Annotated in this window: 52 protein-coding genes (2 of these 52 cut by a window edge); 25 read left to right on the top strand and 27 right to left on the bottom strand. The window is 71.2% G+C overall.

Going from position 1 to position 56511, the window contains the following annotated elements; genetic code table 11:
• Positions 1-141, top strand: the 3' end of a protein-coding gene (locus tag B4V06_RS14290; protein WP_123112660.1) for a CopG family ribbon-helix-helix protein. It extends 351 nt beyond the left edge of the window; 141 of the gene's 492 nt are visible here — the last part of the coding sequence; its start codon lies beyond the left edge, outside the window; it ends in the stop codon at positions 139-141.
• 24 nt (positions 142-165) lie between these two features.
• On the opposite strand, the gene B4V06_RS14295 is transcribed toward B4V06_RS14290, so the two are convergent.
• Both B4V06_RS14295 and B4V06_RS14300 read right to left on the bottom strand, forming a co-directional pair.
• Complete coding sequence (locus tag B4V06_RS14295; RefSeq protein WP_498170329.1) at positions 166-1134, bottom strand: hypothetical protein; 969 nt, start codon at positions 1132-1134, stop codon at positions 166-168.
• Positions 1135-1137: 3 nt separating this feature from the next.
• Positions 1138-3414 carry an AAA family ATPase gene (locus B4V06_RS14300; RefSeq protein WP_498170331.1) on the bottom strand — a complete coding sequence of 759 codons (2277 nt, stop codon included), beginning with the start codon at positions 3412-3414 and terminating at the stop codon, positions 1138-1140.
• Between the two features lie 719 nt (positions 3415-4133).
• Between B4V06_RS14300 and endA the strand changes: the two genes are divergently transcribed.
• The 3 genes from endA to B4V06_RS14315 all read left to right on the top strand — a co-directional run bounded on the left by endA (position 4134) and on the right by B4V06_RS14315 (position 6430).
• Entirely contained in the window at positions 4134-5330 is a 1197-nt protein-coding gene (gene endA, locus B4V06_RS14305; RefSeq protein WP_498170333.1) for a tRNA-intron lyase, read from the top strand.
• 103 nt (positions 5331-5433) lie between these two features.
• A complete protein-coding gene (locus tag B4V06_RS14310) occupies positions 5434-6036 on the top strand; it encodes an LURP-one-related/scramblase family protein (protein WP_498170334.1) in 603 nt (200 codons plus the stop codon).
• A gap of 184 nt (positions 6037-6220) precedes the next feature.
• Positions 6221-6430 (top strand): hypothetical protein, encoded by a 210-nt coding sequence (locus B4V06_RS14315; protein ID WP_123112665.1) that lies wholly within the window; start codon positions 6221-6223, stop codon positions 6428-6430.
• 33 nt (positions 6431-6463) lie between these two features.
• Here B4V06_RS14315 and serS read toward each other — a convergent pair whose 3' ends face one another.
• The 3 genes from serS to B4V06_RS14330 all read right to left on the bottom strand — a co-directional run bounded on the left by serS (position 6464) and on the right by B4V06_RS14330 (position 8786).
• Positions 6464-7834: a serine--tRNA ligase gene (gene serS, locus B4V06_RS14320; RefSeq protein ID WP_498170336.1), complete on the bottom strand. Its 1371-nt coding sequence runs from the start codon at positions 7832-7834 to the stop codon at positions 6464-6466.
• Positions 7835-7980: 146 nt separating this feature from the next.
• Positions 7981-8220 carry a DUF6199 family natural product biosynthesis protein gene (locus B4V06_RS14325; protein WP_123112667.1) on the bottom strand — a complete coding sequence of 80 codons (240 nt, stop codon included), beginning with the start codon at positions 8218-8220 and terminating at the stop codon, positions 7981-7983.
• Between the two features lie 56 nt (positions 8221-8276).
• Complete coding sequence (locus tag B4V06_RS14330; RefSeq protein WP_498170338.1) at positions 8277-8786, bottom strand: DUF8162 family protein; 510 nt, start codon at positions 8784-8786, stop codon at positions 8277-8279.
• 83 nt (positions 8787-8869) lie between these two features.
• Between B4V06_RS14330 and B4V06_RS14335 the strand changes: the two genes are divergently transcribed.
• The 5 genes from B4V06_RS14335 to yciH all read left to right on the top strand — a co-directional run bounded on the left by B4V06_RS14335 (position 8870) and on the right by yciH (position 15505).
• The gene (locus B4V06_RS14335) at positions 8870-10228 is read left to right on the top strand and encodes a dihydroorotase (RefSeq protein ID WP_498170340.1); all 1359 of its coding nucleotides are present in this window, start codon (positions 8870-8872) and stop codon (positions 10226-10228) included.
• A gap of 309 nt (positions 10229-10537) precedes the next feature.
• Complete coding sequence (locus B4V06_RS14340) at positions 10538-11527, top strand: AAA family ATPase (RefSeq protein ID WP_498170342.1); 990 nt, start codon at positions 10538-10540, stop codon at positions 11525-11527.
• A gap of 6 nt (positions 11528-11533) precedes the next feature.
• Entirely contained in the window at positions 11534-12724 is a 1191-nt protein-coding gene (locus B4V06_RS14345; protein ID WP_498170344.1) for a DUF58 domain-containing protein, read from the top strand.
• Positions 12721-15054: a transglutaminase TgpA family protein gene (locus B4V06_RS14350; RefSeq protein ID WP_498170346.1), complete on the top strand. Its 2334-nt coding sequence runs from the start codon at positions 12721-12723 to the stop codon at positions 15052-15054. Before B4V06_RS14345 ends, B4V06_RS14350 begins: the two co-directional genes overlap by 4 nt.
• Before the next feature lie 157 nt (positions 15055-15211).
• Positions 15212-15505 carry a stress response translation initiation inhibitor YciH gene (yciH, locus tag B4V06_RS14355; RefSeq protein ID WP_004596695.1) on the top strand — a complete coding sequence of 98 codons (294 nt, stop codon included), beginning with the start codon at positions 15212-15214 and terminating at the stop codon, positions 15503-15505.
• Positions 15506-15611: 106 nt separating this feature from the next.
• On the opposite strand, the gene B4V06_RS14360 is transcribed toward yciH, so the two are convergent.
• Positions 15612-16445 (bottom strand): geranylgeranylglycerol-phosphate geranylgeranyltransferase, encoded by an 834-nt coding sequence (locus B4V06_RS14360; RefSeq protein WP_123114838.1) that lies wholly within the window; start codon positions 16443-16445, stop codon positions 15612-15614.
• 134 nt (positions 16446-16579) lie between these two features.
• Between B4V06_RS14360 and B4V06_RS14365 the strand changes: the two genes are divergently transcribed.
• Positions 16580-17623 (top strand): cell division protein FtsA, encoded by a 1044-nt coding sequence (locus B4V06_RS14365; protein WP_123112673.1) that lies wholly within the window; start codon positions 16580-16582, stop codon positions 17621-17623.
• Positions 17624-17728: 105 nt separating this feature from the next.
• Complete coding sequence (locus B4V06_RS14370; RefSeq protein WP_123112674.1) at positions 17729-18340, top strand: helix-turn-helix domain-containing protein; 612 nt, start codon at positions 17729-17731, stop codon at positions 18338-18340.
• Positions 18341-18346: 6 nt separating this feature from the next.
• On the opposite strand, the gene B4V06_RS14375 is transcribed toward B4V06_RS14370, so the two are convergent.
• Complete coding sequence (locus tag B4V06_RS14375) at positions 18347-19570, bottom strand: TIGR04347 family pseudo-SAM/SPASM protein (protein WP_498170350.1); 1224 nt, start codon at positions 19568-19570, stop codon at positions 18347-18349.
• On the bottom strand, positions 19567-20001 hold the full coding sequence (locus B4V06_RS14380; protein ID WP_123112676.1) for an Htur_1727 family rSAM-partnered candidate RiPP: 435 nt from the start codon (positions 19999-20001) through the stop codon (positions 19567-19569). The genes B4V06_RS14375 and B4V06_RS14380 overlap by 4 nt, the downstream gene beginning before the upstream one ends.
• A gap of 265 nt (positions 20002-20266) precedes the next feature.
• On the opposite strand from B4V06_RS14380, the gene B4V06_RS14385 reads away from it, so the two are divergent.
• The 4 genes from B4V06_RS14385 (at position 20267) to B4V06_RS14400 (ending at position 25510) form a co-directional block, all read left to right on the top strand.
• A complete protein-coding gene (locus tag B4V06_RS14385; RefSeq protein WP_123112677.1) occupies positions 20267-21025 on the top strand; it encodes a helix-turn-helix domain-containing protein in 759 nt (252 codons plus the stop codon).
• A gap of 80 nt (positions 21026-21105) precedes the next feature.
• Positions 21106-23502 carry a heavy metal translocating P-type ATPase gene (locus B4V06_RS14390; protein WP_123112678.1) on the top strand — a complete coding sequence of 799 codons (2397 nt, stop codon included), beginning with the start codon at positions 21106-21108 and terminating at the stop codon, positions 23500-23502.
• 585 nt (positions 23503-24087) lie between these two features.
• Positions 24088-24555, top strand: a complete 468-nt coding sequence (locus B4V06_RS14395; protein ID WP_255212494.1) for a molybdopterin-dependent oxidoreductase — start codon at positions 24088-24090, stop codon at positions 24553-24555.
• A gap of 595 nt (positions 24556-25150) precedes the next feature.
• Positions 25151-25510 carry a helix-turn-helix domain-containing protein gene (locus tag B4V06_RS14400; protein ID WP_123112679.1) on the top strand — a complete coding sequence of 120 codons (360 nt, stop codon included), beginning with the start codon at positions 25151-25153 and terminating at the stop codon, positions 25508-25510.
• A 46-nt stretch (positions 25511-25556) separates the two neighbouring features.
• Here B4V06_RS14400 and B4V06_RS14405 read toward each other — a convergent pair whose 3' ends face one another.
• The 6 genes from B4V06_RS14405 to B4V06_RS14430 all read right to left on the bottom strand — a co-directional run bounded on the left by B4V06_RS14405 (position 25557) and on the right by B4V06_RS14430 (position 32397).
• Positions 25557-26090: a DUF7974 family protein gene (locus tag B4V06_RS14405; RefSeq protein WP_123112680.1), complete on the bottom strand. Its 534-nt coding sequence runs from the start codon at positions 26088-26090 to the stop codon at positions 25557-25559.
• Between the two features lie 106 nt (positions 26091-26196).
• On the bottom strand, positions 26197-27516 hold the full coding sequence (locus tag B4V06_RS14410; RefSeq protein ID WP_498170353.1) for an ABC transporter ATP-binding protein: 1320 nt from the start codon (positions 27514-27516) through the stop codon (positions 26197-26199).
• Positions 27513-28604 (bottom strand): ABC transporter ATP-binding protein, encoded by a 1092-nt coding sequence (locus B4V06_RS14415; RefSeq protein ID WP_498170354.1) that lies wholly within the window; start codon positions 28602-28604, stop codon positions 27513-27515. The genes B4V06_RS14410 and B4V06_RS14415 overlap by 4 nt, the downstream gene beginning before the upstream one ends.
• The gene (locus tag B4V06_RS14420) at positions 28604-29689 is read right to left on the bottom strand and encodes an ABC transporter permease (RefSeq protein ID WP_123112683.1); all 1086 of its coding nucleotides are present in this window, start codon (positions 29687-29689) and stop codon (positions 28604-28606) included. Before B4V06_RS14420 ends, B4V06_RS14415 begins: the two co-directional genes overlap by 1 nt.
• Before the next feature lie 3 nt (positions 29690-29692).
• A complete protein-coding gene (locus B4V06_RS14425) occupies positions 29693-30643 on the bottom strand; it encodes an ABC transporter permease (RefSeq protein ID WP_123112684.1) in 951 nt (316 codons plus the stop codon).
• Between the two features lie 38 nt (positions 30644-30681).
• Positions 30682-32397 carry an ABC transporter substrate-binding protein gene (locus B4V06_RS14430; RefSeq protein ID WP_158606060.1) on the bottom strand — a complete coding sequence of 572 codons (1716 nt, stop codon included), beginning with the start codon at positions 32395-32397 and terminating at the stop codon, positions 30682-30684.
• Positions 32398-32688: 291 nt separating this feature from the next.
• Here B4V06_RS14430 and ggt point away from each other — a divergent pair, with 291 nt between their 5' ends.
• The 5 genes from ggt to B4V06_RS14455 all read left to right on the top strand — a co-directional run bounded on the left by ggt (position 32689) and on the right by B4V06_RS14455 (position 38688).
• The gene (gene ggt, locus B4V06_RS14435; protein ID WP_123112686.1) at positions 32689-34347 is read left to right on the top strand and encodes a gamma-glutamyltransferase; all 1659 of its coding nucleotides are present in this window, start codon (positions 32689-32691) and stop codon (positions 34345-34347) included.
• 213 nt (positions 34348-34560) lie between these two features.
• A complete protein-coding gene (locus B4V06_RS14440) occupies positions 34561-35673 on the top strand; it encodes a branched-chain amino acid ABC transporter permease (protein ID WP_123112687.1) in 1113 nt (370 codons plus the stop codon).
• Complete coding sequence (locus B4V06_RS14445; protein WP_498170357.1) at positions 35670-37043, top strand: branched-chain amino acid ABC transporter permease; 1374 nt, start codon at positions 35670-35672, stop codon at positions 37041-37043. The genes B4V06_RS14440 and B4V06_RS14445 overlap by 4 nt, the downstream gene beginning before the upstream one ends.
• 131 nt (positions 37044-37174) lie before the next feature.
• On the top strand, positions 37175-37987 hold the full coding sequence (locus B4V06_RS14450) for an ABC transporter ATP-binding protein (protein WP_498170646.1): 813 nt from the start codon (positions 37175-37177) through the stop codon (positions 37985-37987).
• Entirely contained in the window at positions 37984-38688 is a 705-nt protein-coding gene (locus tag B4V06_RS14455; protein ID WP_498170358.1) for an ABC transporter ATP-binding protein, read from the top strand. Before B4V06_RS14450 ends, B4V06_RS14455 begins: the two co-directional genes overlap by 4 nt.
• Before the next feature lie 138 nt (positions 38689-38826).
• Here B4V06_RS14455 and B4V06_RS14460 read toward each other — a convergent pair whose 3' ends face one another.
• From B4V06_RS14460 to B4V06_RS14475, 4 genes are all read right to left on the bottom strand, one after another.
• Complete coding sequence (locus B4V06_RS14460) at positions 38827-40215, bottom strand: ABC transporter substrate-binding protein (protein ID WP_123112690.1); 1389 nt, start codon at positions 40213-40215, stop codon at positions 38827-38829.
• A 202-nt stretch (positions 40216-40417) separates the two neighbouring features.
• A complete protein-coding gene (gene lipA, locus B4V06_RS14465) occupies positions 40418-41356 on the bottom strand; it encodes a lipoyl synthase (protein ID WP_123112691.1) in 939 nt (312 codons plus the stop codon).
• Positions 41357-41480: 124 nt separating this feature from the next.
• Positions 41481-42095, bottom strand: a complete 615-nt coding sequence (locus B4V06_RS14470) for a cysteine hydrolase family protein (protein ID WP_123112692.1) — start codon at positions 42093-42095, stop codon at positions 41481-41483.
• Positions 42088-42960, bottom strand: a complete 873-nt coding sequence (locus B4V06_RS14475) for a YqcI/YcgG family protein (protein ID WP_123112693.1) — start codon at positions 42958-42960, stop codon at positions 42088-42090. Before B4V06_RS14475 ends, B4V06_RS14470 begins: the two co-directional genes overlap by 8 nt.
• Positions 42961-43038: 78 nt before the next feature.
• Between B4V06_RS14475 and B4V06_RS14480 the strand changes: the two genes are divergently transcribed.
• Complete coding sequence (locus B4V06_RS14480) at positions 43039-43245, top strand: hypothetical protein (protein WP_123112694.1); 207 nt, start codon at positions 43039-43041, stop codon at positions 43243-43245.
• Position 43246: 1 nt separating this feature from the next.
• On the opposite strand, the gene B4V06_RS14485 is transcribed toward B4V06_RS14480, so the two are convergent.
• On the bottom strand, positions 43247-44731 hold the full coding sequence (locus tag B4V06_RS14485) for a sodium:solute symporter family protein (RefSeq protein WP_123112695.1): 1485 nt from the start codon (positions 44729-44731) through the stop codon (positions 43247-43249).
• On the bottom strand, positions 44728-44994 hold the full coding sequence (locus tag B4V06_RS14490; RefSeq protein WP_498170361.1) for a DUF3311 domain-containing protein: 267 nt from the start codon (positions 44992-44994) through the stop codon (positions 44728-44730). The genes B4V06_RS14485 and B4V06_RS14490 overlap by 4 nt, the downstream gene beginning before the upstream one ends.
• 177 nt (positions 44995-45171) lie before the next feature.
• Here B4V06_RS14490 and dnaG point away from each other — a divergent pair, with 177 nt between their 5' ends.
• Positions 45172-46839 (top strand): DNA primase DnaG, encoded by a 1668-nt coding sequence (dnaG, locus tag B4V06_RS14495; protein WP_498170363.1) that lies wholly within the window; start codon positions 45172-45174, stop codon positions 46837-46839.
• Positions 46840-46860: 21 nt separating this feature from the next.
• On the opposite strand, the gene B4V06_RS14500 is transcribed toward dnaG, so the two are convergent.
• From B4V06_RS14500 to gatD, 5 genes are all read right to left on the bottom strand, one after another.
• On the bottom strand, positions 46861-47868 hold the full coding sequence (locus B4V06_RS14500) for a prepilin peptidase (protein WP_123112698.1): 1008 nt from the start codon (positions 47866-47868) through the stop codon (positions 46861-46863).
• 205 nt (positions 47869-48073) lie between these two features.
• Positions 48074-49351 (bottom strand): DUF6498-containing protein, encoded by a 1278-nt coding sequence (locus tag B4V06_RS14505; protein WP_498170364.1) that lies wholly within the window; start codon positions 49349-49351, stop codon positions 48074-48076.
• A 44-nt stretch (positions 49352-49395) separates the two neighbouring features.
• Positions 49396-49611: a hypothetical protein gene (locus B4V06_RS14510; RefSeq protein WP_498170365.1), complete on the bottom strand. Its 216-nt coding sequence runs from the start codon at positions 49609-49611 to the stop codon at positions 49396-49398.
• A 24-nt stretch (positions 49612-49635) separates the two neighbouring features.
• Positions 49636-50760, bottom strand: coding sequence for a GNAT family N-acetyltransferase (locus B4V06_RS14515; RefSeq protein WP_498170367.1), 1125 nt, complete (start codon positions 50758-50760; stop codon positions 49636-49638).
• Positions 50757-52067, bottom strand: a complete 1311-nt coding sequence (gene gatD, locus B4V06_RS14520) for a Glu-tRNA(Gln) amidotransferase subunit GatD (RefSeq protein WP_498170368.1) — start codon at positions 52065-52067, stop codon at positions 50757-50759. The genes B4V06_RS14515 and gatD overlap by 4 nt, the downstream gene beginning before the upstream one ends.
• A gap of 112 nt (positions 52068-52179) precedes the next feature.
• Between gatD and deoC the strand changes: the two genes are divergently transcribed.
• Together deoC and B4V06_RS14530 are read left to right on the top strand one after the other, a co-directional pair.
• On the top strand, positions 52180-52818 hold the full coding sequence (deoC, locus tag B4V06_RS14525; RefSeq protein ID WP_123112703.1) for a deoxyribose-phosphate aldolase: 639 nt from the start codon (positions 52180-52182) through the stop codon (positions 52816-52818).
• Positions 52819-52924: 106 nt separating this feature from the next.
• A complete protein-coding gene (locus B4V06_RS14530; protein WP_123112704.1) occupies positions 52925-53149 on the top strand; it encodes a mechanosensitive ion channel family protein in 225 nt (74 codons plus the stop codon).
• A gap of 46 nt (positions 53150-53195) precedes the next feature.
• Here the strand turns inward: B4V06_RS14530 and B4V06_RS14535 are convergent, their stop codons facing one another.
• Positions 53196-53594 carry a helix-turn-helix domain-containing protein gene (locus B4V06_RS14535; protein ID WP_123112705.1) on the bottom strand — a complete coding sequence of 133 codons (399 nt, stop codon included), beginning with the start codon at positions 53592-53594 and terminating at the stop codon, positions 53196-53198.
• Between the two features lie 115 nt (positions 53595-53709).
• Positions 53710-54561 carry a universal stress protein gene (locus B4V06_RS14540; RefSeq protein WP_123112706.1) on the bottom strand — a complete coding sequence of 284 codons (852 nt, stop codon included), beginning with the start codon at positions 54559-54561 and terminating at the stop codon, positions 53710-53712.
• A 196-nt stretch (positions 54562-54757) separates the two neighbouring features.
• Between B4V06_RS14540 and B4V06_RS14545 the strand changes: the two genes are divergently transcribed.
• Positions 54758-56511, top strand: the 5' portion of a protein-coding gene (locus B4V06_RS14545) for a molybdopterin oxidoreductase family protein (RefSeq protein ID WP_498170371.1). 421 nt of this gene lie beyond the right edge of the window; 1754 of the gene's 2175 nt are visible here — the first part of the coding sequence; the start codon lies at positions 54758-54760; its stop codon lies beyond the right edge, outside the window.

The following is a 56511-nucleotide window of genomic DNA, read 5'->3' on the forward strand; positions in this document are numbered from 1 at the left end:
GCGACGAAGGACACGCTCACCGTCGACTACAGCGTGATCCCCGTCGACGAGTTCGGCGCCGACACGGTCGCGAAGGCGACGCCCGACAGCGACGGGCGCGCACACGGGGAGGGGTCGGGACGCGGTCACGGCGACGAGTAGCCTGGGGGATTACGCCGCCGCGACTCACCCGTCGAGCACGACGCCGACGAGCGGGACCGCGACGCCGACGACGTAGCCGGCGAGGTGCGCGAACACGTTGCTGCCGAACGGGACGACCACCAGCGACCCGATCACCCCGGCGACGGCGACGCTCGCGCCGGTGACGTACAGCAGCTCTCGTTCCGGGGCCAGGTCGAGCCCGACCACCCGCGGGCTGCCGACGCCGGCGTAGAGCCCGACGGCGGCGAGGGCCGCGCAGAGCGCGAACAGGGACCCGACCGCCGGCAGCGACGGGAAGTAGCCGACGCCGCTCGGCGCGAGGTACGCGAGCGCGAGCGAGCCGAGCGCGGCCACGACCGACCAGCGGGCGTCGACGCCGACCGTCGGTTCGGCGTCCCCGTCGCTCCTGCCCTCGCCGCGCTCTCCATCCGCCCCGGCCTCCGTCGCCAGCGCGGCGAACCAGACGACGACCAGGTAGCCGAGGAGCGCGCTGTTCACGTCCGAGAAGCCGGCGGTCGGCGCGTTCGTCAGCCCGCCGAGCGCGACGATGGTCGCCCACGCCGACGCGAGCGGGACGACGGCGAGGTAGATCGCGGTCGCGCCGAGCAGCCGGTCGCGCCAGCCCGCGACGACCGAGAGGGGGTACGCGACCGCGACGAGCAGCCAGTAGTTGACGAGGTTGTCGAGGAGGTGCGCCGGGGTCGCGTGGACGAAGCTCGACGCGAACGCGGTCCACAGCGCCCACCGGCTCTCGAAGACCCCGCCGGTCGCGAGCGAGAGGTGCCAGGCGTCGGTCCCCGGCGTGAGGCTCACGGCGACGAGCAGCGCCGGGATGGGGACGGCGATCAGGAAGAGGTCCCTCGGCGGGCTCGACCGGACGGCCGCGCGGACGCTGGCGAGGAGGCCGCGGAGGGTGGGCGAGTCGTGGCCGGCGTCCGCGCCACCCCCGCTCGGCGGCCCGTCGCCGTCACGCGGGTCCCCCTCGCCGCCCATCGCTCAGGGGGTCGCCGGCCGCACCGTCTCCAGCGCGGCCGCGAAGTCGTCGCTCGTGATGCCGATCTCGTCGGCGTGGTCGTTCGCGGCCGCGCCGTGCTCGTCGGCGACGCGCTCGATGGCGACGAGGGCGGCCTCCCGGCACAGCGAGGCGATCTCCGCGCCGGAGTACCCCTCCGTCTCGTCGGCGAGGTGGTCCAGGTCCACGCCCTCGACGAGGGGTTTCTCGCGGGTGTGGACGTCGAGGATCTTCCGGCGCGCCTCGCGGTCGGGCTCGGGCACCTCGATGTGCGTCTCCAAGCGACCCGGTCGGAGCAGGGCGGGGTCGAGCGCGTTCCGCCGGTTCGTCGCCGCGAGCACGACGAGGTTCGGGTTGTCGCTGGCGCGGTCCAGCTCCGTCAGGAGCTGAGAGACGACGCGCTCGCCGACGCCCGAGCCGTCCCCGCCCGCGCCGTCGCGGTCGGCCGCGATGGCGTCGATCTCGTCGAAGAAGACGATCGCGGGCGCCGCCTGCCGCGCGCGGTCGAACAGGTCCCGGACCGCCTTCTCCGACTCGCCCACGTAGCGGTCGAGCAGCTCCGGGCCGGCGACCTGAATGAAGTTGACGCCGCTCTCGCCCGCGATCGCCCGCGCGAGCAGCGTCTTCCCGGTTCCCGGCGGACCGTGCAGCAGGACCCCCGTCGGCGGGTCGGCGTCGGCGGCCTCGAACAGCGGGCCGTAGGTCAGCGGCCACGTGACGGCGCGCTCTAACTTCTCTTTGGCCTCCGGCAGCCCCCCGACGTCGGTGAAGTCGGTGGCCGGCTGCTCGGCGACGTACTCCCGCATCGCGCTCGGTTCGACGTTCGCGTGGGCGGCCTCGAAGTCGGCCTTCGAGACGGTCACCTCGTCGAGCGCCCGGCTGTCGGACTCGCGGGCGCGCCGCAGCGCCGTCATCGCCGCCTCCTGCGTGAGCCCCTCGATGTCGGCGCCGACGAAGCCGTGCGTCCGGCTCGCGATCCGGTCGAGGTCGACGTCGTCGGCGAGGGGCATCCGACGCGTGTGGACGTCGAGGATCTGGCGGCGACCCGCCTCGCCGGGGACGCCGATCTCGATCTCGCGGTCGAAGCGCCCGCCGCGCCGGAGTGCGGGGTCGAGGGTGTCGACCCGGTTCGTCGCGCCGATGACGATCACGTCACCGCGGGCGTCGAGCCCGTCCATCAGCGAGAGCAGCTGGCCGACGACCCGGTTCTCTACGTCGCCACCGTCGTCCCGCTTGCCTGCGATCGAGTCGATCTCGTCGAAGAAGACGATCGCCGGGGCGGCCTCGCTCGCCCGATCGAACACGTCGCGCAGGCGCTCCTCCGACTCGCCCTTATATTTCGACATGATCTCCGGGCCGTCGACGGTGATGAACTCGGCGTCCACCTCGTTGGCGACGGCGCGGGCGATCAGCGTCTTCCCGGTGCCCGGCGGGCCGTGGAGCAGGACCCCCTTCGGCGGGTCGACGCCGAGCCGGGTGAACACCTCGGGTTCGGAGAGCGGGAGCTCGATCGTCTCGCGCACCAGCTCCAGCTCCTCGTCGAGCCCGCCGATGTCCTCGTAGGTGGCGCCAGCCGTGTGCTCCTCCGGGGGCGCGGTCCCGTCGCCCTTCGGGCGGGCGTCGGTCCCGGGCGGCGCGGTCGGAGCGGCGCGGTCGCCGGCCGACGCGTCGGGCGTGCCCCGACCGGCGCCGTCCGCGCCCGCGTCGCTCCCCGCGTCGTCGCCCTTGACGCCCTCATCGCCGGCGCCTCCGCCGTCCCCGTACGTCACCGACACGTCGGTCCGGTTCGTCACGCGGACCGTGCCGGTCGGGACCGTCTCGGCGACGACGAACCGGAGCCCGCCGAGCCGCTCGACGTGGACCGCCTCGCCCTCGGTGACGGGGCGGTCGCGGAGGTCGCGGGCGAGCGCGCGCTCGACCACCTCCCGGCTCACGTCGACGTCGGCGAGGCGGGCGGGCGCGGCGAGCGCGACGCGGACGGCGTCCTCGACGGTGACGGGCGCGACGGTGACCGTGTCGCCGACCTTCACGCCGGCGTTCGCGCGGGTGTCGGCGTCGATGAGGACCGAGCCGTCGGTCGCGTCGGCGCCGCCGGGCCACACCTTCGCGACGGCGGCGCGCTCGCCGCGGACCTCGACGGTGTCGCCGCTGAGGAGGCCGAGCCGCTTCCGGGCGGATTCGGGGAGCCTGGCGATCCCCCGGCCCGCGTCCCGCTTCTCGGCGGCACGCACCGTGAGCCGGAGGCCTGCGGTGTCGTTCATACGCCTCGTACTCGCCGATGACCCTTTACCCTTGTCCGGCGCCGTCGGGAGCCGATTCATGAGCGTGGATGTGGTACAAACGGTCGGAGCGATAGCGGCGATTGTTTATAAATAACGGCCGCGGTGGCGCGTGCCGGCGAGCGGCCCCTAGGGCCGCGAGTCGCACGCGCGAGGGAGTCAGTCGCCGGAGCGAAGCGGAGGCGACTGACAGGGCGAGAGCGAAGCTCTCGCTTGCAGCCAGACGTAGTCCGGCGACGAGGCTGGGGAGGTGTGAGGCTGCGGTGCTGTGCGGTGGGTGGGGACTCAAAGGGGCAGCCGCGAGGGCGGCGCAGACGACGTAAGCAGCGTGGCGCGTAGCGCCACGGGCAGCCGGCGGCGAAGCCGCCGGCGACACCGCAGGGAGCGAACGGAGTGAGCGACCGAGGAGCGCAGCGAGTGTGCGACCGAGGAGCGCAGCGAGTGTGCGACCGAGGAGCGCAGCGAGTGTGCGCCGCCCTCGCGGCTGGGGCTTTGGAGGTGTTCCCCGCATCACCGGCAGCTATCTATAAGCGAGCGGCTGGGGTTCTGAAGCCGTTCGTCGCAGCGTCGTCGATCGTTTATAAATACTCGACCGCAACATCCAGATTCACTTATAAAATATTGCTCTCCCGACCAGAGGCTCCGGAATCGCGCGAGTACCGACCGCAACCCCCTTACCCCGCCCGGGCCCGCCTTGGAGTATGCAACCGACAGGGCACCTGCGCGGCGACGCGGTCCGCGTCGCCGGCGACGCCCGCCAGCGCTTCCACGACTCCCGCGGCTACGGGCGCCCGCTCGACGGGAACGAGATCGCGCTCTCGCGCGTCGAGGCGGCCCACCTCCTCTTCCGCGGCGACCTCTCCGGCGTCGCGCTCGCCCCCGACGCCGACTCCGTCGGCTTCGAGCGCTTCTTCGTCGAGAGCGCGGCGGCGGCCGACCGGTTCGCGGTGCGGTACCTCGTCTACTCCGACCTCCGCGACCGCGGCTTCTACCTCTCGCCCGCCCGCGAGCCGTGGCCCGGCGGGAGCGTCGGCGTCGCCGACGCGGTCGACTTCGTCGCCTACGAGCGCGGCTCGACGCCCGACACGGGCGACGTGGAGTACCCCGTGCAGGTCGTCGGCGAGCGCGAGTCGCTCCCCGCGGACGGGCTCGCCGGGCGCACCCTCGCGGTCGTCGACGAGGAGTCCGACATCACCTACTTCGCGGCGACGGAGGGGCGAATCGAGGGCGCGACCGACTACGACCCCCCGGAGCGCCTCGACGGGGTGCTCCTCTCCGACCGCGTCGTCGTCTGGGACGCCCCCGAGGCCCTCTACGAGCGCGGCTTCTACGGCCAGCCGCTCACCGGCCGCGCGGCCGCCGTCGAGGGGGCGCTCCAGCTCTCCCTCGTCGAGGCCGCGTCGCTCGCGGGCGACGGCGTCCTCTCGCTGTCGGCGTCGGTCGGGACGGCGGGCGGGGCCTCCAGTGAGGCCGACGCGGAGCGAGTCGGCCCCGCCGCGGAGCCCGACGGCCCCGCCGCCGCGGTCGTCGCCCGCGGCCGCGACGTGGAGGGCGAGCGCTTCGACCGCCGGCTCGCGGTTTATAAACGCCTCCGCGCGGCCGACGCCGTCCCGAAGACCGGCTTCAAGTTCGGCGCCGACTTCCGAACCTACCTCGACGTGGAGACGGTCGAGGACCTACCGCACTCCGAGCACCTCGTGCGCGTCGTCGACGCCGACCACCGCTTCTCGCCCCGCGAGCTGTCGCTCGACGTGCGGCTCGCGGGCGGCGTCCGCAAGGAGATGGTGTTCGCGCTGACGGCGGTCGGGGACGACGGCGGTGACGGCCTCGGAAACGCCGACGACGCGGTCCGCGACGCCGACGTCGAATGGCTCTCGATCACGCGGTTGACGCCCTGACGCGCGAGCGGCCGACGCCCCGACGGGCGCCGGCGGGGCCACCCGCCGCCGCCCCGGCGAGACGAGCGGAACGGTTTTCCGACGCCTGATTCTCTTGCCGGCCATGAGCGAGCACTCCGTGTTCCCCTCCGACTCGGACGCCTACGACATCTCCACGGTCGACCTCGACGACGACCGCTACGAGGTCAAACAGTCGGCGATCCGGAACAAGTACGCCGTCCGCGACAGCGCCGGCGACGTCGTCCTGCGCGGGAAACAGAAGATGTTCAAACTGAAAGAGGAGTTCCCGTTCGTCACCGGCGACGGCGACGACGCCTTCTCGGTGAAGGCGGGCGGCGTCATCGACATCGGCGGGAACTACGCCATCGTCGATTCGGGCACCGGCGAGGAGGTCGTCGTCCTCGACGAGGACTACTCGCTGTTCGTCGAGAACTGGACGATCCGCGACCCCGAGACGGGGGAGGCGCTGGCGACCATCAAGTCGAAGAACAAGCTGATGGCGGGGCTCCGGCACCTGATCTCGGTCGCGAACCTCGTCCCGAACAAGTACGAGATATTCGACGCCGACGGCGGCCACGTCGGCGACATCGAGGGGAAGTTCTCGCTGCGCGACGCCTACACGGTCACCATCGACGACGCGAGCGACGTGCCGAAGGAGGCCGTGGTCGCCGCCGCGTGCATCCTCGACGCCTTGGAGAACCAGTAGCGACCCCGCCCCGTCTCCTCGCTCCGTCCCCTCGTCCCTCGCACCTCGCTCCGTCCCCTCGTCCCTCGCACCTCGCTCCGTCCCCTCGCCCCGTCGCGAGAGCGCCGAACCGGTGCCGACGTGGTCCCGTGCGGCGCCTTCGGAAGAGGAAAGAGCTATACTCGGATGCCCCGAGCGTGACCCCATGCAGCTGCCCGAGGCGTTCGATCGGTCCATCGCCCTCCGTCAGTCGATCGTCTACGTCGCGGCGTTCTGTACGGTCTTCGCGATTTTCTCGTACTTGGCCGAGGGAAGCGTCCCGCTCGGCGTGGCGACCGGGTTCGTGATGGCGGCCGCCCTGATCGGGTTCTACGCGTGGAACGGGGAGCTGGGCGTCCCTCCCCAGGAGGAGTGACCCGCCCCGAGCGACCGGAGGGCCTCGGGTCGCTTACTCCCCGCCCAGCTTCGTCTCGCCGACCGCGTCGTGGCCCTCGATGACTTCGGTCCCGCCCATGTACGGGCGCAGCGCCTCGGGGACGGTGACAGTGCCGTCGTCGTTCTGGTAGTACTCCAGGATGGCGACGACGATCCGCGGGACCGCGAGCCCGGAGCCGTTCAGAGTGTGGAGGTAATCGGCCGACTCGTGGTGCTCCTCGCGGTACCGAATCTGCGCGCGGCGCGCCTGAAAGTCCTCGAAGTTCGAAACGGAGGAGACCTCCAGCCAGCGGCCGCCCCGCTCGGGGCCCTCGTCCATGTCGTCGGCGGGGGCCCACACCTCGATGTCGTACTTCTTCGCCTGCGTGAACCCGAGGTCGCCGGTGCACATCTCCAGGATGCGGTAGGGGAGCTCGAGGCGGCGCAGCACCTCCTCGGCCTCGTCGACGAGCCCGTCGAAGCGCTCGTCGCTCTCCTCGGGCCGGACGAAGTTCACCATCTCCACCTTGTTGAACTGGTGGACGCGGACGATCCCGCGCGTCTCGGTGCCGTGCTCGCCCGCCTCCTGCCGGAAGTTCGGCGTGTACGCCTGATACTTGAGCGGGAGGTCCTCGCCGAGCAGGATCTCGTCGCGGTGGAGGTTCGTCACGGGCACCTCCGCGGTCGGGAGCAGCCAGAGGTCGTCGTCGTCGTACTCGTCCTCGTTCGTCCCCTCGACCCGGTAGGCGTCCTCGGTGAACTTCGGGAGCTGTCCGGTACCGCGCATCGACGCCGAGTTGACGGGGATCGGCGGGAACACGTCCGTGTACCCCTGCTCGCGGTGGACGTCGAGCATGAACTGGATCAGCGCGTGCTCTAACCGGGCGCCGTCGCCCTTCGCGACGTAGAAGCCGCCGCCGGCGACCTTCGCGCCGCGCTCGAAGTCGAGGATCTCGAGGTCCTCGCCAAGGTCGTAGTGGGGCTCCACGTCGGCCGGGAGCTCGCGGAGGTCGTCGAACCCCTCGCGGCGCCGCTCGACGTTCTCCGACTCGTCGGCGCCGACCGGCACCGACTCCTGCGGGATCTGGGGGAGCTCGAGCAGCGACGCCTCCAGTTCGGCCTCAAGCTCGTCGGCGCGCTCCTCGACCCCTTGGAGCTCCGACTTGAGCTCTTGGGAGCGTTCGATCGCCTCTTGGGCCGCCTCCTCCTTGCCGGCCCCTTTGAGCTCGCCGATCTCCGAGGAGACCTCGTTGCGTTCGTGGCGCAGGTCGTCCCCGCGGCTCTTCAGCTCCCGCCACTCCTCGTCGACGTCGAGTATCCGGTCGAAGTCCACGTCGACGCCCTTGTTGGCGAGCGCCTCGCGGACGACCTCGGGGTTCTCCCGGACGAACTGTCGAGACAGCATTTATCGGGGATTCCGCGGGGCGACTCAAAACCGTATCGGAGCGTCGGTATCAGTTGGCACGGATCGCAGGGCGGGCTCGGCGGGGGCGGTCTAACCTAAAAATCCCGAGGGCGGAACTCACGAGAGCGAACGGCCGGATCGCCGTCTCAGGGGATGAACGCGAAGTTCGCGACCACCATGAGGAGCGCGAGTCCGGCGACGACAACGCCCATGATCCGCATCATCAGGATCCGCGTGTCGCTCGGCTCGATCCGCTGCGTCGAACCGTCCGGCGAGCGCGTCTGCCAGGAGGTCATGCGTCGGGGGAACGCCGCCATCGCCAGCGCGCCCGCGGCGACGAGGAGGGGGACGGCGACGAAGAACAGTCGGAAGGGTGCGGGGAACATGTCCGAGCGATGGCGACGCGACTCAACAAAATCTTACGGTGTCGACGGACGCGCCGTCAGTACCCGCCCGGCAGCGCCATCCCGACCGCGAGCGCGACCAGCGACACCGCGGCGACGACCGCGTACCACAGCCCGGCGGCGACGAGGACGGCCCACGTCGAGGCGCCGTAGCCCGTCGGGTCCCAGTCGACGCCGAGCCGCGGGAGCCCGGCCGCGGCGACCGCCGGGGCGACGAATCCCACGAGGACCCCGCCGAACAGCGCGGTGTCGAGGAACCCCTCGCTCCAGCCGGGACCGGCCGAGTCGACGAGCGCGACGGTGAGGGCGACGCCGGCGAGGTACGGGACCGAGAGCGCGAGCGCGACGCCGACGTACGAGGGGACGAGCCGCCCCGCCGGCGGGAGAGCGCGGAACAGCGCCCGGAACCGCGCCGCGATCAGGAAGGGCGTCCAGAGCACGGCGGCGACCGTTCCGGGGAGGGCGAACAACGCGATCAGCGAGAGCCAGCCGATCGCCGTATCGACGACCGCGGGGAGGGCGGCGACGCTGGCGGGACCGAGGGCCATACGCCATCTCTCGTCGGACGTGTCAAACGCTTTGTGGTGACTCGAACCACACGGTTTAAGCGGCGCGCCGCGAGCGCGTACCCATGCTCATCACGGGCGCGGAGCTGGCCGACGGGCGAGTCCGCGACGTTCGGATCCGAGACGGGACCATCGACGCGGTCGAACCGACGAGCGCGGGCCTCGACCCGGACGCGGGCGAGCGCGTCGTCGACGCCCGCGGGCGCCACCTCCTGCCCGGCGCCGTCGACGTGCACGTCCACTTCCGCGAACCGGGCGGGAGCCACAAGGAGACGTGGACCTCCGGCTCGCGGAGCGCCGCCGCCGGCGGCGTGACGACGGTCGTGGACCAGCCGAACACCTCGCCGCCCACGGTCGACGGCGACGCCTTCGACGAGAAGGCAGCGCTCGCGGCCGAGTCGCTCGTCGACTACGGGATCAACGGCGGCGTCACGGGCGAGTGGGACCCCGAGGGCCTGTTCGAGCGGCCCCTGTTCGCGCTCGGGGAGGTGTTCCTCGCGGACTCGACCGGCGACATGGGGATCGCCGTCGACCTGTTCGAGGACGCGCTCGCCGAGGCCGCCGCCCGCGACGTCCCCGTCACGGTCCACGCGGAGGACGAGACCCTGTTCGACGAGCGCGCGCTCGACGGCGACCTCGGCGGCGCCGGCACCGCGGCGACGGCCGACCCGTGGTCCGCCTACCGGACCGCCGAGGCGGAGGTCGCCGCGGTCGAGCGCGCCCTCGGCGCCGCCGCCGAGAGCGACGCGCAGGTCCACATCGCGCACACGTCGACGCCCGAGGGGATCGACGCGGTCGTAAAGGCCCGGGAGGAGGCGGGCGCGTCGGGGGACTCCGTCGCCCCGCCCACCTGCGAGGTCACCCCGCACCACCTCTTCCTCTCGCGCGAGAACGCCGGCCGGCTCGGCACGTTCGGCCGCATGAACCCGCCGCTCCGGTCAGAGGAGCGCCGCGCCGGGGTGTTCGAGCGCCTCCGCGACGGCGACGTCGACGTCGTCGCCACCGACCACGCGCCCCACACGGTCGCCGAGAAGCGTCAAGGGCTCGCCGAGGCGCCGAGCGGCGTTCCGGGCGTGGAGACCCTCTACCCGCTCCTCTTAGAGTCCGTGCGCAAGGGCGATCTCGCCTTGGAGCGCGTCCGCGACGTGGTCGCCGCCAACCCCGCGTCGATCTTCGGGATCGGCGCGAAGGGGCGAGTCGCCGCGGGCACCGACGCCGACCTGGTCCTCGTCGACCTGACGAACCCGCGCGAGGTCGAGGCGGGCGCGCTGCACAGCGCCTGCGGCTGGACGCCGTTCGAGGGGTTACAGGGCGTCTTTCCGGAGCTGACGCTCGTCCGCGGCGAGGTCGTCTACGAGCGCGACCCCGTCACGGGAGCCGAGTCGTTCGGCGAGCCGGTCGGCCGGAACGTGCGGGAGTCGTAGAGATGGCGGAGCCGGACAGAGATCGAAGCGACTGACGCCCGTGTCTGCGGACGACGACTGACGCCCGTGTCTGCGGACGACGGCTGACGCCCGTAACCGCGGCCGATATCGGACGTGTACGGGGACGACACCTCGGCGGAACGCATATGCCGTTGCTATCCTAAGCGGGGCCATGTCGATGATCGTGGGTACCTCTGTCACGGGGGGCGGGACGCCCACACAGACGGGTCGGGTCGCGCCGCCGGGCCGACCCGCGCGGCCGGGTCGGACCGATCGGAGCGACCGGACCGCCGCGAGACGGGCGCCGACATGACCGACGCCGCGGGGACCGGTCCGGGCGGGGTCGACGCCGACGGAGGGAAGGGAGACGGACACCGGCCGATGGCGCCCGAAGAGGTCGCCGCGCTCGCCGAACGCGTCGCCGACAACGTCGAGGAGGTGATCGTGGGAAAGCGGGCCGCGGTCGAACACGTCGTGGTCACGGTCCTCGCCCGCGGGCACCTCCTCGTGGAGGACGTGCCGGGGGTCGGGAAGACCACGCTCGCGAAGGCGGTGTCGCGCTCGATCGACGGCTCGTTCAAGCGCGTCCAGTTCACCCCGGACCTCCTCCCGGCCGACGTCACCGGCGTCAACGTGTTCAACCGGCGGACGGACGAGTTCGAGTTCCAGCCGGGCCCCGTCTTCGCCAACGTCGTCCTCGGCGACGAGATCAACCGGGCCCCGCCGAAGACGCAGTCGGCCCTGCTCGAGGCGATGGAAGAGGGACAGGTGACGACCGACGGGGAGACCCGGGCGCTCCCGGACCCCTTCTGCGTGATCGCCACGCAGAACGACGTCGAGCCCGGGCAGACGTACGAGCTCCCGGTGGCCGAGGTCGACCGGTTCACGAAGAAGATCCGGCTCGGCTACCCCGACACCGACGAGGAGGCCGAGATAATCGGGCGGATGGCGGGCGACCACCCGGTCGACGCGGTCGAGCCGGTCGCCTCGATCGAGGACGTGCGGCGCGCCCGGGCGGCGGTCGCCGACGTCGACGCGACCGAGCCGATCCGGGAGTACATCGCGCGGCTGGCGACGTACACGCGGCGGAACGCCCGGCTCGGCGTCAGCCCGCGGGGGAGCCTTGCACTGCTCCGGGCCGCGCAGGCGCGGGCCGCGCTCGACGGCCGCGGGTACGTGGTCCCGGACGACGTCCAGGCGGAGGCACCGACCGTGCTCGCGCACCGCGTCCGCTCCGACTCCGGAACCGACGGGGAACAAGTGATCGAGGACGCGCTGAACCGGACGAGCGTGGAGTGATCGCTCATGTCGTCGCCGACCCTCACCCGTCGCGGTCGCGTCGTCGCCGCGGTCTGCGTCGTCGGCGTCGGCATGGCGCTGGCGGCCGGCGGGCGGTCGCTGGAGGCGGTCGTCCTCCCGAGCGCCGTCGCGCTCGCGGCGGGGTACGTCCAGCTCGTCCGGATAGACGAGCCCGCGGTCAGGCGGACCCTCCCGTCCGAGGGGTTCGTCGGCGAGGGCGGCGAGGTCCGCCTCGCGTTCCGCGGTCGCGGGACGAACGGCGTGGTGTCGCCGACCTACGTCGCCGACGTCGACGACGCGCTCGACGACGGGCTGGAGGGGCCGCCGGGGCCGGTCCGCACCTCCGTCGGCGACGCCCCCGCGACGTACCGCGTCCGCTACCGGCGCCGGGGCGAGCGGCGCTTCGGCCCCGTCACGGTGACCGCGAGCGACGTGTTCGGGCTCTTCGAGCGCCGGACGGTCGTCGAGGAGTTCGACACGGCCCTCGCGTACCCGGCGTGTCGAGAGATTCCGCCGTGGCTCCGGCGAGCGCTGTACGCCGACGACGCCGTGGGAGCGAGCCGGCGGCGCGAGGAGTTCGACCGCCTGCGCGAGTACGCGCGCGGCGACCCCCTCCGCGACGTCCACTGGCCGGCGACCGCGAAACACGACGAAATCGTCGTCAAGGCGTTCGCCGCGGAGACGGAGCGGGGTCGGGTGGCGATCGCCGGCGAGGCCGGCGGCGGACGGGAGAGCGCGGGCGGGCGGAAGAGCGCCGGCGACCGAGCGCCCGCCGACGCGCTCGCGAGCGCGGCCGCCAGCCTCGCGCTCGCGCTGCTGGACGACGGCGTGCCGGTCGACCTGACGCTCCCCGGCGGCGAGGTCTCGGTCGATCCGGGCCGTCGGGGGCGTCGGGCCGTGCTCGAGCTGGCCGCGCGGACCGGTCCCGGATCGGGCGGCGTCGAGGAGGCGGACGTCCGCGTGGTCGCCGACGAGAGCGGCGCCCGGTACCGCGTCGACGACCGGGCCGTCGCGTTCGGCGACGTCGCGGGAGGGACGGTCGGCGGGGCGGTCGAAGAGACGGTCGGCGGGGCGGTCGAAGAGACGGTCGGCGGGGCGGTCGGGGAGACGGTCGTCGACGCCGCGAGTGACGTTGCCGACGAGGCGACCACCGAGGCGTCCGTCCCGCGGGAGCGAGACGGGGTGATCGGCCGATGAGAGGGCCGTCGCTCGGCGACCGCGGCGGGTCTGACCGGGGCGGAACGTTCCGGAGCCGCGGCCGAGGCGGGTCGGACGCGGACGGGAGATCCGCCGTCGACGGCGGCCTTCGCGGGTGGCTGCGGGCGGTCGTCGACCCGCCGGTGGTCGGCGTCGCCGTCGTCACCGCGGCGTACCTCTCCGTGTTCCTCGCCGCGACGGACGTGGTCGGGGGGACCGGCCGGACCGCCGCGGCCGTCGTGCTCGCCGGTGCCGCCGGCTTCGCGCTCGCGCGATACGTCGGCGAGCGGGCCGCGCTCCGGCTGACGGTCGCCCTGTTCGCCGCAACGCTGGCCGGGTACTACTTCGCGATCCCGGCGAGTCGGCGCGCGGTGTTCTCGGTCGGTCGGGTCGCGGTCGACGTGGTCTCCCTGTTGACCGGGCTGTCGATACTCCGCCTCGCGCTCGCGGACGTGTGGGTGCTCGCGATCGCGCCCGTCCCGACGTTCCTCGTCGGCTACCTCGTCGGCCGCGGGCGACACGTCTCGGTCGCCGGGGTGGCCGGGGGCACGCTGGGGTTCCTCGTGCTCACGGGGGACGCGGGCGGGACGGCCACGCTCGCCGGGGTCGTCGGCGTCGCGCTCGCGGCGGGGCTCTCGACGCTGTCGATGCCGGGCGGGATCCGGGACCACGGCGACACCCTCGCCGCGGTGTTGGCGGCGATGATACTCGTGAGCGCGACGCTCACTCTCCTGCCGGCCGGCGCGGCCCAACCGTGGGGGCTCGACCGCGGCACCCCGACGCTGGAGTCGTCGCTCGACGCGGACGACGAGGTGGCCGTCGTCGGCCCGACGCGGCTCTCGCCCGAGGTGCGCTACACGATCGAGAGCCCGGTCGCGGCGAACTGGCACGCCGGCGCGTACGACACCTACACCGGCGACGGCTGGGTGCGGTCGGGCGAGCAGTCGCCGCTGGAGGGGCCCCTCGACGGGCCGCCGGGCGACGCGACGGCGGTGAACACCACGATCACCGCCGAGACGGCGTCGCCGTCGCTGCCGGCGCCGTGGCAGGTCGTCGACGTGCGAGGGCCCGCGGCGCAGACGGCTCGGGTGGACGAGCACGGGACGCTCCGGCTCGCCGAGCCTCTGGGCGCGGGCGAGTCGGTCACGGTCGAAAGCCGAGTACCCGCCGCCTCCCCCACCGAGCTGCGGAACGCGGGCACCGACTACGACCGCGCGATCGAGGAGCGGTACACGCAGCTCCCCGAGAGCACGCCGGACCGGGTCGGCGAGCGCACGGAGGCGATCGTCGCCGCCGCCGGCGCGGAGACCCCGTACGATCAGGCGGTCGCGATCGAGCGCTACCTGCGCTCGGAGTACGAGTACTCGCTGACGGTCCGGAAGCCCGACGGCGACGTGGCCGACGCGTTCCTCTTCGAGATGGACGCCGGCTACTGCGTCTACTTCGCGACGACGATGGCCGCGATGCTGCGCTCGCAGGGGGTCCCGGCGCAGTTCGTCACCGGGTATTCCGAGGGCGAGCGGGTCGGCGAAGACGAGTACGTCGTCCGCGGGCAGGACGCCCACGCCTGGGTGAAGGTGTACTTCCCGGAGCACGGCTGGGTCGCGTTCGACCCGACCCCGGCGGCCGAGCGCGACGAGGCCCGGACCGCGCGGCTCGCCGACGCGCGAGCGGCGGGCGACGAGGACGTCGACGTGCCGGCCTCCGAACCCGGTGAGGCGACCCCGGAGATCGTCCCCGAGACCGAGGGGGACTCGACCGAGGAAGCGAACGACGGCAACGCGACGGCGGCGACCGGCGACGGCGCGGCGGGGGACGACGTGGCCGCCGAGAGAGGGGCCGCGCCGGGGCAGGGCGCGCTCACCCGCGGCGCGGTCGCCGGCGAGCCCGGGGCGGGCGGGAACGACTCCCCGCTTCCGTCGGTCGAAGCGGTCGCGTACTGGCTGTTCGCGGCCGTGATCGGCGTCACCGGCGCCCGGCGGTTCGGCGTCGGGGCGCGGGCACGCCGCGCCGTCCGGCTCCGGCTCCCGCGGGTGCGGCCACCGTGGAGTCGCGCCGACCCGACCGCCGACGCGAAGCGGGCGTTCGCCGACTTGGAGCATCTGCTGGCCCGTCGCTATCGGGAGCGCCGCGCCGGGGAGACCCCGCGGGCCTACCTCGACGCCCTCCGGCTCCGCGGACTCGACGAGCGTGCGCTGACCGTGGGCGAGGCGTACGAGCGGGCGACGTACGCCGGGACGGTGACGCGCGCCGAGGCCGACGAGGCGCGCCGGACCGTCCGTCGGCTGGCGCTGGAGGGGACGCCGGTCCTCGGGCGGCTGTTCGCCTGACCCGCTCGCGCCGCCCCGCGGCTCCGGTGCCGGACGGGATCGGCCCGAGACTCCCGCGCACGCCGTCGCTCGACCGGACGAACCGACCGCGACGGGCGTCCGCCGCGGTCGCACTCCCGACACTATTTAATACGGTCACCCTGTAGGTTCGGCCGTAATGTCGGAAGTCTGCTCGACGTGCGGACTGCCCCAGGAACTCTGCGTCTGCGAGGACGTCGCGAAAGAGTCCCAGCAGATCAGCATCCGCATCGACGAGCGCAGGTACGGTAAGGAGGTAACGGTCATCGAAGGATTCGACCCGAAAGACGTCGACCTGAGTTCCCTCTCGTCGGATCTCAAGTCGAAGTTCGCCTGCGGCGGCACCGTCGAGGACGGCGCCATCGAGCTGCAGGGGAACCACTCGGGCCGCGTGGAGGACTTCCTCCGCGACAAGGGCTTCAACGTCGCGTGACCGCCACCTGACCGTCCGCCGTCGAGCGATCCACGGATTCGATTTTTGAACGATCTCGTTCGAGGAGCCGCGGCGCCGCGAGCCGTGGCGTTCTCCGAACGCTTATTTAAATGAGAAGCGCCGCCCGCCCGACGACGAACGCGACCGCCGCGAGGAAGGTACCGTATTTGAACCGGCGCTGCGCGGCCGCCGGGTCGCCGAAGCTCTCGTAGGCGGCGTACAGCATGACCGCGTCGGCGACGGCGACGAGGAGGAGGTAGACGCCGCCGAAGGTGCCGAGGAGGTACGGGACCGGGCTGGCCGCGACGGCGACGAGGAGCGCGGCGGCCCCCACCCGCAGCGCGCGCTCCTCGCCGATCGCGATGGGGAGGGTGCGGAGCCCCTCCTCGCGGTCGCCGGCCACGTCCTCGACGTCTTTGATCACCTCGCGCGTGAACGTCGAGAGCCCGGCCAGCAGCGCGAGGACGACGACCGCCGCGGGGGCGCCGACCGCGGCGCCGCCGAACAGGAACGTCGAGCCGACCAGGTAGGAGACGAGGGCGTTGCCGAGCCCGGGCGTCCCTTTAAAAACCGTCGTGTAGGTGACGAGCGCGACGAGGTTGACGGCGGCGATACCGATCGCCAGCGGCGGCAGGAGGACCGCGAACGCGACGGCGACGAGGAACCAGACGACGGCGACGGCGAGCGCCCCCCGGGCCGAGACGGCGCCGCGCGGAATCGGGCGGTCAGGTCGGTTGACGGCGTCGATCTCGCGGTCGAAGTAGTCGTTGATCGCGTTGCCCGCGGCGACCGCGAACGCGGTGACGACGGCCGCGACCGCCGCGGGGACGACGGCGCCCGCGGCGCCGGCGACGAACGCGCCCGTTCCCGTGAGGACCGCGGCGGCGACGCAGTTCCCCGGCCGCGCCAGCTCCGCGACCCCGCGCGCTGTGTCGTTCACGTCGTCTCGCATCACCGCGGCGCGCCACATAAACGACCCGGGATTCGAGCGAGGGGGCTCCGTCGGCGCCGCGCGATTCTCTCCGCTCGGAATCAGCCACGAACGTTTATGACGTGTGCAATAAAAGAACGCGTATGGCCAAAGGCCTTGACGTCGGTACGATGAACATCCTCTCCGGTCGACAGGAAGGAGCGGAGACGGTGTTCGTACAGCAGCGGAACTCGTTCGTCGAGATCGAGTACAGCGACATGGCCGAGCAGATGCTCTCCCGCAGCGACGTCCTCCACATCCGCAAGGACGACAAGGTGTACGTCGTCGGCGACGACGCCCTGAACTTCGCGAACATCTTTAACAAGGAGACCCGCCGCCCGATGCAGCACGGGATCTTATCCAGCGACGAGGCCTCCGCGATCCCGATGATCAAGCTCATCACCGAGCAGGTCGTCGGCGAGCCCTCGAAGCCCAACGAGCGCCTCTTCTACTCCAGCCCGGCCGACCCGATCGACTCCGGGCTGACGACGCTCTACCACGAGAAGACGCTGGAGTCGATGCTCGGCGACATGGGGTACGACCCAGAGCCGATCAACGAGGGGATGGCGGTCATCTACTCCGAGCTCGCGGACAACAACTTCACCGGGCTCGGGATCAGCTTCGGCGCTGGGATGACCAACGTCTGTCTCGCCTACTACGCGGTCCCCGTCATGAAGTTCTCCATCGCCCGCGGGGGCGACTGGATCGACGAGCAGACCTCGCAGGCGACCGGCACGCCGGTCGACAAGGTGACGAGCATCAAGGAGGACGACTTCGAGCTCGACTTCCGCACCGACGTGGGCGGCGTCGAGGGCGCGCTCGCCATCTACTACGAGAATCTGCTCGACTACGTCATCGAGAACATCACCCGCGAGGTCGACGAGGAGGACGTCGAGGAAGGCCTCGACGTGCCCGTCGTCGTCACCGGTGGCACCTCCAGCCCGAACGGGTTCAAGGACCTGTTCGCCGACCACCTCTCGGACGCGAACATCCCGTTCTCGATCAGCGGCGTGCGCTCGGCCGAGGAGCCGATGTACAGCGTCGCCAGCGGCGCCCTGGTCGCGGCCCGCTCCGAGGAGGGCGAGGCGGCCGACGAGAGCGCCGAGGAGCCCGCGGCCGAGGAGGCCGCGCCCGAGTCCGAGGACTGAGTCGAAACCCGCCGAACGGCCCCGATCGACCCGGCGTCCGACTCCGTTTTTTCGATCCGTGAGGACGCGCAGAACGCCTAAGCCGACGGCGGACCGAGCGCCCGCATGGTCGAACTCGAGGGCGAAGGCGGCGAACGACAGCTCCGCGTCGACCTCGAAGTCGATCCGGCGGACGAGTGGGACTGCCCGATGGTCACGCAGGCGGAGAGCGCGTCCGAGGTCACCGTGAACGCGGTCGGCGACGAATGCACGGTGGAGGTCCACCCGGCCGGCGGTGAGGGGATCCGCCGGGACCGCGGCGAGGTTTCCGAAGACTGCCTCTGTCGCGTCTTCCAGGAGTTCGGCCACGTTCCCCACGTTCGACGGGTCGACGAGGGGACGGTGCTCGTCACGTCGTACGTCGACGACCGGGCCGCCGTCCGCGAGGTCGTCGCGGCGCTCAGGTCCGTCCTCGACCGCGTGCGGCTGGTCCGGCTCGCCGTGGTCACGGGTCCCGAGTCGACCGAGCAGGCGACCGTCGACCTCTCGGCGCTCACCCCGAAACAGCGCGAGGGGATGGAGCTCGCCGTCGTCCGGGGGTACTTCGACGACGACGGCGACGTCTCGCTCGGCGAGCTCGCCGACGAGCTCGATATCAGCAAGTCGGCGCTCTCACAGCGGCTCCGGGCCGCGCAGGCGAAGCTCGTCACGGACGTGTTCGAGGGCGTCGCGGAGTGACCCGACTCAGTCCGCCGGCGATTCGCCGGAGAGCCGGCTCAGCGCGGCCGCGCCGTCGCGCTCCGCCTCGGTGAGGTAGCACTTCGGGTCGGGCGCGAACGGGTCGCCGTGCGCCGAGAGGGCGCGGAGCCGCGAGCCGCCGCGGCAGATCTCCTTGTACGCGCAGTCCGCGCACCGCCCGGTGAGCCGCTCCTCGCGGTTCCGGAGCCCGTCGAGGAGCGGGTTCGACTCGTCGGTCCAGATGGCGCCGAACGAGCGGTCCCGGACGTTGCCGGGGGAGTACCCCTGCCAGAACTGCGTGAGGTGGACGTTGCCGACGGGGTCGACGTCGGCGACGCGCTCGCCGGTGGGGTCGCCGCCGTTGCGCCGGAGGTGCTCGTAGATCAGCCGGGCGCGGTCCGTCCCGATCTCTCGGTCGGCGTACTCCACGAGGTGGCCGGCGTCGGCGTAGTTGCCGACGAGCAGCGTCTCGATCTCCTCGCCCGCCGCGTGGTACTCGCGGGTGAGGTCACAGAGGTCGGCGACCGCTTGCCGGGTCGCCTCGGGGGTCAGGTCCACGTCGGCGATCTCGGCCCCGCGCCCGCCGTAGTCGAGGTGGTAGAAGCAGAAGCGGTCGACGCCGACGTCGACGAGGAGGTCGACGACGCCCGCGAGGTCGTCGACGTTGTGCTCGGTGATCGTGTAGCGGAGCCCCGTCTTGAGCCCGACGTCGAGGCACGCCTCGATCCCGCGGACGGCGGCGTCGAACGCGCCCTCCTCTCCCCGGATCCGGTCGTTGCGCTCGGGGAGCCCGTCCACCGAGACGCCGGCGTACTTGAGTCCCGCCTCCTTCAGCTCCCGCGCGTTCTCCCGGGTGAGCAGGGTCCCGTTCGTCGAGAGGACCGGCCGGATCCCGGCGTCGTCGGCGTACGAGACGAGCTCGGCGAGATCCTCGCGGACGAGCGGCTCCCCGCCGGAAAAGAGGAGGACCGGCACGCCGAACTCGGCGAGGTCGTCGATGAGCGACTTCCCCTCCGCCGTCGACAGCTCGTTCGGCGCCCCCTCCTTGTCGGCCGCGGCGTAGCAGTGCTCGCAGTAGAGGTTACACCGCTTCGTCGTGTTCCAGACGACGACCGGGCGTTGCTGCTTGTCGTCCGTGATCTGCGGCTTCTTCGAGTCGGCGGCGGCGTCGTACCGCAGCCCGTCGCTCTCGGCGTCGAGCCCGCAGAGGAGCTTGCTGACCGAGATCATCGGTCGCCCTCCGGAGTCGACGCGTCGTCGGGCGCGATGGACTCCGAATCGTCCTCGACCGGCGCACCGCCGCAGGTGACGGTCGGCGTCCCCTCGGTCTCTTCGTACACGCGCGGTTCGTCGTCGCCGTCGGCGGGCGACGCGGCGGCGGCGGACTCGGTGGACTCGCCGCCTGACGACCGGTCGTCGGCCGCCAGCGACTCGGCGGAGTAGCGGTGCGTCTCCTCGGCGGGGCAGACCCACACGTCGCGGGCGTACCAGGCGAAGAGCTTGCTCGCCTCCTCGTGAGCGACGTCCGGCGTCGGCGCCGCGACGGTGCCGACGTGTCGGAGCGGATCCGACTCCTCCTCGCGGACGAACACCTCGAAGCGTCGGCCGTCCGCCGAGCGCGGGCCGCCCGATCCGGTGGTTCGGTCCGTCTTCTCGACCATACCCGGTGTATGAACGACCCACCGAACCCGGTTTCGCGTGTTCTCACGGGGGAGAAATCCAGCCGAACACGTTCGGATCTCGAGCTGATAAATTGCATGCAGATATAGCAAATCGCGATCCGCGGCCGGAGCCGCGATGGCGACGCCCACAGATTCGCCCGCGTCGGGAGTCGGCCGCGGAAGCTCGGAATCGAGCGCAGATGCGTCGCGGGCGCGGACCGCGACGGGCCCACCTGTTATGTCCGCGTACCGCGTAGGTGGTCGCATGCGCGAACTCGCCTTCGCCCTCGAGTACGAGCCGGGGCGCAACAGGGTGGCCGACGCGCTCGCCGACCACCCCGGCGCGCAGGTGCGGTCGCTGTCGCTGCACGCCACCGACGACCACCTCTGGCGCGTCGACCACGCGACGGGCGCTTCGGAGGCGCTCGCGGCCGTCGAGACCGCCTTCACCGACGGCGACTACTACGCCGACTGCCTCGCGACCGAGGACTGCGGGGCGACCCAGACGACCCGCGTCCTCGACCGGACCGACGACACGCTCGTGTTGTACACCGACTGGGAGCCCACGCCCGTCTGCGCGTCGGTCCCTCACCTGGCGCGGAACCACCTCGGCGACGGCGTCCTGTTCGAGACGCGCCACGAGGGGCGCCACTACACCTGGCGGCTCATCCACTCCGGCGAGGGCGACGTGGGTGCGTTCTTCGACGCGCTCCGCGCGGCCGTCGGCGACGCCGCTCGGACGGAGCTGCTCAGGACGGCGAGCGTCTCGGGCGCGCCGGGCGAGTCGAACGGGGACGCCGGCGGCGTCGGGCTCTCCCCCGAGCAGGAGGCCGCGCTCAGGGCCGCGGTCGAACACGGCTACTACGAGTCGCCGCGAGCGGTCGACGCGGGCGAGCTCGCGGCCCACCTCGACGTCCCGCGGTCCACGCTCACCTACAGGCTCCGTCGGGCCGAGGAGCTGCTGGCGAAGGCCCACGTCGACCGCGAGCCACGGGCCGACGACGTCCCCGCACCGCGGAACTGAGCGATCCGAGGGTCGGCGGACGGAGAACGTTGGAGATTTCCAACTAAGGCTTATCGCCGTCAGGGCCGTCTCTCCACGTAATGAGTGACGAGTCGGAGAACGAGGTGGACGCGACCGGCGAGCGACGCGAGCTGACCGCCGGCCTCGCGGTCCCCGAGATGGACTGCCCGTCGTGCGCCGGGAAGGTCGACAACGCCCTCGAACGCGTCGACGGCGTGGTCGAGGTTGCGCTCAATCCCACCGCCGGGACCGCGACGGTCACGTACGACGCCGAGCGAACGACCGAGGAGGACGTGGTCGCGGCGATCGAGGGCGTCGGCTACGAGGTCACCGGCGGCCGGTCGAACGGTGAGGGAAGCGCCGACGGTGACGGCGGTGGGGAGGCCGACGGGGGGTCCGGCGGCGTCGCCGTCGCGCCCCCGTCCGAGGTCTGGACGACGCCGCGCGCGAAGAAGACGTGGGTGGGCGCGGTCCTCGTCGTCGCCGGGCTCCTGTTCGAGTTCGTCCTGACCGGCTCGAACCCCGCGGTGGCGAGCGTGCTCGGCGCCCCGCTCACGCTCGCGGACGTGCTGTTCCTCGGCGCCGTCGCGGCCAGCGGACTCCCCGTCGTCCGCGGCGGCTACTACTCGGCGCTGAACCGGAGCCTCGATATCGACCTGCTGATGGGGACCGCGATCCTCGCCGCGACGGGGATCGGGTACTTCGTCGAGGCGGCCACGCTCGCCGTCCTCTTCAGCGTCGCCGAACTCCTGGAGGACTACGCGATGGATCGCGCCCGCGACTCGCTCCGCGAGCTGATGGAGCTGTCGCCGGACGAGGCCACCGTCAGGCGCGAGGGCGGGGAGACAACCGTTCCGACCGACGGCGTCGCCGTCGGCGAGACCGTGATCGTCCGGCCGGGCGAGAAGGTCCCCCTCGACGGGACGGTGACCGAGGGGGAGAGCGCGGTCGACGAGTCGCCGATCACCGGCGAGAGCGTCCCCGTCGACAAGGCGGTCGGCGACGAGGCGTTCGCGGGGTCGATCAACGAGGAGGGGTACCTCGAGATCGAGGTGACCTCGACCGCCGGCGACTCCACCCTCTCGCGGATCATCGAGCTGGTGCAGGGCGCGCAGGCCGAGAAGACCGAGACGGAGCGATTCGTCGACCGCTTCGCGGGGTACTACACCCCGGTCGTGGTCGTGTTAGCGATCCTGACGGCCGCGCTGCCGCCGATTCTCATCGGTGACCCGGTGACGGTCGAGCTCGCCGGCTACCCGTTCGTCTTCGCCGCGGACTGGGGGACGTGGTTCGTCCGCGGGCTCACGCTGCTGGTGATCGCCTGCCCCTGCGCGTTCGTCATCTCGACGCCGGTCTCGGTCGTCTCCGGGATCACCAGCGCGGCGAAGAACGGCGTCCTGATCAAGGGCGGGAACCACCTGGAGGCGATGGGCGACGTCGACGCCGTCGCGCTCGACAAGACCGGGACGCTCACGAAGGGCGAGCTCGCGGTCACCGACCTCGTCCCGCTCGGCGACGCCGACGAGGCGACGCTGCTCCGGCGGGCGGCGGCGTTGGAACGCCGGAGCGAACACCCTATCGCGGCCGCGATCCTCGACCGGGCCGACCGCGCGGGGGCGACCGACCTCCCGGAGCCGTCGGGCTTCGAGAGCCTCACCGGGAAGGGCGTCCGGGCGGAGATCGACGGCGAGACGTTCTACGCCGGGAACCCGGCGCTGTTCGAGGAGCTCGGCTTCGACCTCTCGCGGGCCCGCGCCGAGACCGACGGCGGGGTCGTGACCGAGGGCGACGCGGCCTCCGAGTCGCGGAGTTCCGACGACGGGGCGTTCGGCGAGGGGACGCTCGCAGCGCTGGAGCGCGAGGGGAAGACCGTCGTGCTCGTCGGGACGGCGACCGAACTGACCGGGGCGGTCGCCGTCGCCGACGAGGTGCGGCCCGACTCGAAGCGCGCGGTCGAGCGCCTCCGCGAGCTCGGCGTGACGCGCGTCGTGATGCTGACGGGCGACAACGAGGGCACGGCGCGAGCGATCGCCGAGCGGGTCGGCGTCGACGAGTACCGCGCCGAGCTCTTGCCGGAAGATAAGGTCGCGGCGGTCGAGTCGCTGCAGGCCGAGTACGGCGAGGTGGCGATGGTCGGCGACGGGATCAACGACGCGCCCGCGCTGGCGACCGCCGAGGTCGGCGTCGCGATGGGCGCCGCGGGGACGGACACGGCGTTGGAGACCGCCGACATCGCGCTGATGGGCGACGACGTGGCGAAGCTCCCGTACCTGTACGCGCTCTCGCACACGGCCAACGGGGTCATCCGCCAGAACATCTGGGCGAGTCTGGGGGTGAAAGCGCTGCTCGCGGTCGGGGTGCCGCTGGGGCTCGTGAGCGTCGCCGCCGCGGTCGTCGTCGGCGACATGGGAATGAGCCTCGGTGTCACCGGCAACGCGATGCGGCTCTCCGGGATCGAACCCGAGTCGTACGAGTAGCCGGCCGACGCGAGGCCCTCGCTCCCGACGCCCGAAACAAACATGAACTATTATTAAGGACCGGCGTCTCGGGAGAGACGTGCCACCCGTAGTACACATTTGACGCAGGCTCGGAATCGGCGGCGGCGACCCGTCCCGAGGGTCCGAGCACGCGCGAGACGAGTATCGAGCGGGAGGACGAAGAAGATCGGGAGGGGACGCCTGATCGCGACGACGCCCCGCCGACCGCGGCGGAAGCGGTCGCGGAGTGCGCGGCGACGTTCGACGCCGGCACCGATCGCCGGCTTCCGAACGGGATCGACCGGTGGAACGCCTACGCGGGGTCGTGCCACGGCGGCGACTGACCCGCCGCGAGAGTATTTATAAGTGGACAGCGAGCGAGAACCGGGAGTCCGGACCGAGCCGTCGCGACAGTCGCGGCCGCGACTGTCGCCGCCCCGACGATCGCGGCCGCGAGCGCGGGGTCGCGGCCGCAGTCGAATATGTTCGTTCGCGACCTCGGCTCCCGAAAACGAGCGGACCTTTTGTACGTGTCGGCCCCGTCGGCGTCAGTATGAGTCCGAACGAGCACGGGGGTGACCCGCCGTGGGACTGAGCCGACGGGAGTCCGGCGCCTCGGATCCCGACGCGGCGGCGGTCGAGGTCCGGCTGCGCGGGCTCGCCGAGGGCGTCGTCGCGCTCGACGAGCTCGCCGACGCGGCGCTCGAAACGGCCGCCGAGGAGTTCCTGTGTGCCAGCGGGGAGCGCTGGGGCGGCACCTGGCGCGGAGTCACCGTCGGGGCGCTGCTGGACCGCCCGGACGTGACGGTCGACCCCGACGCGACCCACGTCCGCGTCGCGGCCGACGGCTACGCCGTCTGCGTCCCGCTCCGGACGGCGCTCGACGCGGTGCTGGCCGTCGAACGCGGCGGAGAGGCGCTACCGGCCGCCCGCGCGCCGCGGTTCGTCGCCCCGGTCGACGCGGGACGGACGGTGAAAGGCGTCCGCGAGCTCCGGTTCCTGCGGCTCGCCCCGGAAGAGACCCCCCAAGACTACGAGGAGCTCGGCTACTGATCGCGCCCTCCCCCACCCGACCGACCCAGCCGCCGACCCGGCGGTTTTAGTTCGCGAGGCGAGTACGGTTGACCGGCCGATGACGATGCACCGCTCCGAGCTGCCTCGGCACCAGCGACGACGAGCCCTATGAGTACCGAGGCCCCCGTCTAACGGGAGTCCAGCGGTTTCTCGACTCCCTCGTCGACCCGACCGAACGCGTCGACGCCCGCAGAGCAGCACCGAGATGGCCGACGCGTCGAATCCGTCGCGTCGAACCCGCCGCGACGAACTGGCGGGGGTCTCCGCGGAACGAGGCGACGGCGTCGTCGAAGCGGCTTCGTGATCGGGGTCGATCGAATTCGGTATATCGGTATCCCATTTATTAGCGCGTCTCATCGGGAGCGGCCGCGTATCGCTCTCATGGCCGGAGTCGTTCGGTTCACGGCCCTCACCCGGCCTGACACGACGGATTTCGAGTGGGCGCTGCGGACTCGAAGGAAGCCGGTCGGGGAGGTCGACGCCGAGCCGACCCCCGGGCCGACGAGGGCTCGATTCGCGGCCGGTGACCGGTCGGTTCCGAAGCCGTCATGCCGCTCGCTCGTGAATTGGGGGCATGGACGAGCAATCGACGGACGAGTACACGCGGCTGGTGGAGGAGAACGGCCTCGCGCTCCTGTTCGCGAATCGGGTGCGGGCGCGGGTCGTCGCGGCGCTGTTTTACGCCTCCGAGCCGCTGTCGGTCGAGCGGATCGCCGCGGGCGCCGGCGTCGACCGGACCGTTGTCCACGAGGCGCTCGACGGGCTCGAACCGTTCGGGATCCTCGACGTCGACCGGGCAGAGGGCACCGACCCGGACCGGTACGCGCTCGACGAATCTGACGACCTCGTCGAGTCACTCCGGGCGGTCACGGAGCTCGCGACGGAGCGGTACCATCAGGAGGAGATAGACATCCCGAGCGACGCCGAAGAGTAGGGTGACGAGTCGGCGGCACCCCTCGCCGCGGACCCGCGGCGCCCGGTCACTCGATCCGGACCGTCGTCTCGTCGTACACGCCCTTCCCCGCGGGATCGTCCACGGAGAGGCCGACACCGATCGTGTGTTCGCCGCGCTCGGCCGGCTGCCAGTCCGTCTCCGAGACCTGGAAGCTCTGCTCCCAGTGACGGGTGAACCGGCGGCGCTCCCCCCGGTCGAGGGTGAATCGCGACGCCGACTCCGGGAGCGGTTCGGGCACGTGTGAGGCGTCGCGGTGCCCGTCGACGTGCCACGTCCACGGAACCGGCGTTCGGGTCCGAACGGTCACCGGGACCGGCAGCGGGTTCCGGAACTCGAACGCGACCGGGACCGGCTCACCCCGCTCGTACACGCTCGCGGGGGTGTCGACGCTGACGGAGACGGCCCGACGGTGGAGCCGCGCCGGGAGCAGCCACCGCGCCAGCGTCGCCGCCGGGAGCGTCTTGGCGGCCCGAGGGCGGTGGCGCTCGGCGGACTCGTTCGGTCGGAACGGGTCGTCGTCGGAGCGGTCGACGCCGTCCCGCCCGCGTGATCGACGCATGATCGAGAGTACCCGTCGGGAAGAATAAGCGTGTCGTCGGGTGCGTCGGGGCGCCGGGAGTTAGTTCGGCGTCGCGGTCGGAGCGCGGCCGACCGCGCGACCGCTGTCAGTCGTCGCCGCTCGCCGCCGGCCCCGTGGCGGTCCCGTCGCCGGTCGCCGTTCCGTCGTCCGTCCCGCCTTCGTAGGCCGGGTCGAAGAGGTGACACGCGACCCGTCCGGCGTCGGTCCGACGGAGCACCGGTTCGTCCGTCGAGCAAGGCGTCTCGAACGTCTCGCTCAGAAGCGCCTCCGCGTCGGCGAACTCCTCGTCCGCGACCGATCGGAGCGCCTCCTGCACCACCCGCTCCGCGTCCGGGTCCGTCAGCGACGACGGGAGGTCGAGCTCCTCGCGGAGCGCCTCCATGAGCGTCGTGTCCTCCGCGTCGAACGTCTCGACGGCGATGTCCTCCTCGCGGGCCCGGTGGCGGAGCGACATGACCGCCCGCCACTCCTCCTGCTCGAAGTCGTAGTCCGACGGCGGGATGACGCGGGGACACCGCGTGTGGAACTTACAGCCGGAGGGCGGGTCGATCGGGGAGGGGACCGACCCCTCGAGCAGGATCCGGTCGCCCTCCCACAGCGGGTCCGGCTCCGGGATCGCCGACAGCAGCGCCTCGGTGTAGGGGTGTTGCGGCGGCGCGAACAGCTCCTCCGGCGTACCGATCTCGGCCATCTTGCCGAGGTACATCACGGCGATCTCGTCGGCGATGTGCTCGACGACCGAGAGGTCGTGCGCGATGAACAGGTACGCGATCCCCAGCTCGTCCTGGAGGTCCTCCAGCAGGTTGAGGATCTGCGCCTGCACCGACACGTCGAGCGCCGAGACGGGCTCGTCGCAGACGATGAAGTCCGGGTCCACGGCGAGCGCGCGGGCGATGCCGATCCGCTGGAGCTGCCCGCCCGAGAACTCGTGCGGGTACCGGTTGGCGTGGCTCGCGTTGAGCCCCACCCGTTCGAGCAGCTCCTTGATCCGGGCGTCGCGGGAGACGCCACCCTCGATCCCGTGGATGTCGAGCGCCTCGCCGATGATGTCGTTCACCGTCAGCCGCGGGTTGAGGCTTGACCGCGGGTTCTGGAAGATGATCTGCATCTCCTTCCGGAGGTCCCGGAGCTCGCTGTCGGAGAGCGTCGTGATGTCCTGCCCTTTGAAATACACCGAGCCGGCGGTCGGCTCGCGGAGCTGGAGGATCGACCGGCCGATGGTGCTCTTGCCGCAGCCGCTCTCGCCGACCAGCCCCAACGTCTCGCCCTCGCTGATCTCGAAGGAGACGCCGTCGACCGCCTTCACGTCCTTCTGTCGGCCGAGGAGCCGGTCGATGAAGTCGCTCTCCGACGTGTAGTACTTCTCTAACCCCTCGACGCGGAGGAGCGGCTCGGAGCCGCTCATCGGTCGCTCACCCCCGCCGAGCTCGACGCGCCGTCCGGGTCGCGGAGCTCGCCGTCCCCTCGGACGGTGACCTCGTAGTCGAGCTCCCCCGTGAGTTCACCGGTGTGGGCGAGGCACGCGGCGGTCTGCGCGTCGCTGTTGATCGGGTCCGCGGGCTCGCCGGTCTCGACGTCGACGAGCTGCGGCTCCACGCGGGTGCACGACTCCTCTGCGTACGGACACCGCGGGTGGAAGTTACACCCCGGCGGCATCTCGATCAGGTCCGGCATTCGTCCGGGGATCGTCTGGAGCCGGTCGCGGTCGTCGCCGATCCGCGGGATCGAGCTCATCAGCCCGACGGTGTAGGGGTGTTGCGGGTCGTAGTAGACGTCCTCGACCGGCGCCATCTCCACCGGGTGCCCGGCGTACATCACCATCACGCGGTCGCAGAACTCGGCGACCACCCCGAGGTCGTGGGTGATAAGCTGGATCGCGGTGTCGAACTCGGTCGCGATCTCCTCGAGCAGTTCGAGGATCTGCGCTTCGATGGTGACGTCGAGCGCGGTCGTCGGCTCGTCGGCGATGATCAGATCGGGGTCACACGACAGCGCGATCGCGATCACGACGCGCTGTTGCATCCCGCCGGAGAACTCGTGCGGGTAGTCGCTGTACCGCTCGGCCGCCGACGGGATCCCCACCGACTCCAGCGTCTCGATGGCCCGCTCGCGGGCCGCCGCATCGTCGAGCCCGAGGTGGAATCGGATCGCCTCCGATATCTGCTCGCCCACTGTGTACGAGGGGTTCAGCGCGGTCTCGGCGTCTTGGAAGATCATCGCGATCTCGTTGCCGCGGAGCGAGCGGATCTCCTCTTCGTCCATCTCCAGGATGTTCTCTCCCTTGAAACGGATCTCGCCGCTCTCGATGACGCCGGGGTCGTCGATGAGCCGCATCAGCGCGAGGCTGGTAACGCTCTTCCCGGCCCCGCTCTCGCCGACGACGCCGAAGCGCTCTCCCGCCTCGATCCGGTACGAGAGGTCGTTGGTCGCCCTGACGACGCCGTCGTCGGTGTAGAACCGCACGTTGAGGTCCTCGACTTCGAGCATCGCCATCAGCGGAGCCCCCCGGTGTCGGTGTCGGTCTGATCGCCCTGCGGGTCGAACGCGTCGCGGACGCCGTCGCCGACCAGGTTGATCGCCATCACGAAGACGAAGATCGCGAGCCCCGGGAACAGCCCGGCCCACCAGCGACCGCGGGCGATCGCGTCCTGCTCGACGTTGAGCATGACGCCCCACTCCGCGCTCGCCGGCGACAGCCCGAGCCCGATGAACCCGAGCGCCGCGGCGACGAGCACCGTGGTGCCGATGCTGAGCGTCGCCTGCACGATCACCGGCGCCATGGCGTTCGGCAGGATGTGCCGGACGATGATCGAGCGGTCGCGGGAGCCGAGCGCCTTCGCGGCGGTGACGTACTCGTTTTCCTTCACGCTCAGGATCTCGCCGCGGATGATGCGGGCGTACGGGAGCCAGCCGACGACGACCAACGCGAGGATCATTTCCCAGTAGCCCCGGCCGAGCACCGCGATGACCGCGATCGCGAGCACGATGAACGGGAACGCGTACAGCATGTCGACGATCCGCATGATGAGCTCGTCGACCTTGCCGCCGTAGTAGCCAGCGATCGAGCCGAGCGGGATCCCGACGAGGAGCGCCATGGCGACGGCGATGAAGCCGATCGAGAGGCTCCAGCGGCCGCCGTACATCACCCGCGAGAGGATGTCGCGGCCGGCCCAGTCGGCGCCGAACAGGTAGAGCCCGGTGGGGGGCCATGTGAGGACGTTCTCGAGGGTCGGCTCCCGGTACCCGGTGAGCACGTCTTGGTTCGCGGGGTCGGCCGGCGCGAGCGAGAACGGCTGGACCGTCTGCCCGGCCAGCACGGGGAAGCTTCCCGGAAGCTGGATGGGCCGAGAGAACACCGCGAGCAGGACCATGAAGGCTATCGTGGCCGCACCGAACAGCGCGAGGCGGTTCCGTTTGAACCGCATCCACGCGTACTCGAGGCGACCGCGCCCCTCCTCCGACTGGAGGTCGGGCTCCCACGAGGAGAGCGGGTCCCGGGATTCGACGCGGTCGACGTCGAAGCCGGAGACCCGTATTCGTCCGCGGTCCGTCGTCCGCTGTGAGGTTTCACTTGACATTATTTAGTATCGGATTCGGGGGTCGAGATACGCGTAGAGCACGTCTGCGACGAAGTTCGCGAGTATCACGGCGACGCCGATGAGGAGGACGATCGCCTGGATCACCGGGAAGTCGCGGTTCCCCACTCGGTTGACGAGGAGGCGCCCGATACCCGGGTACGAGAAGACGATCTCGACGACGACGGAGCCGCTGATGATGAACGCGACCTGGATGGCCGCCACGGTGACGACCGAGATCAGCGAGTTCCGGAGGACGTGTTTCTGAACCACCGTCCGCTCGGGGAGTCCCTTCGCACGGGCCGTTCGGACGTAGTCTTTGTCGAGCTCCTCCACCATCGAGGACCGCATCAGCCGCATCAGCAGGGCGGTGGAGCCGGTCCCGATCGTGATCGCCGGCAACAGCGTGTACACCAACATGTCGTAGCTGAGGATCCCCTGATCGGTCGGCGGGAGGACGGGGAACAAGTCGAGCCAGCTGGCGAAGATCAGGATTAGCAGCAGGCCAAGCAGGAAGTTCGGGATCGCGATCCCGAGCAGGGCGAACACGCGGCTGGCCTGGTCGATCTTGGTGTCGCGGTAGTAGGCCGCGATCACACCGGTCGGGATCGCCGTGATAAGCGTGACGCCGAACGCCATGATCCCCATCACGAGTGTGTACGGAAGTCGGGTCATGATCTCGTCGATAACCGGGTCGCGGGTGATGATCGACCGGCCGAAGTCGCCGGTCGCCGCGTCGGTGACCCAGTCGATGTACTGGATATACACCGGCTGATCGAGGCCGTATTCCGCCCGTATCTCCATCTCCGTCTGCGGATCGAGCTCCGTGAACAGCGTGATGAAGTCGATCGGATCCCCGGGGATGGCGTGGACCATCCCGAAGGTGAGCAGGGAGATCCCGAGCAGCAGCGGGATGGTAATCAAGCCGCGTTTGAGTACGAATCGTTGAAGGCTCATCGAGGTGAATTGAGAGGGCTATCGGGTGTTCGGGGTCGTTACTCCGCCGGGTAGACGATCTCGTCGAGGTGCGGCTTGTACAGCGTGTTGTAGCGGTTGCTCGCGTTCGGGTGCGGGCTCCACTGGTCGACCGACTCGATGTTCGACGGGTTGACGATGTCGATCACGTCGGAGGTCCACATGTTCGCCATCGGGACGTCCTGCGCGACGAGCTCCTGGATGTCCTGGTAGATCGGGAGCCGGTTCTCGGCGCCGAGGGTGGTCTGTCCCTCCTCGATCAGCGAGTCCATCTCATCGCTCTCGTAGAGGTTCCAGTTGAACCCGTCGGGGACGTGCTGGCTGGAGTGGAGCAGCTGGTTGATGTGTCCGTCCGGGTCGGAGCCGCCGGTCCAGCCGATGCCGACGACGTCGGTGCTGGCCGCGGCGCCCTCGGGGTCGAGCAGGAACGGGACCAGGTCGTCGAACGCGCGGACGTCGAGCTCGGCGTTGAAGTACTCGGTCTCGTCCATCGTCTGCTGGATGATCTCCATCCACCGCTCGCGGGTCCGGTTGACGTTGGTGATGAAGGAGACGTCGAACGGCGCCTCGATGTCCTCCTCCTCGAACGCCTCGCCGATGAGGCGGAGCCCCTCCTCCTCGTCCTCGCCGACGTACTCGTCGAGGAGCCGCTGCTCGTGCTCCTCGTCCCAGAACGCCCCGAGGCCGGGACTGATCGGCCCCGCGAGCTCGGTCGCGTAGCCGCCGAAGACGGCCTCGATGACGTCCGACTTCGGGAGCAGGCGGGTCATCCCGCGACGGAGCTTCTCGTTCGTGAACGGGCTCTGGTTGACCGGGTAGGAGATGAAGTCGAACCCGACCGCGTCGCCGGTGACGATCTCGCCGGTCTGGTTCGCCCACTGGTCGAGCTCGAACGGCGCCGCGTTGTCGATCATGTCGAGCTCGCCGGCCGCCATCGCCTCCTCTTGGGAGACCTGCTCCGGGATGACTCGGATGGTGACCTGGTCCCACGGCGCCGTCCCGGGGTACTCGTCGCCGTCGTACCAGTAGTCCTCGAAGGGGACGAGGACGGCGCGGTCCTCAGCCGAGAACTCGTCCAGCACCCACGGGCCGGTCCCGAGGGTCTCCTCGGTGAAGTCGTGCTCGTCCTGCTCCGGGTTCTCGCTGATCGCGTCCGTCTTGCTCGTGAGGATCGGGACCGCGGCGAGGTCGCTCAGGAACGGTGCGTGCGGGTTGCTCGACGTGATCTCGACCTCGTAGTCGCCGAGGACCTCGACGTTCTCGATGAACGAGACGTCGGCGGAGTTGGTGGTGCCGCTCGTCCGGTTGATGGAGAACTGGACGTCCTCCGCGGTGAACTCGTCGCCGTTGTGGAACGTGACGCCCTCGCGAAGCTGGAACCGGAAGGTGGTGTCGTCGACCTGTTCGTAGCTGGACGCGAGCTCGCCGCGGAACTCGGAGTAGTCGAAGGTAAGCGCGACCAGCCGCTCGTACGCCATCGTGCCGACGACGGAGTTGGAGGTCGCGTCGGTGATGATCGTCGGGTCGAACGTACCGGGATTCGCGGCGGCCGACGCGACGAACTCGTTCATGTCGTCGCCGCCGTCGCCGTCACCGCCGTCGCCGCCGTCGCCGCCGTCGCCGCCGTCGCCGCCGACGCAGCCCGCGAGACCGACGACGCTCGCGCCGCCCATGGCGGCGAGAACCCGTCGGCGAGTCGCTGCCGATCCCGTCTGTCCGTTGTCGGAGTGAGACATACCCACACGTACTCGCGGCTTGTTAAAAACCATTCTATTCAGTACCGCAAACCACCGTCCGTACAGTAATCGGCCGGTTCGGTTTCGATCAGCGGAACTGACACAAACAATTATCATGGAACACGATATCACGTACCGATGATCCGTGCATCGCCGGCGTGAGGAGATCGGGACGACCGGCGGTGGGGACGACCGGCGGTGGGGACGACCGGCGACGGGAACCGCGACCGGCGCCGCCCGACCGGATAGATCCGGTCCGGCATTTATATTGTGCGCAGTCAGATCGGAGGTATGGAGCCAGACTTGGACCGGTTCACTTCTCGGCGGTCGACGGTGTACGGTCAGCGCGGCGTCGTCGCGACCAGCCAGCCCCTCGCCAGTCAGGCGGGGATCGAGACGCTGCGCGGCGGCGGGAACGCGTTCGACGCGGCCGTGGCGACGGCGGCCGCGCTCAACGTCGTCGAGCCGACCTCGACGGGGCTCGGCGGCGACGTGTTCGCGCTGTACCGCACGGCCGACGGCGAGGTGGGGGCGATGCGCGCCTGCGGCGGGGCTCCCGCCGCCGCGACGATCGGGAACGTCCGCGAGGCCCTCCAATCGGACGACGACGCCGACTCCTACTACCCCGACGACGGCGGCTACGCGGTCGACGACACCGACGAGGCCGGCATGCCGTTCTACGGCCCCCACGCGGTCACGGTGCCGGGCACGGCCCGCGGCTGGGAGGCGACGATCGAGGAGCTCGGCCGGCTCACCCTCGCCGACGTCCTCGAGCCCGCCATCAGGTACGCCACCGAGGGGTACCCGGTCTCGGAGGTCATCGCCTCGTACTGGGCCGGCGCGGAGGAGCTGTTCACCGACGACCACGCCCGGGAGGCCTTCCTGTTCGACGGGGACGCCCCCGAGACCGGTGAGACGGTCCGCCTACCGCGGCTCGGCGAGTCGATGCGGAAGATCGCGGAACACGGCGCCGACGTGGTGTACGAGGGAGAGATCGCCGAGGCCATCGCCGAGGAGATCCAGTCGCAGGGCGGGTTCATGACCGTCGACGACCTCGCCGACTTCGAGGTCGAGTGGCCCGAGCCCGTCTCGACGACGTACAACGGCGCCGAGGTGTACGAACTCCCGCCGAACAACCAGGGGCTCATCGCGCTGGAGGCGCTCAATATCGCCGCCGAGCTCGGCGCCGGCGAGCACGACTACGACACCGCCGAGCGCGTCCACTACTTCGCGGAGGCCATGAAGTTGGCCTTCCACGACGGGCACCGCTACATCGCCGACCCCGAGTACGAGGAGACCCCGCCGCTCGGGTCGGCCGACTGGGCGGCGAAGCGCGCGGCCGGCGTCGGGCCGACCGCCGACCACGACGTGTCGTTCGGCGTGCCGAACGCGAACGCCGAGGACGCCGACACGGTGCTGCTCACGGTCGCCGACGACGAGGGGAACGTCGTCTCCTACATCAACTCGCGGTTCGCCGGCTTCGGCTCCGGGCTCGTCGCGGGCGAGACGGGGATCGCCCTCCAGAACCGCGGCGCGTCCTTCTCGCTCGACCCCGAGCACCCGAACAGCCTCGAGCCCGGCAAGCGCCCGTTCCACACGCTGGTCCCCGCCGTCGTCCGCCTCGACGAGGACGACTGGGCCGCCTTCGGCGTGATGGGCGGGTACATGCAGCCGCAGGGTCACGTCCAGGTGATCTCGAACGTCGTCGACTACGACATGCCGCTCCAGCGCGCGCTCGACGAGCCGCGGTGGCGGTACCGCGAGAGCGGCGAGCTGGGGGTCGAACCGCACTTCGAGGACGACGTCGCCGCGAAGCTGGTCCGGAAGGACCACGACGTCAGGACGCTCTCGCCGGTCCAGTTCGGCGGCGCGCAGATCGTCCGCAACGAGGACGGCGTTCTCTCGGCCGCCACCGAACCCCGAAAGGACGGCAACGCACAGGGCTACTGACCGACGGTCGATCGGTTCGGATACGACGGATCATCTTATAAAAGACGTTCGCGAGCGGCCCGCCACGGCCGCCGATATCGCCGGATCCGCTCGGGGGCGTGTTTATATTCTGGAGACAGTACCTATGTGGCTAAATATGCCGTCAGTCGGGATGTTCTGGGTAGAAAACGTCTTATAGGTTGATTCATACGCTATGATGAGGAGTGTTATCACGTGAGTGTCTCTGAAACGTACGTCCGGTACCGCCAAACCCTCAGCGAGGAACCGCTCGCCATCGGGGTCCTGCTCGTGGCCCTGTGGATGGCGTGGTCACTCGTCTCCGGGCTCCTGACAGGGGGGATCCAGATCAGCAGCCTCGCGTCCCTCGTCTGGGACGGGTTGCTCAGGGGGCTGATCATCGGTCTGGCGGGTATCGGACTCTCGATGACGTACAGTATTCTCAACTTCGCGAACTTCGCGCACGGTGACTACCTCACGAGCGGGGCGTTCGCCGGGATGGCGACCAGCTACCTCATCGCCGGGATCGGCGAGAACAGCGTCGGCGCGCTCCTGCTCGTCGGCGCGGGCGGGTCGGTGTTCGGCGGTGCGCTCGGCATCGGGGTCACGACCGCGCCGGTCGCCGTCGTCGTCGGGGCCCTCGTCGCCGGCGTCGCCACGATCGCGCTCGCGCTGCTGATCGACCGGTTCGTCTACCGGCCGATCCGCGACGAGAGCGGTATCGCGCTGCTGATAACCAGCATCGGCGTCGCGTTCGCGCTCCGGTACCTGCTCCAGTTCGTTTTCGGGGCCGGCGTCCGGGGAACGACGGCGGCAGGGTCGGTCCCGCGCGTGAGCGTCCCGGCGATCGACGGGACGTTCCGGGTGACGGCCCACGACGTCAGCCTCATCGTCGTCGCCGGCGGCCTCATGCTCGGCGTCCACCTGCTGCTTCAGCGGACGAAGCTCGGGAAGGCGATGCGCGCGATGTCCGACAACGAGGACCTCGCGCGGATCACCGGGATCCCGACCGAGCGGGTCATCCGCACGACGTGGATCGTCGGCGCCGGGCTCACGGGCGTCGCGGGGTACATGTTCATCCTCTGGAAGGGGACGCTCGGCTTCAACGACGGCTGGCTGCTCCTGCTGCTCGTGTTCGCCGCGGTCATCCTCGGCGGGATCGGCTCGATCTACGGCGCGATCGGCGGCGGGATCATCATCGGTCTCACCGCCTCCGTCTCCGTGATCTGGATCCCCTCGGCGTTCGGCCGCGCGGCCGCGTTCCTGGTGATGATCGTGATCCTACTGTTCAAGCCTGAAGGCATCTTCAGCGGGAGGACAACGGCATGAGCGTCAGCGACCTTCGCGGGCGGTTCGAGGGGCTCTTCGAGCGCGACGTCACGCTCGTGCTCGCCGTCCTCGGCGTCCTCTACCTGGCGTACATCCTCGCCGGAGTCGCCTTCGGGTACGGCCTCCGCGGGCAGCTGAACGCGATCGCGAACCTCACGTTCTACGTCGGCGTGTTCGGCATGCTGGCGCTGGCGCTGAACCTCCACTGGGGGTACACCGGGCTGTTCAACATCGGCATCGTCGGCTTCATGGGAATCGGCATCTACACGACCGCGGTGGTCTCGAAGCCGGCGGCGGCGGGGGGCGCCGCGCAGGTCGGCGGGCTCGGCCTCCCGCTGTTCGTCGGCATCACCGCCGGTGTGGTGGTGGCGGGCCTGTTCGGGCTGCTCGTGGCGCTGCCCGCGCTCCGGCTCCGGGCCGACTACCTCGCGATCGTCACGGTGGCGTTCTCGGAGATCATCCGATTCACGATGATGTCCCGGACGTTCCAGACGTTCACGGTGCCGGACACGATCGACCTCTGGCTGTTCAGCTTCGACCCGGCACCCGACACGATCGGCCTCGGCGGCGGCGGGGGCCTCATCCTGAACTACACGAACCCGCTCGAGGCGTTGCTTCGAATCTTATTCCTGTGGGACCCGTACCTCGGCTTCGTCTCGTTCGTGGAGGAGAACGTGATCTCGAACAACCCCAAGCCGGTGCTCGACGGGCTCCTCTACGGGGTCTTCCTGCTCATCGGCGTCGGGCTGTACTACGCGTTGCTCTCGCGGACCGGGAAGTCGCCGTTCGGACGCGTCTTAAAAGCGATCCGCGAGGACGAGGACGTCGCGAACGCGCTGGGGAAAGACACCGACCGGTTCAAGCTCACGGCGTTCGTGCTCGGGGCCGCGCTGATGGGGCTCGGCGGGATCCTCTGGTACTCCGCCCGCGGGAGCGTCACGCCGCCGTCGTTCCGGCCGAACATCACCTTCTTCATCTGGATCGCGCTGATCATCGGCGGTGCGGGGTCGAACACCGGGAGCTTCCTCGGCGGCGCCCTCTTCGCCGGGGTGTTGTACCAGGGTCCCCGGTACGTCAAGAACCTCGTCCAGACGGCGTTCGAACTCGGCAGCGCGCCGCGGAACTTCGGCGAGGCGATGGCGGGGTTCGCCTCGCTCGACCCGATGCCGTTTATCCTGTACACGCTCGACAGCGTCAGCCAGCTGCGGCTGGTGATCATGGGCGTGGTGCTGATCTGGCTGATGCACAACCGGCCCGAGGGGCTGCTCGGACACCGCAAGGAGACGGCGTCGAGCGTCGACCTCGCGCGGCCGAGAAGCGGCGGATCGAGCGGGAAAGCGACCGCGGCCGACGGGGGTGACGAGCGATGAGCGAAACGGACGAATCGGCCGCGAACGAGGCCGCGCCGGTCGAGAAAGCGGCGACGGACGCTGGGCCGTCGTCGGCCGAAGGCGACGCCTCAGCCGACGGATCGTCGCGCGACGCGGACCTGACGGACGTGATGGGCGCCGAAGCCGACACGCCGACCGGGGAGAACGCGGACCGATACGCGCCCCTCGAAGTCGAGGGGCTCCGGAAGGAGTTCGGGGGGATCACCGCCGTCGACGACGTCAGCTTCGACGTCGAAGAGGGGACCCTCACCGGACTTATCGGCCCGAACGGGGCCGGTAAGTCGACGACGTTCAACCTCATCACCGGGATGCTCGACCCCACCGCGGGGACGGTCCGGTTCAACGGCGAGGACGTCACCGGGCTTCAGCCCCACGAGATCGCGAACCGGGGGCTCGCGCGGACGTTCCAGATCGCCCGCGAGCTGGAGGAGATGACCGTCCTCGAGAACATGATGCTCGCGCCGAAGGGACAGGTCGGCGAGTCGCTGTGGCGGTCGGTCATGCCGTTCACCCGCGGGTCGGTACGCGAACAGGAGACCGAACAGCTCGAACGCGTCTGGGAGGTGCTCGACTTCTTCGAGATCGACCACCTCGCCGACGAGTACGCCGGGAACCTCTCGGGCGGCCAGCGGAAGCTGCTGGAGATGGCCCGGGCGCTGCTGACCGACCCCGACGTGCTGCTCCTCGACGAGCCGTTCGCGGGCGTCAACCCTTCGCTGGAGAAGCGGCTGCTCGAACACATCCACGAGCTGCGCGAGCGGGGGTACACCTTCCTCATCGTGGAACACGATATGGACCTCATCATGAACAACTGCGAGCGGGTCATCGTCATGCACCAGGGCCGGATCCTGAAGGACGGGACGCCGGCGGAGATCAAGGAGAGCGAGGAGGTCATCGAAGCGTACCTCGGGGGTGAGGTATGAGCCTGCTCGAGGTCCGCGAGCTGGACGCCGGCTACGGCGACCTCCAGATCCTCACCGACGTCGACCTCGACGTCGACGACGAGGAGTACGTTACCGTCGTCGGCCCGAACGGGGCCGGCAAGTCGACCGTCATGAAATCGGTGTTCGGCCTGACGACGCACATGGGCGGGACGGTGACGTTCGACGGCGAGGACATCAGCGGGACGAAGCCCGAGGACGTGATCCACAAGGGGCTGGGGTACGTTCCCCAGAGCGAGAACGTCTTCGCGGAGCTCGACGTCGAAGAGAACTTAGAGATGGGCGCGTACATCCTCGACGAAGTGCCGCAGGACGCGCTCAGGATGGTGTACGACCGCTTCCCGATCCTCGAAGAGCGGAAAGGCCAGCGGGCGGGAACGCTGAGCGGCGGCCAGCGACAGATGCTCGCGATGGGCCGGGCGCTGATGCTCGACCCCGAACTGCTGTTGCTCGACGAGCCGAGCGCAGGGCTCGCGCCCGACCTCGTCGACGAGATGTTCGACAAGATCGACGAGATCAACGAGTCGGGCACGTCGATCCTGATGGTCGAACAGAACGCGAAGGAGGCGCTCAGGCGCTGCGACCGCGGGTACGTGCTCGCGAACGGGCAGAACCGGTTCGAGGACGAGGGGACCGCGCTGCTGAACGACGAGCAGGTCCGGCGGGAGTTCCTCGGCGGGTAGTCGGTCGCCCTCCGCGCCGGGGGCACGCGGGATCGCGGATCGCCTTCGGTATCGACTCGCTTCGAGCGACGGTGCCGCGTCGCTACCCGACCGAACCGCGCGAAAAATACGAAGGGATCGAAGGCCGCGTCCGACGCCTCAGTTCCCGCTCGAAAGCGCCTGTTCGACGACGTTGGAGTACGACGACGAGCCGATGTTGAAGCTGATCTGGTCGTACACTTCGCCGTCGAACGTGTCCTGGAACACGTTGCTGAACCGGTTGGAGAGCTGCTGTCCGTAGTCGTTGTTCACGTACAGCGTCGCGGCGGTCGAAGCGCCGAGCCGCTCGGAGGCGACCTGCGCCATGACCCGGCCCTGGAGCTGGTCGCTCGGGGCGGTCCGGAAGATGTAGTCGTCGTCCTCGAGGTTCGTCACCGACAGCGCGGTACTGGACGGCGAGCAGCCGACGACCTCGTTCGGGATGAGCGTCTCCGTACTGACCGGGACGTTCACGCCGGAGGAGGCGGTCCCGCACACGGCGGGCACCCCCGAACTGATCAGCGACTCGGCCCCGGTGATCCCCTGGTCCGGGGAGGTGTTCGTGTCCTCGAACTGGGCGTTCACGGTGAGGTCGAGGTCGGACTCGTTGACCTGCTGGGCCGGGATCTCGGCCGCGCGGATCATCGGCTGCCCCGTCGACGCCAGGTCGCCGGTCTCGGGCAGCAGGATTCCGACGCTCACCTCGCGGCCGAACCCGCCGGGTGAGGAGTCCGCGGAGGGGCCGGCCCCTTCGGGGTTCTCGCCCGTGAAGTTCTGCGTCTCCTGGACGTCGACGGAGTCGGCGCCCTGTCCGGCGAACTCCCAGATCTGGTAGGCCGCCGACGCGGGGTCGCCGTTCTGGTCGAAGTTGACCGCGCTCGACGCCCCCTGGTAGTTGATGTTCTCGCCGTTGGCGACCGCCTCGACGGCGTCGATGAACTCTCCCGGCCCGTATTCGGTGCCGTCGGGGTTCGCGATGCGGCGGAGCTGGTCGCGGATCGCGGTCCCGTCGTTTTCGCCCGCGGCGACGTTCGCTAGGATCAGCGCCGCCGCCGAGTCGTACGACTGCGAGGTGAACACGCCCGGCGTCTCGTCGTAGGCGTCCTGGTACAGGGTCTCGAACGCCTCCTGGTTCGGACCGCCCGCCGCCGGCGCGGTCCCGGTGACGTTGTTCATGTCGTTGCCGACCTGTCCGGGCAGCGAGGGGTCCTGGAGCCCGTCGGGGATGAGGATGTCTTCCTCCCCGTCGGACGCGGCGTAGTAGTCGCGGAACAGCTGGATCCCGCTCTCGGGGTAGCCGATGACGACGAGCAGGTCCGGGCTGCCGCCGCCGGACCCGCCGTCGCTCCCGTCGCCGCCGTCCATCCCGTCGTCGCCGTCTCCGCCGTCGTCGCCGTCGCCGCCGTCGCCGCCGTCGCCGCCGTCGCCGCCCGCACAGCCTGCGAGGCCGACCGCGCCAGCGACACCGACAGTCTTCAGCACGTCACGCCGTCTTTTGTGGTATGACATACCCACTCATATAGAGTCCACTTTCATAAGTATATCCCTGTCAGCTGCCGCACACGTCATGACAACTGCACACATATAAGGTGTATTACCGGCGGGTGACCAGGAGCGGATCCGGGGGAGAATCGTAACAGCGGATCGATATGTACACGCGCCGGGGGTTACCGACCGGGATGGGCCGGGCGTTGCCGCCCGCGCTGGGTCGTCAGTCGCCGCCCGCGGCCCGCGCGTGGCGCCGGGCGTCCTCGGGGGAGCGTCCCTCCCGGAGCAGCGCCTCGACGAACAGCTCGCCGGCCTTGTACGAGGAGCGGACCATCGGTCCCGACGCGCAGTAGAGGAAGTCGAACTCCTCCTCGGCGACCGCGCGCCACGTCTCGAAGACGTCGGGGTGGACGTAGTCGAACACGTCGAGGTGCGAGCGCGACGGCTGGAGGTACTGCCCGAAGGTGACGACGTCGACGCCGACTTCCCTGAGGTCGCCGAGCGTCCGGTACACCTCGTGGTCGTACTCGCCGACGCCGAGCATGAGGCTCGTCTTCGTGTAGATATCCGACTCGCGGTCGACGCGGTCGAGCACCGCGAGCGACTGCTCGTAGTCGGCGCGGCGGTCGCGCACGGGCCACTGGAGCCGCTCGACCGTCTCGACGTTGTGGGCGATCACGTCCGGTGCCGCATCGATGATCCGGTCGATCGCCTCGGGGTCGCCCTGGAAGTCCGGGATCAGCGTCTCGACGAGGACCTCCGGGTCGCGCCGCTTGATCTCGCGGATCGTCTCGGCGAAGTGCGCGGAGCCGCCGTCCGCGAGGTCGTCGCGGTCGACGGAGGTCAAGACGACGTAGTCGAGCCCGATCTCCGTCACCGCCTCGGCGACGTTCTCGGGCTCGTCGGGATCGAGCGGCTCCATCCCGCCGGTGGCGACATCACAGAAGTTACAGCCGCGCGAGCAGCGGTCGCCCATGAGCATGAACGTCGCGGTGCCGGGGCCGTCCCGACCGGACCAGCACTCGCCCATGTTCGGGCAGTTGGCCTCCTCGCAGACGGTGTGGAGGTCGCGCTCGCGCAGGCGCTCCTTGATCTCCGTGAACCGGGAGCCGGATGGCGGTCGCGACTTCAGCCAGTCCGGCTTCCGACGGCCGCGTTGCATACTCGAACCACGGCGGCCGGGTGCAAAAACGTGAGGATCGCACGGGCGGGGAGGGAGACGGAGACGCGAGCGCCGCGGAGGCCGCGGAGGATTGGCCGGGCGAGCGCGTCCCGACTGTCGGCGCCTACCGGAGGTGGGCGGCCTCGACGACGGTCGCGAACTCGCCGTCGAGGTGCGCGAGCGCGACGCGGTGGGACGTGTCTGCGTCGACCGCCTCGCCGTCGTACCCCTCGCGGGCGTGCGCCGCGGTCGCGTCGGCGACGACGGTGACGTCGTAGCCGCGGTTCTCGGCCGCGCGGGTCGTCGTCGAGACGCAGTGGTCGGTGGTGAGCCCGCAGACGACGAGCGACTCGTGGCCCGCCTCGCGGAGCCACGCGTCGAACCCCGAGTCGAGGAAGGCGCCGTTGACGGACTTCTCGAAGGTCGGTTCCCCGTCGGCGGGGGCCGTCTCCGGCTTCCACGCGAAGCCCGGCGCGTCGGGGCGGAGCGGGGAGTCAGGCTCCGTCGAGGCGTGTCGCACGTGTGCGACGGGGCGGTCGGCCTCGCGCCACCGATCGAGGAGGGCGGCCGCGACCGACTCCGCGTCGGGGTTGTTCCGCTCGCCCCACCCCGGCTCGTCGAAGCCGACTTGGAAGTCGATCAGGAGGAGGACGGCGTCGTCGAGGGAGGGGAGATCGGCGCCGTCGGGCGACGCGAGATCGGTGTCGTCCCCGCCTGCCGACCGCGGCGGCTCAGTCATCGCCGAGCCCCGAGGTCACGGCCGGCGACTCGGCGTCCGGCGTCCGCGTCGACGCGAACCGCCGCCACGCGCCCGGCTCCAACAGCGCCGCGGGCGCCTTCGGGTGCTCGCGGCTCGGCGTCAGCGGACAGGCGTCGGGGCTCGCGTCGTCGTCCTCGCGGAACAGGTACTGCGTCCACTCGCGGTCGCCCTCGACCCCCCAGTCCCCGAGGTCGGCGTGGGGGCAGGCGCCGTCGTACTCGCCCATGCGGCCGCGGATCGCCTCGCGGGCGCGCTCGCCGGCCTCGGTGTCGGCCGTGATCCCCTCGAAGACGGCCCGCGGCTGGAAGGTGACCTCCAGCCCGACGGGGGAGTAGCGGCTCTTCCGATCGTCGTAGAACGGCGCCCGGGAGGTGGGGAACAGCGGCTCGCCGCCGAAACAGAACTCCCAGCGCGGGGTGTCGGGGTCGGTCGGGATCTCCTCGGGCCACGGCTCCGGGTCGTGGACGTGGAGGAACTCGAGGACGTGCCAGAGCCGCTCGTGGTAGTGCGCCTCGCCCGGCTCGCCGTCGGGCGGTCGGAAGAAGACCGCGAGCGGCGCGCGGTCGGCGTGGTCCTCGTACGTCTCGAGGTACTCGATCAGGACGTCGCGGAGGCGGAGGAGCGCGGCGGGGTCGGTCGTCGACTCGCAGGCGGCGTACAGCAGGCCCCCCTCCCGCTCGGCCTCGATGCCGAAGTAGCAGGGGAACGGCGAGCCGTCGCGCTCGCCGAGCATCGACTCGCGGAAGGTGCGGTAGTGCTCCCGCAGCCAGCCGGGCGCGTCGTCGAGCCGACCGTGGAGCGTCTCCTGGTCCAACAGCACGCCCTCGGTCCCGGGCTCGTTCATACCCGACGTGGGCGGTAGACGGGCTTTTGACTTTCGGCGGCCCCCTCAGATCCCGAGCCAGTCGTCGTTGCTGACTTCGTGTCCCGCTCGCCGGCACACCTCCCCGCTCCCGACGGCCCCCCGACGGCCGAGGCGGAGTTCCGCGAGGAGCTGCAGACGCTGCTCCGCAGCGCGCACGAGGAGGGCGTCGACGTCGAGGGCGGGTGGGACTGCCGGAACGGGCCCGACCACCCCGACTGGGACGTCCTCGTCTCCGAGGTGCGGAAGTCGGAGGCGTCGGAGTAGCTCAGTCCCCGGCGACCGCGAACCGCGAGGCGTCGCCCTCGGCGGTCGGCGCGGTCAGGAGCGAGACGCCGACGGTGAGGACCGCCGACAGCGCCATCAGCCCGAGCGCGACGTCCCAGCCGCCGGCGACGGTGCGGGGGAGCGTCGGGACGAACGACGCGACCGCCGACAACACCACCGCGAGGTACGCGACTTGCGGGACGAGCACGCCGGCGATCATCCCGGTGCGGGTGGTCCGGTCCCAGTAGAGCGCGCACAGCACCGGGAGCGCGAGCAGCGCGAACCCGGAGAAGGCGGTGCCGCCGACCTCGATCAGGGTGCCGGGTCGGAACAGGCTCGCGACGAACGAGAGCAGCGCGAAGGCCGCGACGCCGATCCGGGCGACCCACGCCTCGCGCCGCTCGGAGGCGTCGGCGTTGATCACGGGCCGGTAGAGGTCGCGGGTGAAGTACGACGACCCCGACAGCAGCATCGAGTCCGAGGAGGACATCATCGCGGCCATCGCCCCGGCGATCACGAGCGCCGCGAACCACGCCGGCGTGTACTCGTTCAACACGACCGGGAGCACGTTCCCGCCCTCGGGCACGTCGACCGGCATCCCGGCGGCCCACGCGCCGAGCATGAACGCGGGGACGAACAGGAGGAGGACCAAGACGGGCCACAGCGCGAACGACCGCTTCAGCGTCTCGCCCGACTTCGCGACGAAGAACCGCTGGTTGATCTGCGGGAACATCGTCACCCCGAACGAGATGGTGATCACCGTGGAGACGATGAACCCGACGGAGTAGGTGCCCCCGCCGAAGCTGCCGAAGTCGGGCCGGGCGTCGAGCATCGCGCCGGTGGCCGCGCCGACGCCGCCGACGGCCGACACCACCCAGACGGCGGCGATCCAGACGACGGAGAGCATGAACAGCCCCTGGATGGTGTCCGTCCACGCGACCCCGCGCATCCCCGCGAGGACGACGTAGAGGATCATGAACGCGGTGATGAGCGCCGCGCCGCCCCAGTAGGGGACGACGCCGTCGGTGAGGCCCACCAAGGCCTCGCCGGCGCCCATCTGCTGGAGCATGACGTACGGGAACAGCCAGAGGAGGCTGACGCCGGCGACGAGCGCGCGGAGCCCGGTCGAGCCGAACCGGTCGCCGAGCATCTCGCCCAGCGTCACGTAGCCGTTGCGGTTCCCGATCAGCCACTGCTTGTAGCCGATGGCGTACCACAGCACGGCGAACAGCACGCCGTCCAGCGTCCCCATCACGATCAGCCACTCCGGCCCGGCGGCGAACGCGAGGTTCGGCCCGCCGAAGAAGGTGAACGCCGACAGGAGCGTGGCGAAGGTGGTGAAAAGCAGGACCACCGTCCCGATCGACCGGCTCGCGAGGTAGTAGTCCTCGGCCGTCGTCTCCGAGACGCGGTAGGCGACGAGCCCGACCGCGAGCGCGAGGAAGAGGTAGCCGACGATGATCCCGAGCGAGAGCCCGAGCGTCACGGTCGATCACCCCCCGCGGCGGGACCCGCGTTGCGGTCGTCGTCCGCCTCGGGCCGGAGGCCCATCCCGCGCTCCCACGCGCCGCTCCGGGCGAACCGGGAGAACAGGACCGCGCACAGCGCGAGCCACGCGACGTGCCACCAGATCCACACCGGGAGCCCGGCGACGACGCGCTCGACGCCCCACAGCGGCCACGGCACCGCGAAGGCGACGAGCAGAGCGAACGTCGGAATCCACACGAAATCTCTCCGAGGGCGTCTCATATCGAACGATAACAACTTTGGGCGCTTAAATCTTGTCGAATAGGTTCAATATGACTCTTTGTAGAATATATCTCTTCAAACGGCAGCGACGGAGGTGAGTGCGATAACTATTTTCGACAACGCGCACAACGGTTCACGGGCGGCGAACGCCGCCCGATCATCACCATTCACCCACTCATGAAAGACACAGAAAAATACCTGATCCACGCCACGATCGCGGCCGACGGCGTCGTCGAGCGGAGCGACGTCGTCGGCGCGGTGTTCGGCCAGACCGAGGGGCTCCTCGGCGACGAGCTGGATCTCCGCGACCTGCAGGAGTCGTCGCGCGTCGGGCGGATCGACGTCTCCGTGCAGTCGGAGAACGGCCAGTCGTTCGGCGAGGTCACCGTCGCGTCGAGCCTCGACAAGGTCGAGACCGCGATCCTCGCGGCCGCGCTGGAGACGATCGACCGCATCGGTCCCTGCCAGGCCTCCGTGGAGGTGACGAGCATCGAGGACGTGCGGGCGGCGAAGCGCCGCGAGGTCGTCGAGCGCGCCAAGGAGCTCATCGCCGGCGGCTTCGAGGAGACGAGCCTCAGGAGCGACGACATCCTCGAGGAGGTCCGCGAGGCCGCCCGCGTCGAGGGCATCGTCGACTACGAGGGGCTCCCGGCCGGCCCCCGCGTCGGCGACTCCGACGCCGTCATCGTCGTCGAGGGGCGCGCGGACGTGCTCACGCTGCTCGAGTGCGGGATCAAGAACGCGGTCGCCGTCGAGGGGACGAACGTCCCCGACGCGGTGGCCGAGCTCACCGCCGACCGGACCGTGACCGCCTTCCTCGACGGCGACCGCGGCGGCGAGCTCATCCTCCGCGAGCTCGCGCAGGTGGGCGACGTCGACTACGTCGCGTTCGCGCCGCCCGGCGAGTCGGTCGAGGACCTCGACCGCAACGACGTCTTCGAGGCGCTCCGCGGGAAGGTGCCGTACAGCAGCCTCTCAGACGAGCCGAACCTCCGCGAGGCGGCCGCCGACGACGACGGCGCGAGGACCGCGGGAGACGCCGCGGCGACCGGAGACGCCGCGGATGCCGGGAGCGAAGACGGTCGGCGAACCGAGGCGGGCGGATCCGACGCCGACGAGTCCGGTCCCGGCGGCTCCGACGCCGGCGACGCCGCGTCCGAAACGCCCGACCTCGACGGTTCGGGGTCGGACGAGGTCGTCGCCGAGGCGGCCCGCGGCGCGGCCGAAGGCGGGCTCGTGGAGGCGGTCGAGGAGGCGCCCGCGCCCGCGGCGGCGGAGGATGACGAGGGCGCCGGGGGCGCCGAGGCGGTCGAGGTCGACGTCGTCGACCCCGAGGCCGACCCGACCGCTCCGGAGACGACCGACGGGGATTCGGCGGCGATCGACGAGGGGTCGGCGGAAGCGACCGACGAGGGGTCGGCGGAAGCGACCGACGAGGGGTCGGCGGAAGCGACCGACGAGGGGTCGGCGGAAGCGACCGGCGAGGAATCGGCCGATTCGCCCGAGGACGCCCCGGTCGACGACGCCCCCGACGACGACGAGCCGCGGTCCATCGAGGAGCACGTCCAGGAGGTCGTCGACGCCGAGAGCGGCTTGGCCCGGCTGCTCGGCGACGACCGCGGCGTCCTCGCGGAGGTCGACGCCGCCGACGCGTTCGACGCGGTCGAGGCGGCCGACACCGCCCCCCACACCGTCGTCGTCGACGGGCGGATCGACCAGCGGCTGCTCGACGTGGCGGCCCAGCGCGGCGTCAGCGAGCTGCTCGGCCGCGACGTCGGCGAGTTCGTGAAACGGCCCGTCGGGACCCGCGTGCTCACGGTCGGCGACCTCCGCGCGGGGAGCTGAACCGCCCGCCCGCGACTCCCGTCAGACCAGCCCGACGGCGCCCAACAGCGCGAATAACACGTCGCCGACCGTCAGCGAGACGATCAGTCCGATCGCCATCGGGACGACGAATGGCATCCCCGGTGACACCAGCACGCGGTCGTTTCGGGCGACGACCGCCAGCCCGCCGCGGAGCGTCTCGGCATCGGTGCCGTACGCGCCGTGGTCGATCTCCGCGAGGAACCGCTCGGCGGCCCACGGGTCGTCGAAATCGGTCGATCCGGCCTCTCGCGACGACCCGTCTCTGGCCTCCGAGTCGACCGCCGTCCCCCCGTCGGTCCGGGGACCGACGTGGGTCCCGCCGTCTGTCGGGTCGAACGTCTCGGCGACGCTCTCCGGGTCGCGGAGGCGGTCGGAGTCGGCGCGCAGGTCGGCGAGCGTCAGCCCCCGCCACCGGAGGTACATCCGGAGCGCGTCCAGGTCGAGTCCGCTCCGGGTCTCGCCCGCGTCGTCCTCGAACAGCCGCCCGTGGCGGTCCGGCAGCGACTCGGTCGCCACCGGTCGGGCGAGAAACGAGTTCGCCGAGAGCCGGCCGCGGCTGAGGTTGAGGCCGGCGAGCCCCAAGGGGTACGCGAGGCCGAGGAGAACGGTGTTCGTGAGGACCGTGAGCGAGAACACGCCGATCTGCGTCTCGACGATCGGGAGTTCCGCACCGGCGACGGCGTACTCCGGGAACGTCGGGAAGAGGAGCGCGAGCGCGATCAGCGCCTTCGCGTCCGCCCCGCCGAACGCGCCGAGGTACCAGAAGGCGTAGCCGAGCGGGGCGACGAACAGGACGCTAATCGCGGCCCGCACAGCGAATCGCGTCCCCTCGAACCCCGCGAGCGGCCACAGCGCCGCCGCCTCCCAGACCAGCAACACCGCCCCGAACGCGTACAGCGGCGGCCAGATCCGGTTCGGGAGGCGTCGGGTCCGGACGTCCCGCAGCGCCGCCCACGCGAAGACGGGAACGGCGAGCAGGCGGAGGAGGTCCGGCAGCGTCGCGAACATGTCCCCACGGCCGCCGCGAGCGCAATTAGGCGTTCGGGTTCGGCTATCGCGATCGATAGCGCGGGCCGTCGGCGTGTCCGCTCGCGTTCGAGCGTCGGGGCGAGCGCCCTCGTCGGGGCCCACGCCGGCGCGATTCCGGCGTTCGCAGCGGATCCCGGGCGACGCGCGTCCGGTCTACCGGGCCGAAGGGAGGTGACCGCCGCGGTCAGTCGTCCGGACGCTCTGCGCGCCTGTCGAACACGTCGAGGACCGGTTCGGGGTCGGCCAGCCCCGGGATCCGGTACTCGTCGTCGCGGAGTTCGACCACGACGGTCTCGGTCCCGAGCCGCCGATCGAGCCGCTTCCGTTCCACGCGCAGGCCGGTCTCGTCCCACGGCTCGACGCGCCACAGCGCGGCGTCGAACAGCCGGTCGTAGGCGACGAGCGCGTCGTCGCCGACGCGGTACTCGACGACTCCGTACCGGAGCCAGTAGTCGACGCCGAGGAGCAGCGCGGGGAGCGCGACGCTGGCCGCGAACAGGAGCGCGACGACGGACCACAGCCGGCCGAGCGCGAGCAGGAGGCCCCCGAACAGACACAGCGCGCCGAGGTACGCGACCCCCGGGTGCCGCGGAGCGGTCGCGAGCCAGCCGAGCAGCCGGCTGCGGCGGGTCGGACGCACCCGCCGCGGCGCGTCGGAGAGCGGATCCGCGACCGGGTCGGCGGTCGGTGGGTCGTACGCCCACCCGATCTCCAGCGCCGACGACTCGTCGAGGGCGGCGAGTCGGTCGCGGTAGAGCCCCGTGAGATCGAAGACGGCCTTGAGGCCGACGACCGCGACGAGCAGCGGGAGGCCGACCGCGCCGGGATCGATCGCCGACAGCGCGGCGTCGGTCTCGAGCGTCGCCGCGCCGATCAGCGTGACGGCGAACACCCCCCCGACCGCCACCGCACCCGCCCTGAAGAAGACGCCGCGGATCGCGGTCTGCGCGCTGTGTTCGCGGTACGTCCCGTTGTAAATGTAGTCGACGAACGTCGTCGCGCCCTCGGTCGCGAAGAGCGCGAGCACGGCGAGCGTCACCGAGTCGAGCGCCTCGGGGGCGAGTCCGCCGTCGACGGCGACGCCGACGGTGACGGCCCCGGCGACGAGCCACACGCCCGCGAGGACCGGAACGACGACGGGGAGGACGAGGAGCGTCGAGAGCCGGATCCGAAGCGCGGTTCCCGGGACGGGGATCGCGGCGCGTCTCGCCGCGAGCGGGCCGACGATCAGCCCGTCGCGGTCGACCTCCGAGGGTCGTCCGGCGAACAGGGCACGGACGATCGCCCAGAGGGACGCGATCCCGAGCTCGAACCAGTAGAGGACCACCAGCGCGCCCGCGTTCCAGCCGAGCGCGACGACGCCGACGAGCGGGACGAGGTTCGAGACGAGGAGCGCGAGCGCGCGAGGCCGACGACCGCGAGCGAGGGCTCGCAGGGGACCGGAGCGGACGACGGAGGGCACGTGTCGGTGGATCAGGCTCCGTGTTTATAAGAGGTCGGCGTCGGTCACGGCGCCGGACCGGCGTCGCGGTGGAGGTAGAGGTACGCGAGCACCGGGACGATGGTGAACGCGAGGGTCGCGACCGCCCAGAGGGGCGCGTAGCGGCTCCCGCGCGCCCTCGCGTCGCGGTAGATCCACGCCGCTGCGGCGACGACGATCCCGTAGACGACGAGCGTGAGCGGGAGCGACCACGGCAGGGTGGCCCCGGAGAGGAGCGTCATGATCTGCGGTTCGGGGGGCGACGCTTATAAGTCGCCCGTGAGGTCGGCGCGCATGACGAAGTCGGGCTCGGCGGCGACTGGCACCCGGTTCGCGCCGGTGTCGCTCACGTGCTCGACGGTCTCCGGGATCAGGACGCGAGTGGCGTCGGCGCCGACGGCGGCCGCGTCCGCGGCGATCTCGGTATAAAGGACGCCGGCCGCGTCGACGTCGCGCCACGCGGCGGCGCCGTACTCGGCGACCCGCTCGGGACCGCCGCCGCACTCCTCGTCGCTCGGGCGCTCCGAGACCCGGGTACGGACCGCGAACCCGGCGAGCGCGTCCGCGTCACCGACGGCCAGCAGTCGCCCCTCGTCGGCCGCGTCGCGGAGCCGCTCGCGGGTGAGCGCGGCGCAGGCCCACGACTCCTCGTCGTCGAGCGCGAGCCCGCCGAGGTGGTCTCGGGCGTCGCTGTCGGCCCAGAACGCCCACGCGGCGTTCGGGTCCGGATCGTCGATCCCGCGGAGTCCGTCGGCTTCGGAGTCGGCGGCCTCCGCGGGGTCGTTCGCGACGTCGACGTCGGCCTCCGCGGCCGGCTCCGGCTCCGCGAACCGAAACTCCGTCGCCGGCTCGAAGCCGACCGCGCGCGACTGGCCGAGCCCCGCGACGTTCCACGAGAACACCATGTTCCGGCAGACGGTCGCGCCGCGGTCGCGCGCCCAATCGAGCGCGGCGGTCGAGAGCGCGGTCCCGACGCCGAAGCCGCGGGCGGCCGGATCGACGCGGATCCCCTGTCCCCACGCCTCCCACTCGGAGAGCAGGACGCCCTGGATGCAGCCGACGACGGCCTCCGGCTCGCCAGGGGCGGCCGCGCCCGCCCCGTCGCCCTCGACGAGGGTGTCTCCCTCGGTTCGGTCGTCGCGCTCCGCGACCGCCTCGCTCCCCTCGACCGCCGCGGGCGGTAGCGTCGCCACGAAGGTGCCGCGGTCGGGATCCTCCGACGCGGCCCACCGCGGGAAGACGCTCGGGATGTAGTCCTCTTGGCGCTCGCCCCACGTGTCCCGCGTGAACGCAGCGACCGCGTCGGCGTCGGCGGGGCGGGCCTCGCGGACGACGGGGGGCGGCTCGGCGGCGTCTCGGTCGGCCGATCCCCCGTTCGCCGCGTCCGTCATCGCCAGGGCTGCGACTCCTCGGTGAGCTCGCCGGCGAGGTCGCGTCCCATCGCCTCGGCGGGGTCGGACAGGTTCGCCAGCGCCCACATCAGCTTCACCTTCGCGGTGCCGGGGAGGGTGTCGCCCGCCTCGACGACGCCGGCGTCGAGCAGGTCGCGGCCGGTGTCGTACACGCGGTCGCAGACGCGGCCGGAGAGGCACTGGCTCGTCATCGCGACGACGGTGCCGTCGTCGACCAGCTCCTCGATCCGCGGGATGAGGTCGGTGTGGACGTGGCCGAGGCCGGTCCCCTCGATCACGACGCCGTCCTTGCCGTCGAGGTAGTCCCAGGCGGCCGGGTCCATGCCGGGCGTGAACTTCGCGAGTTCGACGTCGCCGTCAAGGTCGGGCGCGAGGCCGGCCGCCGCGTCTCCGTCGCCCTCGCCCGCCTCGCTTCCCCGCGGGAGCGGCTCGCGGTTCCATTCGATCGCCGCGTCGGCCGCGTCGCCCTCCGCGCCCGCCTCGGCCGCGGCCTCGTAGTCGATGACGCCGAGGGGCGCGGCGCCGACCGTCTCGAAGGCGTCGCGGCGGGAGGTGTGGTTCTTCCGGACGCGGGTGCCCCGGTGGAGCGCGCAGGCGTCGTCCGAGGGGCTCGCGTGCATGCAGACGAGCGTCTCCGCGTGGTCGGCCTTCGCGGCCTCGACCGCGCACACCGCGTTCATCACGTTGTCGGAGGAGGGGCGGTCGGCGGAGCGCTGGCTCCCGGTGAAGACGACCGGGGCGGGCGAGTCGAGCATGAAGGAGAGCGCCGACGCGGAGTACTGCATCGTGTCGGTGCCGTGCATCACGACGACGCCGTCGGCGCCGGCCTCGATCTCCTCGGCGACGGCCTCGGCGAGCTCCCGCCAGATGGCCGGCTCCATGTTCTCCGAGAGGATGTTGGCGACGACGCGGCCGCGGTAGTTCGCGCGGCCGGCCAGGTCGGGGACCGCCCGGAGCACGTCCTCGGCGTCGAACTGGGCGGTGACCGCGCCGGTCCGGTAGTCGACCGTGGAGGCGATCGTCCCGCCGGTCGAGATGAGCGACACCGTCGGCAGGTCGTCGTCGAAGGTGATCTCGGAGGCCTCGCCGCCGCCCGCGTCGGCCCCCTCGTCGACGTCGCGGGCGCCCGATTCGAGCACCTCGACGTCGGCCGCGTCGCGGTCGACGCCGACGTTGTACCCCCCGTCGAGCTTGACGACGAGGTGGTCGCGAGTCGTCGAGGGGAGCAGTACGCCCTCGTTCGTGACGTCCCCGCGCTCGACGCGGACGCGATCTCCCGGTTGCATACCACCCGCTTCCCCTGCGGCGGACTTGAATCCAACCGTTCGGCGGCGCCGCCCCGGGTCGGCGCGCGTCTCGGTCGGTACGCCTTTTATCGGTCGCACGAACCGTGAGCGCATGGACCGCGAGGAGTTCGCCGCGAGCATCGACCACACCGTGCTCGGCCCGGAGACGACGTGGGACGACGTCGAGACCGTCCTCGACGAGGCGGCCGACCACGGGATGAACGCCTGTATTCCGCCCTGTTACGTCGCCGAGGCGGCCGACTACGAGAACGCGCCGTCGACGATCGCGACCGTGGTGGGGTTCCCCCACGGCCAGCACGCGCCCGAGGCGAAGCGGGACGAGGCGGTCGGCGCGTGGGAGGACGGCGCCGACGAGATCGACCTCGTGATCAACGTCGGCCGCCTGAAGGCCGGCGAGGGCGACGTCGTGACCGCCGAGATATCGGACGTGGTCGCCGCGGTACCGGTCCCGGTGAAGGCCATCATCGAGACCGCGCTCCTGACCGACGACGAGAAGCGCCGCGCCTGCCAGGCCGCCGTCGACGCCGACGCCGACATGGTGAAGACCTCCACGGGCTTCGCTGACGGCGGCGCCACCGTCCCGGACGTGGCGCTGATGAGCGACTACCTCCCGGTGAAGGCCTCCGGCGGCGTCGGGTCGTACGAGGAGGCGACGGCGATGTTCGAGGCGGGCGCGGAGCGGATCGGCGCCTCCTCCGGCGTCGCGCTCGTCGAGGGATACCCCGAGTGACGGAAGTGGCGTGTGAGCGGAGCGGGCCCCGCGCCGTCCGTCTCCCGTTCCCTCGCCGTGAGAATGCGGTTGTGTGAATTTATAAACGGAACCCCAACACGGGGGTATGAGTCACTCCCGCGGATCACCCCGTCTGGACCTCGACACGGCCTTCAAGGCGTTCGGTGCCGTCGGAATCGCCATCTCGCTCGCCCTGATCCTCGGCGTGTTCGTCCTGACCGACCCGTTCGGCGACTACGTCCGCGTCTCGCCGGCGGCGTACGGGAGCCTGCTGTCGGTCGGACTGCTCGCCGCCGTCGGCTACGCGGCGTACGCGCTGCGCCGCCGCTGAGCGGTCGGCGGGCGGCCCGACCGAGAGGGAGCGCTGTCGGAGCGGGTCAGCTCGACTCCGGTGCGGACTCGGTCCGGTCGTACTTCGCCTCGAACTCGCGGATGAGCCGTCGCATCTTCGCGTACCAGTCGTTGAGCGTCCGCTGCATCTCGTCGGCGACCTGCTCCGGGTCGGTCGGCGAGTAGACGTGGTAGTAGCCGCCCTGGTCGTAGTTCACCTGCTCTTTGACGATGCAGCCGCTCTGGAGCAGCCGCTGGACCGACCGGTACGCGGTCGAGCGCTCGCGGTCGACGGCCTCGGCGAGCGCGTCGACGGTCATGGGCTCGTCGCTCTCGACCAGCGTCGTGAAACACCGCCGGTCGAGCGGCTTGAGTCCGTGAAAGCACTCCAGGAGATTCTCGCACTCCATGTCGCTCTGGAGCTGCTGGGATAACGAATCTGGCATGGGTTTGCCGGTTATACGTCGCGTGTGAACAAAACAGTTGTGCGTAAAAACTACAATATTGTGGCGACACCGAGCTCGGACGGGGCCGCCGAGCCGCCCGCGGCGCGCGACGGGCCTACGCCGACCGCGGCGGCGGCACGAGGAAGACGTTCCCCGTCGCCCGGGCGACCACCTCTTCGGAGACGCTCCCGAGGAGGAGCCGCCGCAGCCGGCTGCGACCGCGCGACCCGAGCAGCAGCGTGCTCGGGTCGTGCTCCGCCTCGGCGGCGAGTATCTCGTCGGCGGGATCGCCGCGGCGGACCTCGGTGCGGGCGTCGAGCTCCAGCTCGTCGAGCCGATCGACGAGTTCGTCGAGCCGCTCTTCGGGGTCGGCGTCGCCGCCGGTCTCGTCTTTCGGCGATTCGACGTGCACCAGCGTGACCTCCTCCGTCGCGTGCCGGAGGTACTCGAACGCCCGGAACGCGCGCTCGGCGTTCTCGGAGAAGTCCGTCGCGAACAGCGTCCGTTTGAACAGGTGCCGGCGGATCGGGTCGGGCTCGTCGACGCCGCGCTCGATACGGTCGACGAGGAGCGGCGCGACCGTCGTGCGGGCGAGGTTGCGCGCGGTCGACCCGATCACGCGGTTCTCGAGCGGGCTCTTCCCGCGCGAGCCGACCAGCACCAGATCGGCGTTGACGGAGCCGGCGATCCCGTTTATCCGGCGGTGCGGCGTCCCGCGGACGACGTGCGTCTCGACGTCGAACCCGGCGTCTTCGACCGTCGAACGGTAACGGCGAAGCGCCTGCTTCCTGCGCTTCTCGAACCCCATGCCGGGCATCCCGGAGTGGACGTTAGACGGGACGACCGTCACGAGGTGGATCCGCTCGACGCCGATCCGCCCGAGGCAGTTCAGTCCGGTCTCCGACTCGATCATCGACTCGCTCGCCGTCGAGAGGTCGGTCGCGATGACCGCCGACTTCCCGGTCATTACCGCCACCCCGACCGAGCCGGCGCCCGGTGCGCATCGGTATTTCTCATACTGTACAATACCGACGCGCGGTTGATAAAACGCTCGGTCGGCACCACCGGGAGCGAAACGGGAGCGCTCGCGACCTCGGACGGGGGCGATCGACATCGCGCCACGGACAACAGGTTCAATCCGGTGCGCCCGCTACCCCGAGCCGATGGAACGGCCGACTCGGACGACCTGCGCCCGCTGCGCCGTCGGCTGCGGACTTCGAACGGCCCCCGGAGACGGGGGGCGCGATCTCCAGGTGAGCGGCGATCCGGCGCACCCGATCGGCCGGGGGCAGGCGTGTCGACGCGGCGTCGAGGAGACGGCGACCGAGCCGGCCACCGAGCGGATCACCCGGCCGCACCTCCGCCGGGACGGCGACCTCGTGCCGGTCTCGTGGGAGCGCGCGCTCGACGCCGTGGCCGACCGGCTCGACCCGCTCGTCGCGACCGATCCGGATCGGGTCGGGGTGTTGGGCTCGGGACAGCAGACCACGGAGGCGGCGTACCTGCTGGGGCGAGTCGCCCGCGGCGCGATCGGGACACGGCGCTACGACGCGAACACGACGCTCTGTATGGCGTCGGCGGTCGCGGCGTACTACGGCGCGTTCGGCGCCGACGCCCCGCCGCCGACGTACGCGGACGTCCCCCACGCCGAGTCGCACGTCGTCTGGGGGGCGAACCCCGCCGTCGCGCATCCGGTGTTGTTCTCGCGGATCCGCGAGAGCGCCGCCGGGTCAGGGGGCGAGCTCGTCGTCGTCGACCCGCTGCGAACGCGGACCGCCGAGGCGGCCGACGTCCACGTCGCGCCGGAACCCGACGGCGACTTCGCGCTGGCGCAGGCGGTCCTCGCGGCCGCCATCGACGCCGACCACGTCGACGACGCGTTCGTCGAGGCCAACACGGTCCGGTTCGACCGGCTCCGCGCGTCGCTGCCCGACGTCGACGACGCCGCCGAGGCGGCCGGCGTCGGGCCGGACGCGGTCGGGCGGCTCGCGGACGCGTTCTCGCGGCCGACGCTGCTCTACTGGGGGATGGGCGTGAACCAGTCGGCGGGCGGCACCGCGACGGCCCGCGCGCTGATCGACTGCTGTCTCGCCACCGGGAACCTCGGGCCGGGGACCGGTCCGTTCTCGCTCACCGGGCAGTCGAACTCGATGGGGACCCGGATCTGCTCGTCGAAGGGGCGCTGGCCCGGCGGGCGCGCGTTCGACGACCCGGCCGCCCGCCGCGCGGTCGCCGACGCGTGGGGTGTCCCCCGCGAGCGACTGCCCGACGACTCCGGCCCGGGGCCGGTCGACCTGGTCGCGGACGTCGCGGCCGGCGAGGTCGACGCGCTCTGGACCGTCGCGACGAACCCGGCGGTCGGCCTCCCGAACGCGGACGCCGCCCGCGAGGCGCTGTCGGAGGTCTTCCTCGTCGCGCAGGACGCGTTCCGGAGCGAGACCGTCGCGCTCGCGGACGTCGTCCTCCCGGCGGCGACGTGGGGCGAGACGGCGGGCACGCTCGTGAGCATGGACCGGGCGATATCCCGCGTCCGCCCCGCTCGCGATCCTCCCGGCGCCGCGCGGCGGGACGCCGCGATAATCGCGGCGGTCGGGAACCGCCTCAGGCCCGACGGCCCCGACCTCGACCCGTCCCCGGAGCGCACCTTCGACGAGTTCGCCGCGCTCACGGCCGGCACGCCCGCGGACTGCTCGCACGTCACCTACGACCGGCTCGACCGCGCCGGCGCGATCCGGTGGCCGCGCGGTGCGGTGGTCCCGACCGGCGGGAGCGACGGCGGTTCGGTGCCCCCCGACGCGACCGCCGCGCGATACCGGTACGCTGACGGGGACGGCGGGTTCGCGTTCCCGACGCCCTCGGGGCGCGCCCGGTTCTCCGCGCCGGGGTCGTACGACCCCCCGGAGCCGCCCGACGAGAC

This window comes from Halorubrum sp. B53, assembly GCF_059752395.1.

Coding starts and splice junctions, on each gene's coding strand:
- serS (WP_498170336.1), bottom strand. CDS start 7,834: ATGCTGTCTCGACAGTTCGTCCGGGAGAACCCCGAGGTCGTCCGCGAG.
- B4V06_RS14345 (WP_498170344.1), top strand. CDS start 11,534: ATGTCGTCGCCGACCCTCACCCGTCGCGGTCGCGTCGTCGCCGCGGTC.
- B4V06_RS14365 (WP_123112673.1), top strand. CDS start 16,580: ATGGCCAAAGGCCTTGACGTCGGTACGATGAACATCCTCTCCGGTCGA.
- B4V06_RS14380 (WP_123112676.1), bottom strand. CDS start 20,001: ATGGTCGAGAAGACGGACCGAACCACCGGATCGGGCGGCCCGCGCTCG.
- B4V06_RS14500 (WP_123112698.1), bottom strand. CDS start 47,868: ATGTTCGCGACGCTGCCGGACCTCCTCCGCCTGCTCGCCGTTCCCGTC.
- B4V06_RS14370 (WP_123112674.1), top strand. CDS start 17,729: ATGGTCGAACTCGAGGGCGAAGGCGGCGAACGACAGCTCCGCGTCGAC.
- B4V06_RS14390 (WP_123112678.1), top strand. CDS start 21,106: ATGAGTGACGAGTCGGAGAACGAGGTGGACGCGACCGGCGAGCGACGC.
- B4V06_RS14450 (WP_498170646.1), top strand. CDS start 37,175: ATGGGCGCCGAAGCCGACACGCCGACCGGGGAGAACGCGGACCGATAC.
- B4V06_RS14310 (WP_498170334.1), top strand. CDS start 5,434: ATGAGCGAGCACTCCGTGTTCCCCTCCGACTCGGACGCCTACGACATC.
- B4V06_RS14510 (WP_498170365.1), bottom strand. CDS start 49,611: ATGACGCTCCTCTCCGGGGCCACCCTGCCGTGGTCGCTCCCGCTCACG.
- B4V06_RS14400 (WP_123112679.1), top strand. CDS start 25,151: ATGGACGAGCAATCGACGGACGAGTACACGCGGCTGGTGGAGGAGAAC.
- endA (WP_498170333.1), top strand. CDS start 4,134: ATGCAACCGACAGGGCACCTGCGCGGCGACGCGGTCCGCGTCGCCGGC.
- B4V06_RS14385 (WP_123112677.1), top strand. CDS start 20,267: ATGCGCGAACTCGCCTTCGCCCTCGAGTACGAGCCGGGGCGCAACAGG.
- B4V06_RS14430 (WP_158606060.1), bottom strand. CDS start 32,397: ATGTCTCACTCCGACAACGGACAGACGGGATCGGCAGCGACTCGCCGA.
- B4V06_RS14445 (WP_498170357.1), top strand. CDS start 35,670: ATGAGCGTCAGCGACCTTCGCGGGCGGTTCGAGGGGCTCTTCGAGCGC.
- B4V06_RS14330 (WP_498170338.1), bottom strand. CDS start 8,786: ATGGCCCTCGGTCCCGCCAGCGTCGCCGCCCTCCCCGCGGTCGTCGAT.
- B4V06_RS14490 (WP_498170361.1), bottom strand. CDS start 44,994: ATGAGACGCCCTCGGAGAGATTTCGTGTGGATTCCGACGTTCGCTCTG.
- B4V06_RS14410 (WP_498170353.1), bottom strand. CDS start 27,516: ATGAGCGGCTCCGAGCCGCTCCTCCGCGTCGAGGGGTTAGAGAAGTAC.
- B4V06_RS14515 (WP_498170367.1), bottom strand. CDS start 50,760: ATGACGGACGCGGCGAACGGGGGATCGGCCGACCGAGACGCCGCCGAG.
- B4V06_RS14325 (WP_123112667.1), bottom strand. CDS start 8,220: ATGTTCCCCGCACCCTTCCGACTGTTCTTCGTCGCCGTCCCCCTCCTC.
- B4V06_RS14405 (WP_123112680.1), bottom strand. CDS start 26,090: ATGCGTCGATCACGCGGGCGGGACGGCGTCGACCGCTCCGACGACGAC.
- B4V06_RS14295 (WP_498170329.1), bottom strand. CDS start 1,134: ATGGGCGGCGAGGGGGACCCGCGTGACGGCGACGGGCCGCCGAGCGGG.
- lipA (WP_123112691.1), bottom strand. CDS start 41,356: ATGCAACGCGGCCGTCGGAAGCCGGACTGGCTGAAGTCGCGACCGCCA.
- B4V06_RS14340 (WP_498170342.1), top strand. CDS start 10,538: ATGACCGACGCCGCGGGGACCGGTCCGGGCGGGGTCGACGCCGACGGA.
- B4V06_RS14460 (WP_123112690.1), bottom strand. CDS start 40,215: ATGTCATACCACAAAAGACGGCGTGACGTGCTGAAGACTGTCGGTGTC.
- B4V06_RS14315 (WP_123112665.1), top strand. CDS start 6,221: ATGCAGCTGCCCGAGGCGTTCGATCGGTCCATCGCCCTCCGTCAGTCG.
- B4V06_RS14350 (WP_498170346.1), top strand. CDS start 12,721: ATGAGAGGGCCGTCGCTCGGCGACCGCGGCGGGTCTGACCGGGGCGGA.
- B4V06_RS14415 (WP_498170354.1), bottom strand. CDS start 28,604: ATGGCGATGCTCGAAGTCGAGGACCTCAACGTGCGGTTCTACACCGAC.
- gatD (WP_498170368.1), bottom strand. CDS start 52,067: ATGCAACCGGGAGATCGCGTCCGCGTCGAGCGCGGGGACGTCACGAAC.
- B4V06_RS14420 (WP_123112683.1), bottom strand. CDS start 29,689: ATGTCAAGTGAAACCTCACAGCGGACGACGGACCGCGGACGAATACGG.
- B4V06_RS14335 (WP_498170340.1), top strand. CDS start 8,870: ATGCTCATCACGGGCGCGGAGCTGGCCGACGGGCGAGTCCGCGACGTT.
- yciH (WP_004596695.1), top strand. CDS start 15,212: ATGTCGGAAGTCTGCTCGACGTGCGGACTGCCCCAGGAACTCTGCGTC.
- deoC (WP_123112703.1), top strand. CDS start 52,180: ATGGACCGCGAGGAGTTCGCCGCGAGCATCGACCACACCGTGCTCGGC.
- B4V06_RS14455 (WP_498170358.1), top strand. CDS start 37,984: ATGAGCCTGCTCGAGGTCCGCGAGCTGGACGCCGGCTACGGCGACCTC.
- B4V06_RS14530 (WP_123112704.1), top strand. CDS start 52,925: ATGAGTCACTCCCGCGGATCACCCCGTCTGGACCTCGACACGGCCTTC.
- B4V06_RS14425 (WP_123112684.1), bottom strand. CDS start 30,643: ATGAGCCTTCAACGATTCGTACTCAAACGCGGCTTGATTACCATCCCG.
- B4V06_RS14300 (WP_498170331.1), bottom strand. CDS start 3,414: ATGAACGACACCGCAGGCCTCCGGCTCACGGTGCGTGCCGCCGAGAAG.
- ggt (WP_123112686.1), top strand. CDS start 32,689: ATGGAGCCAGACTTGGACCGGTTCACTTCTCGGCGGTCGACGGTGTAC.
- B4V06_RS14540 (WP_123112706.1), bottom strand. CDS start 54,561: ATGACCGGGAAGTCGGCGGTCATCGCGACCGACCTCTCGACGGCGAGC.
- B4V06_RS14535 (WP_123112705.1), bottom strand. CDS start 53,594: ATGCCAGATTCGTTATCCCAGCAGCTCCAGAGCGACATGGAGTGCGAG.
- B4V06_RS14375 (WP_498170350.1), bottom strand. CDS start 19,570: ATGATCTCGGTCAGCAAGCTCCTCTGCGGGCTCGACGCCGAGAGCGAC.
- B4V06_RS14475 (WP_123112693.1), bottom strand. CDS start 42,960: ATGAACGAGCCCGGGACCGAGGGCGTGCTGTTGGACCAGGAGACGCTC.
- B4V06_RS14470 (WP_123112692.1), bottom strand. CDS start 42,095: ATGACTGAGCCGCCGCGGTCGGCAGGCGGGGACGACACCGATCTCGCG.
- dnaG (WP_498170363.1), top strand. CDS start 45,172: ATGAAAGACACAGAAAAATACCTGATCCACGCCACGATCGCGGCCGAC.